The organism is Pseudooceanicola sp. NS-SX8 (assembly GCF_057380755.1).
Map to the genome: position 1 here is coordinate 3,024,856 of NZ_CM170819.1, position 56,539 is coordinate 3,081,394.

Genomic DNA, 56,539 nt, shown 5'->3' on the forward strand with positions numbered 1-56,539 from the left:
CTTCAAGAGCACTCGCTTGTAGGTGGGCTCCTGCGCGGTTTCGGCCATGTTGCGCTCCTTCGCGGCGGGGGACTAGGATCGCCGGCAAAATGTCGGAAAAGGCGCATGGGTTCAATGTGGGAAATGGTAGGCAGTCTCAGCTTCGCGGAACGGTGCGGATGACACAGGCACAGCTGCGCCCAGACGCCCGCCATGTGCTCATCGCCGGGCCGACGGCATCCGGCAAATCCGCGCTCGCCATGGAAATAGCGGCCCGGGACGGCGGGCTGATCGTCAATGCCGATGCCCTGCAGGTCTATGAAAACTGGCGCCTGCTGTCCGCGCGGCCCTCGCCAGAGGACGAAGCAGCCCTGCCCCACAGGCTTTTCGGCCACGTTCCGAGGCAGGTCGCCTATTCCGTCGGCGCCTGGCTGCGCGCCGTCCAGACACTGCTGGACGGACCGGACCGGCTGATCATCATCGGCGGCACGGGCCTCTATTTCCGGGCGCTCACCGAGGGGCTGGTCGAAATTCCGCCAATCCCTTCGGACGTCCGCGACGAAGGCGATGCCCTGAGGGAGGATGACCTGCCCGCCATGATCGCCGCGCTGGATCCCGAAAGTGCGGCGCGAATCGATCTGGCAAATCCCGCACGGGTGCAACGCGCATGGGAGGTCCTTCAGGCGACCGGCAGGGGCATTGCCGCCTGGCAGGATGAAACCCCCGCCCCCCTGCTGCCGGGAACTGACTGCAACCGCATGCTTCTGGAGGCGCCACGCGATTGGCTGACACCGCGGATCGAACGGCGGTTCGACCAGATGCTTGCCCAGGGCGCACTGGAGGAAGCCCGGGCCAACCTCGACGGCTGGGACCCGACCTTACCGTCGTCGCGCGCCATCGGCGCTCCGGAACTCATCGCGCACCTGCAGGGCGAGCTCGCCCTGGATGAAGCCAGGGAAAAGGCCATCGTGGCGACACGGCAGTACGCAAAGAGGCAGCGCACCTGGTTCAGGACCCGAATGAAGGACTGGCAGCAGGTCTTTCCCGGCTAAGCCTTTACTTGTGGATACAATATCGCTCTAGTTCGGCCACGGGTACGGGACACCCAGCAAAGACAGCTCAGACCTTGGCAGACCACACGCCTTCCACTGTGAGAAGTCAGACACTGGCACAGCTTTCCGCAAAGGAAAGCTGGCGGCTGGAACTGCCGCATGCGCGGCCCCACCATCTCTTCATCCATCTCAGCAAGGGACAGGGCCGTTCCATCGTGCTCGGTCGCAGGCGAGGCCTGACGATGAACACGACACTCTTCGTGCCCGCCGGAACGCTGATGATGCTCGATGTCGGCAAGCAGAGCTATGGCCAGGTGGTGGAGATTCCCACCGAAGTCGGACTCGTCCTGCCGCCGGACCCGGTGCACCTGCGCGTCCACGACAGCATGGCACAGGCGGAGCTGATCGCCGTGATCGACGCGATGCAGCGCGAACAGGCAACCCATCGCCCCTTCGGCGCGGAAGCCATGCGCGCCCACGCCGGTCTGCTCTCGGTCTGGCTGCGCCGCAATCTGGCAAGCGAACCAGCCCAGACAGGCACGCCCAAGGCAGCCGACCGTCTGTCTGCCGCGTTCTGTGCCCTCGTCGAGCGGGACTTTCGCGCCGGGCAGAGCATGGCGGACTTCGCCACGGCGCTTGGCGTCACGCCGACCCACCTGACCCGCACCCTGCGCCAGACCGCCGGGATTACCGCCGCCGACATCCTGACCGGCCGCTCCCTTCACGAGGCACGCCAGATGCTTCAGGATGGCGGCCTTCCGATCGGACTGATCTCCGAAATGCTCGGCTTCTCCTCTGCCGCTTATTTCACCAGATTCATCCAGAAACACACCGGCAAGACTCCGACCGCCCTGCGCCGCCGCAAATGAACTTTGACGTATGGTCGGGCCAGCAGACAGCCTGCACTGATCGCGACTGACATTCCGACGGTCAGGGATGCCCCTGCGATCAGAGAGATACCCGCCATGCCGAGGGGCGCCGGGGATCAAAGTCATGTGCGCACATGTCGCTTTCGGGTGGTCGCCATGTCGCTTTTGGACTACGAAACGGCGAAGACACGAATTGACGGGTCGGCTTTTTCCTGCGGAAATGCCGCCCAGAGAAGGCCCGGTTCCCCATCCGGAACGGCAAGAGGCCTGGACGCGAAAACGCTCCGTCCCGAAACCGGGGGCACGGGGACACGTCATCACAGGGAGAATGGCATGACCAAACACGATCAATCGCTGGCGAAGGTCCACCCGGCGGCCCGCATGTACGCGGAAGAATTCAAGGCAGGCAAACTCAGCCGGCGCGAGTTCATGGCCCGCACCTCCGCGCTGGGCGTGGCCACTGCCGGGGTCTATGCCCTCGGCGGCCTGGACCAACCCGCGGTCGCGCAAACCACCCCCAAGGCCGGCGGCACCCTGCGCGTGCAGATGGAATGCAAGGCCCTCAAGGATCCGCGCAACTTCGACTGGTCGCAGATGGCGAACTTCGCCCGCGGCTGGCTGGAATACCTGGTGGAGTACCAGAAGGACGGCACCTTCAAGGGCATGCTGATCGAAAGCTGGGAGGTCAACGACGACGCGACCGAATACACCCTGCACGTGCGCCCGGGCGTCACCTGGTCGAACGGTGACCCCTTCACCGCCGAGGACGTGGCCTTCAACCTCAACCGCTGGTGCGAAAAAGGTGTCGAGGGCAACTCCATGGCCTCCCGCCTGTCGTCGCTGATCGACGAAGAGACCGGCATGGCCATCGACGGCGCGATCACCGTGGTCGACGACCACACCGTCAAGCTCGCATGTTCCTCTCCCGACATTACGATCATCGCCGGTTTCGCGGACTACCCGGCGGCCATCGTCCACCCCTCCTACGACGGCAGCGACCCCTCGGTGAACCCGATCGGCACCGGCCCCTACATGCCCGAGACCAACGAAGTCGGCGTAAAGCAGGTCCTGGTGAAGAACACCGACCACGCGTGGTGGGGCGAAGGCGCCTACCTCGACCGGATCGAGTTCATCGACTTCGGCACCGACATGGCCTCCTGGGTCGCGGCCGCGGATTCGGACGAGATCGACATGACCTACCAGTCGACCGGCGAATTCATCGAGGTGCTGGACGCCATGGGCTGGAAGAAGTCCGAGGCAGTGACGGCGGCGACCATCACCGTGCGCTTCAACCAGGATCAGGAACCCTACACCGACCCGGAACTGCGCAAGGCGCTGGTCATGGCCGTGGACAACGCCGTCGTGCTGGAGCTGGGCTATGCCGGTTACGGCACGGTGGCCGAAAACCACCACGTCTGCCCGATCCACCCCGAGTATGCCGAAGTGCCGCCGATCCCCACCGACCCCGCCGCCGCCATGGCCAAGCTGGAAGAGCTGGGCGTGGCCGATACCGAATTCACTCTCGTCTCCATCGACGACCAGTGGCAGTCGGAAACCTGCGATGCGGTCGCGGCCCAGATGCGCGATGCCGGCATCAACATCAAGCGGGAGATCCTGCCCGGCTCCACCTTCTGGAACGACTGGCTGACCTACCCCTTCTCCGCCACCGAATGGAACATGCGTCCTCTCGGCGTTCAGGTGATGGTCCTGGCCTACAAGTCCGGCGGTTCCTGGAACGAAAGCGCGATGGCCAACCCCGAGTTCGACAGCCTGCTCGATGAGGCCCTGTCCATCGCCGATGCCGACAAGCGCCGCGAGATCATGGCCAAGCTCGAAACCATCATGCTGGACGAAGGCGTCATGGTGCAGCCCTACTGGCGCTCCCTCTTCCGCCACGCGAAGGAGAACGTCATGGATGCCGAACAGCACCCGACGTTCGAGATGCATCACTACAAGTGGTGGATCGACGCCTGATCCGAAACCGTCCGGGCCGCGGGGAAACCTCCGCGGCCCGCTCGATTCCTCGGCCGCCACCAATGACCACCGGGCCCGCCCCGGACGCCACCGACGGGACATGCGATGCTGCTCTTTCTCCTCCGACGGTTGGGAACGATGATCCTGACGGCGCTCTGCCTCAGCTTCATCGTCTTCTTCCTCACCAACCTGCCACCCAACCTCGAAAAGGTCGCCAAGTACGAAGGCAACAGCCGGATGACCGACGAGGAGGTCGCCGGCTGGCTGGAGAACAACGGCTTCAACCAGCCTACCCTGCAACGCTACGGCGAATGGCTGGGCGTCGTTCCGGGCTGGACCAATGACCGGGGCGACAGGGTGACGGGCCGCTGCATCACAGGGGACCTGACAGCAGACACCGCGCCCCGCTTCTGCGGCATCCTGCAAGGCGAATGGGGCGACAGCCGCGTCTTCCGTGACAGCGTCGCCTCCATCGTCGCCGTCCGGCTGGAAATGACGGGCAAGCTGATGCTCTGGGTCATGCTGCTGATGGTGCCCTCCGCGCTGATCATCGGCGTGCTGGCCGGCATGCGCGAAGGCTCCAAGACCGACCGGTCCCTCTCGACCCTCTCGATCCTGACGACCGCAACCCCGGAATATGTCTCCGGCGTCATCCTGATCGCCGTCTTCACTTCCTCCGCCGTCGGACTGAAGTGGTTCAAGGGCACGGCGACGGCCGCCATGGAACACGCCACATTCGAGAACTTCTTCCTGCCGGTCCTCACCATCTCTCTCTACGGCATGGGCTACATCGCCCGCATGACCCGCGCATCGATGGCAGAGGTCATGACCGCGCAATACATCCGCACCGCCCGGCTGAAGGGCGTCAGCTTCGGCAACATCGTCCTGAAGCACGCCCTGCGGAATGCCCTGATCGCCCCCTTCACGGTGATCATGCTGCAGTTCCCCTGGCTGCTGAACGGCGTCGTCGTGGTCGAGACGCTCTTCAACTACAAGGGCCTGGGCTGGGCGCTGGTGCAGGCCGCCGGCAACAACGATATCGACCTTCTGCTGGGGATCTCCGTGGTCTCCGTGCTGGTGGTTCTGGTGACACAGCTGATTTCCGACATCGGCTACGTCTACCTGAACCCCCGGATCCGGATTTCCTGAGGAGGCACGCGACATGGAACCCTTGTCCTGGGGACAGATCATCCTCGACCTGCTGATCCGGTTCATCCCGGTCTGGATCGCACTGATCATCACCTTTGCCGTCTCGGTCACCTACAAGCGCAGGCTGGGGCTCTACGGCAAGCTCTTCGACAACTGGATCGGCATGGTGGGCTTTGGCCTCGTCATGTTCTGGGTCTATACCGCGCTCTGCGTCGGCCTCTTCGACTGGATCGCCACCCATGATCCGCTCTCTGCCGCGACGGGCATGAAGAACAAGGTCCCCGGCACGCCCCTGCGCGGGGCCGAGGAAGGCGACTATCCCTACTACCTGCTGGGCGGCGACACGCTTGCCCGGGATGTCTTCTCCCGCATGGTGGCGGGCAGCTGGGTGGTGATCCGCATCGCGCCGCTGGCCACGCTCTTCGCCTTCATGGTGGGGATCACCCTCGGGCTTCCGGCGGGCTACTTCGGCGGAAAGCTCGACAATGCGCTGTCCTTCCTCGCCAACCTGATCCTCGCCTTCCCGGTCATCCTGCTCTTCTACCTGCTGGTCACGCCCGAAATGGTACAGACGGGCATTCCCAGCTACATGGCCATGGCGCTCTTCATCTTCCCCATCGTCTTCCTGGTGGTGCTGGTGAACTCCCGCTACCGGACGCAGCCCGCAAGGCGCAACGTGATGGTCGCGGTGCTGGTATTCGTGCTGGGCTGGGCCTACCTCTCGCTGATCTCCGATCCGGAAACGCGAGTGGCCTTCCTGCCCGGGGCGCTCGACCTCTTCAACATTCCCGGCGGGATCCTCGTCGTCTTCGTCTCGGTCGTCTTCGTGAATGCGCCCACGGTGTTCCGCATCGTCCGGGGCCTGACGCTCGACATCAAGACGCGGGACTACGTGGCCGCCGCCCAGACCCGCGGCGAAGGCCCTTGGTACATCATGCTGTGGGAGATCCTGCCCAACACCCGCGGCCCCCTCATCGTCGATTTCTGCCTGCGCATCGGCTACACCACGATCCTGCTCGGCACGCTCGGCTTCTTCGGCCTGGGCCTGCCACCGGAAAGCCCGGACTGGGGGACGACGATCAACCAGGGGCGCAAGCTGCTGTCGATCTATCCGCACCCGGCGATCGTTCCAGCGGTGGCGCTGCTTTCGCTGGTGCTGGGGTTGAACCTGCTGGCCGACGGGCTGCGTGAGGAAAGTCTGAAAGACTGAGACGGCGGGACCGGGGGCCAGCCCCCGGACCCCCGGGATATTTTACGCCAGAAAATAAGGGTGAGTGGCGCGCCCCATGGAGAGGTGTCATGAGCGACAAGCCCGAATATGACGGACCCATCCTGGAGATCGACAAGCTGTCCATCTCCTTCTTCACCCGGCTTCGGGAAATCCCCGCAGTCATGGACTTCTCAGTCTCCGTCCAGCCGGGGGAGGCCGTGGGCCTCGTGGGTGAAAGCGGCTGCGGCAAATCCACCGTGGCGCTCGGCGTGATGCAGGACCTGGGCGTCAACGGGCGCATCACCGGCGGATCGATCAAGTTCAAGGGCCGCGACCTGTCGCAGATGTCCGACAAGGAACTGCGCCACATCCGCGGCAACGAGATCGCCATGATCTATCAGGAGCCGATGGCCTCGCTGAACCCGGCCATGCGGATCGGCAAGCAGCTGATGGAAGTGCCGATGATCCACGAGGGGATCGGCAAGGAGGAAGCCTGGAAACGTGCCCTGCAGGTCGTCACCGACGTCAAGCTGCCGGACCCCAGGCGCATCCTCAACTCCTTCCCGCACCAGCTTTCGGGCGGCCAGCAGCAGCGTATCGTCATCGCCATGGCGCTGATGTCCAAGCCCGCCCTGCTGATCCTGGATGAACCGACCACCGCGCTCGACGTCACGGTCGAAGCGGCCATCGTCGAACTGGTGAAGGACCTGGGGAAGAAGTACGGCACCTCGATGCTCTTCATCTCCCACAACCTCGGACTGGTGCTGGAAACCTGCGACAGGCTCTGCGTGATGTACTCGGGCGAGGCGGTGGAACGCGGGTCCATCGCGGATGTCTTCGACCAGATGCGTCACCCCTACACCCAGGCCCTTTTCCGCTCCATCCCGCTGCCCGGCGCCGACAAGACGGCCCGCCCCCTGGTGGCGATCCCCGGCAATTTCCCCCTGCCCCACGAACGCCCGCCCGGCTGCAATTTCGGCCCCCGCTGCGACTATTTCGAAGCGGGCCGCTGCGACGCCAAGGACATCCGCATGTCGCCGGTCAAGGGAGATGAGCGCCACGAGACCCGCTGCCTGCGGCAGGAGGAGATCGACTGGAACGCCCCCGTCCAGGTCGCCGCCCAGAACGAAAAGGCAGAGGTCGGCCGCACCGTCCTGCGCATGGAGAACCTGAAGAAGTACTACGAGGTCGCCGCCTCCGCCCTCTTCAAGGGGGGCGAAAAGAAGGTGGTGAAGGCCAACGAGACCCTCACCTTCGAAGCCCGGGAGAGCGAGACCCTCGCCATCGTCGGCGAAAGCGGCTGCGGCAAGTCGACCTTCGCCAAGGTGCTGATGGGCCTCGAAACGGCGACCGAAGGGCGCATCATCCTCGACGATCGGGAAATCCAGGACACGCCGATCGAACGGCGCGACACCAAGACGGTGGCCGACGTGCAGATGGTGTTCCAGAACCCCTTCGACACGCTGAACCCCTCGATGACCGTGGGCCGCCAGATCATGCGCGCGCTGGAGGTCTTCGGCGTCGGTTCCTCGGATGCCGAACGGCGCGACCGCATGCTCACCCTGCTCGACCTGGTGAAGCTGCCCCGCGAATTCGCCGACCGCATGCCGCGCCAGCTTTCCGGCGGGCAGAAGCAGCGCGTCGGCATCGCCCGCGCCTTCGCCGGTGACGCCCGCATCGTGGTTGCCGATGAACCTGTCAGCGCGCTCGACGTGTCGGTTCAGGCCGCGGTGACCGACCTGCTGATGGAGATCCAGCGCCAGCACAAGACGACGCTTCTGTTCATCTCCCACGACCTGTCGATCGTGCGCTACCTCTCCGACAGGGTCATGGTCATGTACCTCGGCCACGTGGTGGAGCTTGGCACCACCGAAGAGGTCTTCGCCCCGCCCTATCATCCCTATACCGAGGCGCTGCTCTCTGCCGTGCCGATTGCGGACACCTCTGTCGAGAAAACCCACATCGTCCTGGACGGCGATATTCCCTCGGCCGTCAATCCGCCTCCCGGCTGCCCGTTCCAGACACGGTGCCGATGGAAAGGGCGCGTGGACGGCGGCCTTTGCGAGCGGGAGGTCCCGCCGATGCGGAATTTCGACGGGCACCAGATCAAGTGCCACCTCAGCGATGCCGAGCTGCAAGAGATGGAACCGGTGATCAAGATCGCAGCCGAGTAGGCCCGGCACGAAGGCGCAGGGCCTTACTGGTCAGGCCCACACGAGAACGCCCCCATGCCGGCTGGCACGGGGGCGTCTGTCTACCCGTTGCGACCCGAAAAGGTCACATTTGTCGACATCAGCCTTCGGAAGAGGCTTCGCCTTCGATGGCTTCATCGGCCGGCACGACAGGCAGGGCGTCGATATGCTCGGCCGCGATGGAGGCGAACTTGTCGACCATCGGCATGTAGTAGGCGTTCGGATCGGTGTTGCCGGCCATGGTGTCGGCTTCCAGATCCACGTTGAAGGTCGTCAGGATGTCACCGTTCTGCTTGTAGACGGCAACCTGGCCTTCCATCGTGCCCATGTCCGGGGCCAGTTCCATGCCCAGAACGGAGGCTTCGATCTTGATACCGGCGCCTTCTTCAACCTTGGTGTCCAGGGCCTTCATCATGGCCATGGTGACATCCTCGGACACGCTGTCGAGGTAGGCGGTCGGGAACTTGCCGTCGACGACGGAGGCCTCGGGCACGTCGGCCTTGACCGAGTCGATCGGGCCTTCATAGGCGAACGCGGGGATCGCGGTCATGGATGCGGCGATAACTGCGGGGATGATCAGTGCCTTACGCATAGTGAAATCCTTTCTACTTCGCTCTCTCGCGGCGCCTTGTCCTCTCCCTCAGGCGAACCTGTCAGGGTGCGGCGTCGCGTTCTGGGGAGACAACAGGCATGCCCCCCGTCAAAGTTCCCCGGAGCACCGGAAAATTGCGGGTTCCACAAAGCAAAAGCGGCCGGCAAGACATTGCCGGGCCGCGTCAGGTTCAGAAAAACAAGGCTGGAACGGCGCCGGGATCAGCTGCCCCAGATCGCCTTCACATAAGTTTGAGTCTCGGCATAGGGCGGGATCCCCCCGTAGCGACGCACGACTTTCGGCCCCGCGTTGTAGGCGGCCAGCGCCAGCGGCCAGCTTCCAAATGCGCTGTATTGCTCCGCAAGGTAGCGCGCACCACCATCCAGGTTCTCGTAGGGATCACTTGCATCCACTGCCAGAAGACGCGCGGTTTCGGGCATCAGTTGCGCCAGGCCGATCGCCCCCTTGTGGGACACCGCGCCCGGGTTCCACCCACTTTCCTGCTGGACCAGCCGCAGGAAAATCCCCTCCGGCACGCCATGTCGCAGCGCGGCGGATCGGGCCATGTCCAGATAGGGCCCCGCGTAGGATCCGGTCCAGGCGGGCGCGCCCCATTTCGTCGGCGTCACGACCGTGGTTGGCGCGATGTAGACCGACGGCGCCTTCTGCGCCGCAGCCCGCCGGTCAAGCAGGCTGGTCTGCGCCCCGAAACGGGCCTTGCTGGAACTCGAAGACAGGACATCCGCCGCCACGGGCAGGGCGGAACCGGCGAAAAGGGATCCGGCGATCAGGGCCGACGCGACCCGCGAAAGCGCTTGCTGCATTTGGTGCAAAACTCCGGTTTCGATGCGGGTTCCCGCCAATCGGGCAAAGACTACACGCCCCATGCGGAAAATGGCACCCCCGAAGGAAGCCCCTTGGCAAGCCTTCGCCGCCCTGCCACGCTTTGCGCACCCCGCATCGGGATCGCGATCAGGATCCCTGTACGGAGCTTCGGATGCTTGCCCTTTGCGGCCCGCTTTGGTGTAACGCTCCGAACACCCGCCTCGGATTCGAGGCGCACGGAAACGACACTTACAGGACACTCACAGGGGAGAGACGCATGGCAGGTTCCGTCAACAAGGTCATCCTGATCGGCAATCTCGGGCGCGATCCCGAGGTCCGCTCGTTCCAGAACGGCGGCAAGGTCTGCAACTTGCGGATCGCCACCTCGGAAAACTGGAAGGACCGCAACACCGGCGAACGCCGGGAACGCACTGAATGGCACACCGTTGCCATCTTCAGCGAACCGCTGGTCCGCGTGGCGGAGCAGTACCTTCGCAAGGGCTCCAAGGTCTACATCGAGGGCAAGCTGGAAACCCGCAAGTGGCAGGATCAGTCCGGTCAGGACCGCTACTCCACCGAAATCGTCCTGCGCCCCTACCAGTCGGAACTGACGATGCTCGACGGTCGCGGTGAAGGCGGCGGCGGTGGCGGTAGCTACGGTGGCGGCCAGGGTGGCGGCAGCTACGGCGGTGGCGGCGGCGGTTACGACGACCGTGGTGGCTCCGGCGGCGGCTATGATGACCGCGGCGGCTTCGGCGGCAGTTCGGGCGGCGGTCGCAGCAGCGATCTCGACGACGAAATCCCGTTCTGATCCCACCCGCAAGGGAACGGACAACCAAACGCCCCCGCAGGACCTGCGGGGGCGTCTTCGTTCAAGCCCCTTCGGGGGTGCTCCAGAGCGCTGCGCCCGCAGACCTCAGGCTGCCAGCAGCGCGTCGATCCCCGCCAGCTCCTCGTCGGAAAATTCCAGGTTGCTGATCGCACCGACACACTCTGTCACCTGACCCGGCTTCGACGCCCCGATCAGGGCCGATGTGACCCGCCCTGCCCGCAGGACCCAGGCAACGGCCATCTGGGCCAGGGTCTGCCCACGCGCGCCGGCAATCTCGTTCAGTCCGTTCAGGCGCGCGATCATCCTGTCGTCGATCAGATCCGGCGACAGGCTCTTGCCCTGGGTCGCCCGCGCACCATCGGGAATTCCCCTGAGGTACTTGCCGGTCAGCAGGCCCTGCGCCAGCGGGGTGAAGACGATGGATCCCATCCCCAGCTCCTCGAGCGTGTCCAGCAGGCCGTCGTCCTCGACCCAGCGGTTCAGCATGCTGTAGCTCGGTTGATGGATCACGAAGGGGGTCTTCAGCTCAGACAGGATCGCATGGGCGGCCCGCGTCTGCTCCGAGTTGTAGGAGGAAATGCCGACGTAAAGCGCCTTGCCGGATCGCACGATCTGATCCAGCGCCAGCATCGTCTCTTCCAGCGGTGTCTCCGGATCGGGGCGATGGTGATAGAAGATGTCGACATAGTCGAGGCCCATCCGTTTCAGCGACTGATCCAGCGAGGCGATCAGGTACTTCCGGCTGCCAAGATCCCCGTAGGGCCCGGGCCACATGTCCCAGCCCGCCTTGGAAGAAATGATCAGCTCATCCCGGTAGGGCCGGAAATCCTCGTCGAACAGCCGGCCGAAGGCGGTTTCCGCCGCGCCGTAGGGCGGGCCGTAGTTGTTGGCCAGGTCAAAGTGCGTCACACCCAGGTCGAAGGCGGTGCGCAGGATCTCCTTCTTGGTTGCATGCGGGGTATCATCCCCGAAATTGTGCCAAAGTCCCAGGGACACCGCAGGAAGCTTGAGACCCGAACGGCCAAGCCTGCGGTAGGGCATCGCGTCATAACGGCTGTCGGCGGCGACGTAGGGCATCTGAATCCTCCTTTGAGACCCTCCGCAAGCTGACGCTTTTGCGCTGGAGGTAAAGGGGAAAGACACCGTTTGGCAAAACCCGACGCCGGACCTGTGTCGCAGGGGCCCGTGTCGGGTCAGGTCCGCATCCAGAACAGATCGGGGACAGTTCAGGGGAAAAGCAAAACCTCCACCACGGTGAGAACGATCCACGCCGGCGTCGACAGGACCAGGAACAGCAGCAGCGCGGCCTGCCAGGTCGGCCGAGCCTCCCGGATCGTGGAATGGCGGGTGTTTTCAACTCGATTGCTCTGTCTCATGGCCCCATTAACCGAAGAATAGGTTTTCATTGGCTTAACGGTGCCATGAAAGACTTTGCCGAATGCCCGGAGGCCGGCACACTGCGGATGCAGGGCCACCTGCACTACGCGACGACCCTCGCGACCATGGGCCTGCGCACTGCGCGCCTGCCCTGCGGCGCGCTCTGCGTGGAGCGGCGTATCGGGCCGCTCCGGCTGCTCTGGCTTCCAGCCCCGGTCGGCCTTCCGCCCTCTGCGCCGGGACCGCTTTTGATGTCCGCACGCGACGCAGGCCAGGATCGGCAGTTCCGGGGCAGCGGCGCCATTCCCCTTATGACACCGCAGTCGCGCGCCACGCTGCCCGTCTTGCCCTGCCCCGAAGACCAGCTTGCCCTGCAGCATCAGAAGTGGCGAAACCGCCTGCGTCACGGCCAGCGGGCGGGGCTGAAGGTGACCGGGGCGCCCCTGCCCCGCGACCCTGCGCACTGGTTGCTTGCGACCGAAGAACGGCAGCGCAGGCACAGGGGCTACCGTGGCCTGCCTGCGGCCTTCGCCCTGCACTGGCCGGAAACCCGGCTCTTCACCGCCCGACAAGACGGAAAGGTCGTCGCCGCCATCCTGCTCCTGCTGCATGCCCCCGGAGCCACCTATCACATCGGCTGGTCCGGCCCCGAAGGGCGCCGCCTGTCGGCGCACAACCTCCTTCTTTGGCAGGCCACCCGCTTCTGCGCTGCCCGTGGCATCACGGCGATCGACCTCGGCCCGCTGGACGGGAAACGCGCCAGCGGCCTTGTGCGGTTCAAGCTCAAAAGCGGCGCACGGGTGGAACAGACCGGCCATACGTGGCTCAACAGCCGTTTTCTTGCCCCTTTGGGCCGCCTGATCGGCTAAGGACCGCTTTGGGTCTTCCTTTTCGGACGTTCCCGGGCTAGGGGCTGCCCAAACCCAGTAAGGACGCCCCATGGATCTGCGCAACATCGCCATCATCGCCCACGTCGACCACGGCAAGACCACGCTCGTCGACGAGCTGCTGAAACAATCCGGGGCCTTCCGTGCCAACCAGGCCGTGGCCGAACGCGCCATGGACAGCAACGACCTGGAACGTGAGCGCGGCATCACCATTCTCGCCAAGGCCACCTCGGTCGAATGGAAAGGCACCCGCATCAACATCGTCGACACCCCCGGCCACGCCGACTTCGGCGCCGAGGTGGAACGCATCCTGTCGATGGTCGACGGTGTGGTCCTGCTGGTGGACGCCGCCGAAGGCCCGATGCCGCAGACCAAGTTCGTGACCTCCAAGGCACTGGCCCTGGGCCTGCGCCCCATCGTGGTGCTGAACAAGGTCGACAAGCCCGACGCCGAGCCCGACCGCGCCCTGGACGAGGTGTTCGACCTCTTCTCGGCACTGGATGCTAACGAAGACCAGCTCGACTTCCCGCACATGTATGCCTCCGGCCGCTCCGGCTGGGCAGACAACGAGCTGGACGGCCCGCGCAAGAACCTTGACGCGCTGTTCAACCTGATCGTGAACCACGTCCCTGCGCCGAAGCAGATCGCCCAGCAGGACGATGACTTCCGCATGCTGGCCGTGACCCTGGGGTCCGACCCCTTCGTGGGCCGCATGCTCACCGGTCGCGTTGAATCGGGCAAGCTGAAGGTCGGTCAGACGGTCCAGACCATTTCCCGCATCGGCCAGAAGGTCGAACAGTTCCGCTGCACCAAGATCCAGGCCTTCCGTGGCCTCGCCCAGCAGGACATCGAGGAAGCCGTTGCAGGCGACATCGTCTCGCTGGCGGGCATGACCAAGTCCACCGTGGCCGACACCATCTGTGCCCTGGCCGTGGACGAACCGCTGGAAGCCCAGCCGATCGACCCGCCGACCATCACCGTGACCTTCGGCATCAACGACAGCCCGCTCGCTGGCCGTGACGGCAAGAAGGTGCAGTCGCGCGTCATCCGCGACCGCCTGATGAAGGAAGCCGAGACCAACGTCGCCATCAAGGTCGCCGACACCCCCGGCGGCGAAGCCTTCGAAGTCTCCGGTCGCGGCGAACTTCAGATGGGCGTCCTGATCGAGAACATGCGCCGCGAAGGGTTCGAACTGTCGATCTCCCGCCCGCAGGTGATCCTCAAGGAAGACGAGGACGGCAACAAGATCGAACCGATCGAGGAAGCCACCATCGACGTCGACGACGAATACTCCGGCGCGGTGATCGAAAAGCTGACCGGCGCCCGCAAGGGTGACCTGGTGGAGATGAAGCAGGCTGGCGCAGGCAAGACCCGCATCATCGCCCATGTCCCCTCCCGCGGGCTGATCGGCTACCACGGCGAATTCCTGACCGACACCCGCGGCACCGGCGTGCTGAACCGCGTGTTCCACAGCTGGGCCCCCTTCAAGGGGCCGATCCCCGGCCGTCGCGCAGGGGTCCTGATCTCCATGGAACAGGGCCAGACCGTGGCCTATGCGCTGTGGAACCTCGAAGAGCGCGGCAAGATGTTCCTGGGTGCCCAGGCCGACGTCTACCAGGGCATGATCATCGGCGAGCACTCCCGCGAGAACGACCTGGAAGTGAACCCGCTGAAGGGCAAGAAGCTGACCAACGTGCGGGCCTCGGGCACCGATGATGCGGTCCGCCTGACCACGCCGATCACCCTGTCGCTGGAAGAGGCCATCGCCTACATCAACGACGACGAACTGGTCGAAGTGACGCCCAACGTGATCCGCCTGCGCAAGCGCTACCTGGATCCGCACGAGCGTAAGCGGATGTCCCGTTCCTGAACCTGACCGGGTTTGGCCCCTGACCGGGCCACGCCTCCGGCGGGAGTATTTTCAGCCGTCGAATAGAGAGGGGCGCGGAGCTTAGATGCTTCGCGCCCTTTCCGTTGCCGCCGTCAGCGCGGCAGAGAGCGCCGCGTCGAAGGGGCCGTCCTGAAGCCGCAGCAACCCCGCTGCCGTGGTCCCGGCGTAGTCGATCATCTCCTGCACCTGCGCGGCGGGCGTGGCGCCCTCCTTCATCATCTCGCCAGAGGCCAGGAACAGCTGCCGGATCGCCCGCGTGGCGATCTCCTCAGGGATGCCGCGCGCCACGGCGTGGCGGATCATGCTGTCGGCGAAATAGGCGACGAAGCCCGGCACGGGGCCGGTCATTGCCGTGAAGTCGTCTAGCTGTGTTTCCTGCTGGATCTCGTCTGTGGTGCCGATGGCACCGAAAAGTGCCGTGGCCACCACCCGGTCCTGCGCGGTCGCTCCGCCGCAGGCCACCCAGGGCGTATAGGCCAGCCCCTCTGCCGCGGCAGGGCTGCTCATGGCGCGGATCGCGCGGCGGGCGCCGGTCAGCTTGCGAAGTCGTTCCAGCGACAGCCCGGCCACCACGGATAGCGCCAGCCGCTCCGACAGGTCGACCTCCAGCGCGCCCATGGCCGCCGGGGGCACACAGAGCAGAACAGCGTCGCATCCACGCGCCAGCGCCCCTGCGTCGGCGGTGAAATTCACACCCTCCCCACCATCAAGCGGAACCCGGGCCCCGCTGCGGTTGGCCATCCAGAGGTTTGCCGCCGGAAATCCGCCCCGCAACAGACCCTGCCCGATGGCCCGGCCCAGCATGCCGCTGCCGATGATCCCGAAAGTGATGGTGTCCAGCATGTCAGCCTCCCTTTCGGGCAAGCTTACCAGCCGGGCAGAAACGAAAAAAGCCGCGCTCTTGGCGCAGCTTTTCCCTAGATCCCTGCATCTCGGGCGCGATCACTCCGGATCGAAGCCCTCGACGATCATCAGATCGCGTTCCGAGGCGCCGCGCGCATGGCTCAGCGCTTCCTGGTAGTCGGGCCCGCGATAGCAGGCCTCGGCCTCTTCCAGCGACGGGAAAACCGCAACCACGTTGCGCGACCGGTCGTTGCCTTCCAGCTGCACGTAGCGGCCGCCGCGGGCCAGGAACTTGCCACCGTGCTTGGCGATGGCGGGGCCGGCCAGCTTCGCATAGCGGGCGTAGGCCTCCTCGTCGGTCACATGGACATGGGCGATCCAATAGGCTTCGGGCATGTTGCTCTCCTTACGCTTCCAGAACGGCGCGGCCGGCCGCCAGCGCCTCTTCGGCACCGGCAAAGTCCTTGCCGCCACCCTGGGCCATGTCCGGACGGCCACCGCCGCCCTTGCCGCCGACGGCAGGCACCGCTGCCTTCAGCACGTCCACGGCGGAAACCTTTCCGGTCAGGTCATCGGTGACACCGGCGGCCACGGCCACCTTGCCCTCGTCTTCCGCCACCAGCAGCACGACACCGGACCCGATCCGCTGTTTGTGCGCATCGATCAGCGCGCGCAGGTCCTTGCCCGAAACGCCCTGCAGCGCCTGGCCCAGGAACTTGACGCCATTGACCTCTTCCACGGCCGGGCCATTGCCCTCGCCGCCGCCCATGGCGATCTCCCGCTTCAGCTGGGCCACCTCGTTTTCCAGCCGCTTGCGGTCATCCATCAGCGCCTTCACGCGGTCCACGGCCTCGGCACCATGGGCCTTCAGCATCCCCTCGATCGAGGTCAGCGTCAGGTCACGCCCGCGCAGCTCGGCCATGGCGGCCGCGCCGGTCAGGGCCTCGATCCGGCGCACACCGGCCGAAGAGGCGCTTTCGGCGGTCAGGGCGAAGGCCCCGATATCGCCCGTGCGCGCCACGTGGGTACCGCCGCAGAGCTCGATCGACCAGGTATCGCCCTTGGCGCCCTTGCCGGTCGGCGCATTGCCCATCGACACGACGCGCACCTCGTCACCGTACTTTTCGCCGAACAGCGCCTGGGCACCGATGGCGCGGGCGTCGTCCGGGGTCATGATCCGGGTCTCTACGGGCGTGTTCTGGCGGATGAAGGCGTTCACCTCCCGCTCCACTTGGGCCAACTGCTCGGCCGTCATGGCATGGCCATGGCTGAAGTCGAAGCGCAGGCGGTCCGGCGCATTCAGAGAGCCACGCTGCGCCACGTGATCGCCAAGCGCCTCGCGCAGGGCCTCGTGCAGCAGGTGGGTGGCGGAGTGGTTGGCGCGGATCTTCGACCGGCGGTCGTGATCGACCTCCAGCACCGCGGCTTCGCCCTTCTTCACGCTGCCCTCGGTCACTTCGCCGATGTGCAGGAAGACGCCGGCCACCTTCCGGGTGTCGGTCACGGTAACCTTGCCGCTTTCGGTGCGGATCTCGCCGGTGTCGCCCACCTGGCCACCGCTTTCGCCGTAGAACGGGGTCTGGTTCAGCACCAGGGTGACGGTCTCGCCCTTGGCGATGCTGTCGACCTGCGCGCCGTCCTTCACCACGGCGATGATCTGGCCCTCGGCCGTCTCGGTGTCGTAGCCCAGGAAATCGGTGGCACCGTGATGCTCGGCAATATCGAACCAGACGGCCTGGTCAGCCGCCTCGCCCGTGCCCGCCCAGGCGGCGCGCGCCTTGGCCTTCTGCTCGGCCATGGCGGCGTCGAAACCGTCGGTGTCGACCGCGCGGCCCTTCTCGCGCAGGGCGTCCTGCGTCAGGTCCAGCGGGAAGCCGTAGGTGTCGTACAGCTTGAAGGCCGATGTCCCCGGCAGCTCCGCGCCCTCGGGCAGGCCCGACAGCTCGTCGTCCAGCAGCTTCAGACCGCGGTCCAGCGTCTGCTTGAAGCGGGTCTCTTCCAGCTTCAGCGTTTCCTCGATCAGGCTCTGGGCCTGGCGCAGTTCCGGATAGGCCTCGCCCATCTGCCGCACCAGTTCCGGCACCAGCCGGTACATCAGCGGATCCTGGGAGCCGAGCAGGTGCGCGTGGCGCGCAGCGCGACGCAGGATGCGGCGCAGCACGTAGCCACGACCATCGTTCGACGGCATCACGCCATCGGCGATCAGGAAGGAGGTGGAGCGCAGGTGGTCCGCGATCACCCGGTGATGGGTCTTGCCGGGGCCGTCGGGTTCGGTGCTGGTCGCATGGGCCGAGGCCTCGATCAGCGCGCGCATCAGGTCGGTGCCATAGTTGTCGTTGGTGCCCTGCAGCAGCGCCGCGACCCGTTCGATGCCCATGCCGGTGTCGATGGACTGCATGTCCAGCGCCCGCATCGAGCCGTCCTCGAACTGCTCGTTCTGCATGAAGACGACGTTCCAGATCTCGATGAAGCGGTCACCGTCCTCTTCCGGCGATCCCGGAGGGCCACCCCAGAACTTTTCGCCATGATCATAGAAGATCTCGGTGCAGGGGCCGCAGGGGCCGGTCGGGCCCATCTGCCAGAAGTTGTCCGACGTGGCGATCCGGATGATCCGGTCTTCCGGAACCCCGATCTTCTTCCACAGCTCGAACGCCTCGTCATCGGTGTGGTAGACGGTGGTGTAGAGCTTGTCCTTCGGAATCCCGAATTCCTTGGTCACCACCTCCCAGGCAAAGGGGATCGCCTCGGTCTTGAAGTAATCCCCGAAGGAGAAGTTGCCGAGCATCTCGAAGAAGGTGTGGTGACGCGCGGTGTAGCCGACGTTGTCGAGGTCGTTGTGCTTGCCCCCGGCGCGCACGCATTTCTGGGCGGTGGTCGCTCGGGAATAGTCGCGATGTTCGACCCCGGTGAAGCAGTTCTTGAACTGCACCATGCCGGAGTTCGCAAACATCAGCGTCGGATCATTCCGGGGAACCAGCGGAGAGGAAGGGACAATCGTATGTCCCTGCTTCTCGAAATAGTTCAGGAAGGTCGAGCGGATCTCGTTCAGCGTCTTCATTTCGGGCGGCCCTTGTTCCGGTTGCCTGACGGTCCCGCTGATGTAGCGGGCGGTGGCAGAAGTGTCTACCGCCCCCGCAGGCTTGGCCCATGGAAATGCACCTGCCGGCGCGCGTCCTCGCCCCGAAACCACCGCCCCCGGCTGCCCGTAGGGTGGATGCAATCCACCTTCACCCCGATCCAATCTGCCGTCATCCCCCCTTCGCCCGCGCCTTCCCCGACTTCTCAAAACCCGGATCTCCCCCCCACATACCCAAATCCCCAGGTCAGCTGCACGCCATCCCGCAACCAGGATCTGCCCCCGGAAATGAAAAAGAGCGGCCCGAAGGCCGCTCCTCTCGCTAGTCTGCCCCGGCACCGGCCCGGGGCGGCCTTCTGCACGCCCCGTCGCGGATCCGTCTCGGGCCTCAGCCCTCCATCACGTCGTCGTTGTCGCCGTCGTCCTTGTAGCCCGCGCCGAAATCCAGCCCGTGGGCGGCCCGGATCTTGTCCTCGACCTCAAAGGCCAGGTCGGGGTTCTCCTTCAGGAAGGTCTTGGCGTTCTCACGCCCCTGCCCGATCCGCTCGTCGCCGTAGCTGTACCAGCTGCCCGATTTCTCGACCACGCCGGCCTTCACGCCCAGGTCCAGCAGCTCGCCGGTCTTGGAAATGCCCTCGCCATACATGATGTCGAATTCGACCTGCTTGAAGGGCGGGGCCACCTTGTTCTTCACCACCTTGACGCGGGTGGAGTTGCCGACGACCTCGTCCCGGTCCTTGATCGCGCCGATACGGCGGATGTCGAGGCGGACGGAGCTGTAGAACTTCAGCGCGTTGCCGCCCGTGGTCGTCTCGGGCGAGCCGAACATCACGCCAATCTTCATCCGGATCTGGTTGATGAAGATCACCATGCAGTTGGACCGCGCGATCGAACCGGTCAGCTTGCGCATGGCCTGGGACATCAGGCGGGCATGCACGCCCACGCTCGAGTCGCCCATGTCGCCTTCCAGTTCGGACTTCGGCGTCAGCGCCGCGACCGAGTCGACGATGACCATGGAAACCGCGCCGGACCGCACCAGCGTGTCGGTGATTTCCAGCGCCTGTTCGCCGGTGTCGGGCTGGGAGATCAGAAGCTCGTCCAGGTCCACGCCCAGCTTGCGGGCATAGCCCGGATCCAGCGCATGTTCCGCGTCGACGAAGGCGCAGACGCCGCCCTTCTTCTGCTCCTCGGCCACGCAGTGCAGCGTCAGCGTCGTCTTGCCCGAGCTTTCCGGACCGTAGATCTCGATGATCCGGCCCTTGGGCAGGCCGCCGATGCCGAGCGCGATGTCCAGACCCAGCGAGCCGGTGGACGTCGCCTCGATCTCCTGGATGGCATCCTTGCCGCCCAGTTTCATGATCGAGCCCTTGCCGAACTGGCGTTCGATCTGCGCGAGCGCCGAATCCAGCGCCTTCTGCTTGTTGGGGTCTTTCTTGGAATTCATGGAAAGAAGATCTGCCGTTGCCATTTTCTGCACCCTTATTTCATACCCGGGATGGGGCGGCAATTGCTGCCTATGTTCGCCTCTTGTTCCGGGAACATGAGGGCAAAACGAGAACATTTCAATCTAATTCTTTGTTTCCCGACTTTGCGCAGAGATGGTTAAAGAGTAGTTTACGCTCTCAGGAGAGAGCTAAGGGGATGTGAATGCTTGTTTTTTCCAAGGCACGGCTGGTGTTCCTCTCGGTGCCCAAGACCGGAACAACCGCCTACGAATCTGCCCTTGCGCCGCTGGCGGACCTGGTGATCGCCAATCCGCCTGAGCTGAAACATGCCCCCGTCTATCGCTACAACCGCTTTTTCCGCCCCATGGTGGACAAGTTCATCAGCGATGACGTCGATATCCTGGCCGTTGTCCGGGAGCCTGTCTCCTGGCTCGGCTCCTGGTACCGCTTCCGTCAGCGCCCCTTCATGGAAGGCCACCCGAACGCCACCCACGGGATCAGCTTCGACACCTTCGTCGAGGGATACTGCAAGGGCCAGCGGCCCGGTTTCGCCAATGTCGGCAGCCAGGCGAAGTTCCTCGAACCCGCCGGGAACGGCACCTGCGCGACCCGGCTCTTCCGCTACGACGACCAGGCCTCCCTGCGCGGTTTCCTCGAAACACGCCTGGACACCCGGTTCGAGACCGAGCGTGAGAATGTCTCGCCCGAGATGACGCTCAGCCTTTCCCCCGCGGTCGAGGCAAAGCTGCGCCGCAAGCATGCCGAGGAATTCGACCTCTACGCGTCGATCCCCATGGGCGGTCACCAGGGTCGCTAACGCATCTGCGCCTGCACCGTCTCCGTCAGCTCCGCCAGGGAGAATGGTTTCGGCAGGAAGACCGAGTTCGGGATCTTCGACGCGCTCTCCGCGAAACTGTCCTCGGCATAGCCGGAAACGAAGACAACCCGGGTCTCCGGGTGGGTCTTCAACGCTTCACGGACCCAGCTTGGCCCATCCATGCCCGGCATGATCACGTCGGTCACGAAGACATCGATCTTTCGCGTCGTGGATTTCAGCGTTTCCAGGGCCTGCTCGGCATTTTCCGCCTCCAGGACGGAATAGCCGCGCAGACGCAGCGCGCGGCTGGCGAAGGCGCGGACCGGGGCCTCGTCCTCGACCAGCAGGACGACCCCGTCCCCCCGCGCGGCGATCTCCTCCAGCCTGGGCGGCGCGGCTTCGGCCTCCACGGCTTCCATCGCGTCGCGCGCGGGGAACAGCAGGGTGAAGCTCGTCCCCTCGCCCGGGGTGGAATCGACGAAAATGAACCCGCCGGATTGCTTCACGATGCCATAGGCCGTCGACAGGCCCAGCCCGGTCCCCTCACCCACCCGCTTGGTGGTGAAAAAGGGCTCGAACACCTTCGGCAGCTTGTCCGGGGGAATGCCGCAGCCGGTGTCATCGACGCGCACACTGACATAGCGGCCCGGCGCCACCATGGCCCGGTCCCGCTTCATCTCGTCCTCCAGCTCCAGCACCTCGGTCGTGATGCGGATCTCGCCGCCCTCCGGCATCGCGTCGCGCGCATTCACCACCAGGTTCATCAGCACCTGTTCCAGCTGCCGCTTGTCCGCCCGGATCTGCGGCAGGACCGGATCATGGCTCAGCGACAGGGTCACCTTTTCCCCGACCAGGCGATTCAGCAGGTGGGTCAGGTCCGACAGGGTATCGCGCAGATCAAGCGTTTCCGGCCGCAGGGTCTGCTTGCGGGAGAAGGCCAGCAACTGCCCGACGAGAGAGGCCGCCCGATTGGCATTCTGGTTGATCTGGATGAGGTCCGCGTAATCCGGATCGCCCTGGTCGTGCCGCAGCAGCAGCAGATCGCAATGGCCCGTGATCGCGGTCAGCAGGTTGTTGAAATCATGCGCCACGCCACCGGCCAGCTGCCCGATGGCCTGCATTTTCTGGCTCTGCACGAATTGCGCTTCCAGCGTCTTCAGCTCAGTCGCATCCGACAGCACCGCGATCAGCGCCACGCGTCCTTCATGGATCACCGGCCGCACCGTCACCTGCACGAAGACCTCCAGTTCGGAGCGTGACAGCCGCAGGAATTCCGAATGCGGCTTCGGCCCGCCGTCCGGCCCCTGTGCCGCCGCTTCGGACAGCCATTGCGGGATCGACCGGCCAAGCCCTTCGGTCAGATCCCCCAGGCTCAGCTCGGGATAGCGCGAAATGCTCAGCAACTGGCAGGCAGCGTCGTTGGCCAGTTCGATCATGCCCGCGCTGGACAGGCGCAGGATCGCCAGGGGCAGCGCATCCACCATGGACCAGATCGCGGAGCCGTCCTGTTCCGGCACCTCCCGCGGCAGGGGCAGCAGGCGGATTTCCCGCCGCCCGCCCGCGCGGGGTTCCTCCCGCAGAAGCCGGGTCTCCGCGCCTTCGGCGGTGCGCAGCACAACCCGGCCCTCGGGCCCTTCCGGGCCGTCGACCACCAGTTCATCCAGCCGCCGCAGACGCCCGCCGGCCAGCGTGCGCGCCGGGGTGTTCATGTAGAGGATCGCATCGCCCTGCCCGACCGAAAGCACCGGAAGGTCTTCTGGCATCTCGGGCTCCGGGGGCTCCAGCTCTTCCAGCCGCCAAAGCACCTGCCCGCCGTCCAGCGCCTGCCCCGACAGGCGCAGGTGCCCCGTCCGCGTCACCAGGTCCTCACTCGCCGCGCCGCTCCGCCCCAGGGCGGTCTGCAGCCGCCGCAACAGGGCGGCGGGCGCGTCGATCCGGACGGCCAGCAGGGCCTCGACCGTCTGCGGAACACTCGGCGCTTCGCCGTCTCGCGGGGCATCGGACAGAAGCGTGGCCGCCGCATTGGCAAAAAGCACCTCCCCCTCCGGGCCACTGATCAGCGCGGGAAGGGGATCATCCTCCAGCAGGGCGCGCAGATCCGGGGCCTGATCGGACAGGGGCACGCCGCGCTGCCGATACCGCCAGGCCTTCATGCCCGCCAGGGCCGCCAGGCTCACCCCGCTCAGCAGCAGCGCAAGCGACAGCCGCGTCTCCGGCACGACAGCGGCCAGGACCACGAACAGGAAACTCACCGTGACGATCGCAGCGGTCCGCGCGCCGGGCTCCCGCCCGAACGGGTCAAACCTGCCACTCTGCGTGCCGATTTCCGCCAATGCGCCCTCCTGACCAATCTCCGGCAACCACGCCAAACTGCGATGGAAGAGCTTAAACAGAGATTAACAGGCGTTGCGCATTGCGCCTATGGCGTCCGCCACCGTGCGCTTGCGACTTTAGTCGCGCAACAGCTGGGCCAGGAAGAACCCGTCGCCCCCGTCCAGCGGGGTCAGGCGCAGGCTGCCGTCCAGCCGCCAGCCGGGATGCCGCGACAGGAAAGCCTCCACCTGGGCACCGTTCTCGGCGTCGAACAGCGAACAGGTGGCATAGGCAAGCCGCCCACCCGGCGCGACCAGGGGCGCGGTTTCGTCAAGGATCCCGGCCTGGATGCGCGTCAGCTCCTCCAGCCGCTCACGGGTCAGGCGCCACTTGCCCTCAGGCGCACGACGCCATGCACCGCTTCCCGAACAGGGCACATCGCAGAACACCAGGTCATAGGGCGCCTTGCCGGCGACCTGGGCCGTTTCCAGCAGCTCCACGCGCAACCCGGCACGGCGGGCCCGGGCAGGCAGATCCTTCATCCGTTGCGGCGCGGCATCATGGGCGTAAAGCTTCAGATCCGCCCGCGCGCCCAATGCCAGGGACTTGCCGCCCCCGCCCGCGCAGTAGTCCAGAACCCGCATCCCGTCAGATAGGGGCACGGCTTCGCAAATCGCCTGGCTGGCCGCATCCTGCATCTCGAACCGGCCATCTTCCCAGGCCGCGGTGCGCTGCAGCTTGCGCGCGCCCTCGGTCACCTCCAGCGCGCCTGCCGCCAGGTCGACCGGCACCGCGGTGATGCCTTCTTCCGCCAGATCCGCAATCAGCCCCGCGCGGGAGGTCACGGCACGGTTCACCCGCACATGCACCGGCGCGCGGGCCCGCAGGGCCTCAGCCACGGCCACGGCATCTTCGCCCAGGGAGGCGGCGAAATCATCCCAGGCCCAGCCCGGAATGTCATGCCGCTCCGCCGGATCATCGGGCAGCGCACCGCCCGCCAGCTCCGCCTCGGTGAGCGCAGCAGGCGCATGCCCCTCCCCGGTGAAAACCTCCGCCGGGTCGCGGCCCTCCGCCCGCAGCAGGCCGATCATCACGCCACGGCCGGTGGGGGCACCGCCAAGCGCGGCAAAGCTCGTCAGGCAGCGCAGGGCGTCGAAGACGTGATCCCGCACGGCGGCCCGATCCTTCGATCCGGCATAGCGCGCATTGCGCGCCCAGGTGGTCAGCGCCTTTTCGGCGGCCTCGCCCCGCAGGATGAGGTCGAGGATTTCGGCGGCGGCGGCAATGCGCGCGGCAGGCTGCATCAGTGGCCCCCCGCCGTCATGTCAAAGATCTTGCCCGGGTTCAGGATGCCCCTGGGATCCAGCGCCGCCTTCACCGCCTGCATCGCCGCGATGGCAGCCCCGGCCTCTTCGGCCAGCGCGCCCATCTTGCCCTGCCCGATCCCGTGCTCCCCGGTGCAGGTGCCACCGGCGGCCTGCGCCCGCAGCGTGATGCCATGCAGGAAGTCATCGACTTTCGCCGCCTCCTCGGCATCCTCCGGATCGGTCATCAGCACGACGTGGAAATTGCCATCGCCCACATGACCCAGGATCGTGCCCACCAGCCCCTTGGCCAGCAGGTCTTCCTGGGCGGCCGCGATATTCTCCGCCAGGGCCGAAATCGGCACGCAGGCATCCGAAACCAGCCCCTTGCACCCGGGCCGCAGCGCCAGCGCAGCCCAGTAGCTGTCGTGCCGGGCCGCCCAGAGCTTGTTGCGCGTGTCCGGATCGCTGGACCAGTCGATATGGGTCGCCCCGGCATCCTTGGCCAATTCGGCAAAGGTTTCCGCCGTGTCCTTCGCCACCGCCTCGCTCCCGGTGCATTCGAAGAACAGGGTCACCGTCTCTTCCAGGTCCAGCTTGCTGTAGGCGTTGCAGGCGCGGATCTGCATCGCATCCAGCAGCTCCACCCGCCCGATGTCGAGGCCCATCTGAACCAGCAAGATCACCGTCGCCACGGCGCTGTCGAGGTCGGGGAAGGCCGCGATCCCGCCCAGAACCGTCTCCGGGATGCCACGCAGGCGCAGCGTCGCCTCGGTGATCACCCCCAGCGTCCCTTCGGAGCCGATCATCAGCCGCGTCAGGTCATAGCCCGCAGCCGATTTCGCTGCCCGCGTCCCGGTCCGGATCACCGTGCCATCCGCCAGCACGACTTCCAGCGCCAGCACATTGTCGGCCATGGTGCCGTAACGCACCGCATTGGTCCCCGACGCCCGCGTCGCGCACATGCCCCCGACCGAGGCATCGGCGCCCGGATCAATCGGGAAGGTCAGGCCCGTCGCGCGCAGCTCCTCGTTCAGGCGCTTGCGCGTGATACCGGGCTGCACGACCGCCAACAGGTCTTCGGGATGGGTTTCCAGTACAGAAGCCATCCGGCTCATGTCGATGGACACCCCGCCGATCGGCGCATTCAGCTGCCCTTCCAGCGACGACCCCGCGCCGAAGGGGATCACCGGCACCCCATGGGTCCAGCAGGCCTTCAGGATCGCCGACACCTCTGCCGTGCTTTCGGGCCAGGCGACCATGTCCGGCGCCTGCGTGCCCCGGCCCGTCGCCGTGTTCGCGTGCTGCTCCCGGATTGCCTGGCCGGTCTGAAGCCGCTCCCCCAGAAGCGCCGACAGCGCCTCCCGGACCGAAGTCACGGCGGTCTCTTCCGGTTTGACCCACTGGTTCATCGCAGCCTCCTGAAAATTCGCTCCGCCCCCGGGGCAGAGGACTTTCCCCTACTCTCCAGCGCCTGTCGAGGCAAGCACCGCCCCGGAATCACCCCCCGGATCGACGCCCGGGCGCGGGCGGTCACGCAAGCAAATCCCCCCGCCCCAAACGGCAAGTCATTGAGCTTGCGTTGAAATCCCGCCGGCGCCGGACGCGCCACAGACGCCCTGCGCCCGCGTCCCAACCTATCGAAAAAGACAAACAGGATATCCACGTTTCTCCCCACCCAGGGAAAATCCACCTTTCCGGCGCTTCGGAGCGCAGGGCGCCCCGGCGCACGGCACGCGGACGCCAGCGCGACAGCCTCACGCTTCAGATTAGCTTCAGAAGTCAAGCCACCATTATATATTGATATTTCCAAAACGCGGCGCAACACACCATCCAGACAGCGCGGCATCGTCCGGAATCCCATTTCCCCAAGGTCACCCAGCCGCCTCCACCACACTCCGCCCTTGTCCAACGGAAACTCCCCAACAACCCCCAGAGTTATCCACAGCCTTACGTACAGGGGGCCGGGACAAATCCCTGCGAAAACCGCCACGCACCCGCGCCCCGACCGCCGCGCACTGCGGAAAGCGAAGTTGCCTTCTCGACCGAACCCGGCGTTTGGCATAAAGCTTGCCCTCACGAAGCGCGGCAGAGGAGCCGCCCGAGACGTCCCGAGGAGAGACCGGAATGCTGATCTGCTGCGGCGAAGCCCTGATCGACATGATCCCCGCCGAAACCGCCGATGGCCGTGCCGCCTACGTGCCCCATGTCGGCGGCGCCGTCTTCAATACGGCCGTGGCCCTGGGGCGACTGGATCAGGCCTGCGGCATGATTTCCGGCATTTCCAACGATCTCTTCGGGCAAAGGCTCGTCGCAGCGCTCCAAGACAGCCGCGTGGACACCTCCCTGCTGATCCGTGCCGACCGGCCCACCACCATGGCCTATGTCACTCTCAGGAACGGTAGCGCCACCTACGATTTTCACGATGAAAACTCCGCCGGACGCATGATCACCCCGGCCGACCTGCCCGCACTGCCCGACAGCTGCGCCGCGCTCTACTTCGGCGGCATCTCCCTCGCCGTGGAACCGGGCGCCGAAACCTACGCCGCGCTCTGCACGCGCGAAGCCTCAGATCACCTGGTGATGATAGACCCCAACATCCGCCCCGGTTTCATCCGGGACGAGGCCAGGTTCCGCGACCGCATGGACCGGATGCTGCCCTGCGCGGACATCATCAAGATCTCCGACGAGGATCTGGAGTGGCTGCACCCCACCGATGGCGACAGCGATGCGCAGGCCCGCGCCCTGCAGGCGCGCACCGGCGCGATCGTCGTGCTGACCCGCGGGGCCGAGGGCGCGACCGCCTTCCGCGCCGGAGGGGAACTGCACGTCCCCTCCCGGCGGGCAGAGGTCGTCGATACCGTCGGTGCCGGCGACACCTTCAACGCGGGCCTTCTGGCCAGCCTCGCGGACCAGGGGCTGCTCGACAAGGCACGACTTGCCGCCATCCCGGACGAGGCCCTGGCCCGCGCCATGGACTTCGGCGCGCAGGTGGCCGCGGTCACCGTGTCCCGCGCAGGCGCCAACCCGCCCTGGCGCACCGAACTGGCCGCCTGACCCGCTTGCCCTAAGCGATCCCTGCCCCCGGCAAAGGAAATCGGGATCACCTGCCCCGCGGCCCCTCCGCTTGCGCATTCCCGACATTTCGCCCGATCCCGGCGAGACGTATCGCGACCAGACGGAAAACGCCCGCCCCGGAAAGCCGGAGCGGGCGATTCAAGTTCAGCGATGGCGATGCCGCCGGATCAGCCGATCCGGTAGTTCGGGCTTTCGCGGGTGATCTGCACGTCGTGGACATGGCTTTCGGACAGGCCGGCGCCGGTGATCTTCACGAAGTTGCAGCCCATGCGCATGTCGTCCACCGTGGCATTCCCGGTGTAGCCCATGGCCGCGCGCAGACCGCCCACCAGCTGGTGAATGACGGCGCCTGCGGGCCCCTTGTAGGGCACCTGGCCTTCGATCCCTTCGGGGACCAGCTTGTCGCTTGCCGCGTCCTTCTGGAAGTAACGGTCGGCGGAGCCGCGCGCCATGGCGCCCATGCTGCCCATGCCGCGATAGGACTTGAACGACCGGCCCTGGTACAGGATCACCTCGCCCGGGCTTTCATCCGTGCCGGCGATCATGCTGCCGACCATGGCGCAGCTCGCCCCGGCGGCAATCGCCTTGGCGAAATCGCCCGAGAACTTGATGCCGCCATCCGCGATGATCGGCACGTCGCCCGCCGCCTTGGCGCAATCCATGATCGCGGTCAGCTGCGGCACGCCGACACCGGCCACCATGCGGGTGGTGCAGATGGATCCGGGCCCGATACCGACCTTCACCGCATCCGCCCCTGCCGCGATCAGCGCCTTGGTGGCATCGGCCGTGGCCACGTTGCCCGCGATGATCTGCACATCGTTGGACAGCTGCTTGGCCCGGCTCACCGCCGCGACCACGCCTTCGCTGTGGCCGTGGGCGGTGTCGATCACCAGGATGTCGACCCCGGCATCCACCAGGGCTTCGGAACGTTCGAAACCGGCCTCGCCGACGCCCGTGGCCGCAGCCACCCGCAGCCGGCCCAGGTCATCCTTGCAGGCGGTGGGGTTCAGGACGGCCTTCTCGGTATCCTTCAGGGTCAGCAGCCCGGTCAGCTTGCCGCTCTTGTCGGTCACCAGCAGCTTCTCGATCCGTCGCTCGCGCATCATCTCGATCGCCTGCTGGCGGTCCGCCGGCTCTACCAGGATGGCCAGGTTCTGGCTCGTCATCATCACCCGAACCGGCGTTTCGTCCTTCTGGGCAAAGCGCATGTCGCGGTTGGTGACGATGCCGACAACCTTGTGGTCCTTGTCGACGACGGGGAAGCCGGTGAAGCCGTAGCGCTCGGTCAGGGCCTTGGCATCCGCCAGGGTCTGATCCGGCGTCAGCGTCACGGGGTTGTAGACGATACCGCTTTCAAAACGTTTCACCCGCCGCACTTCCTGCGCCTGCTCCAGCACGCTCAGGTTCTTGTGGATCACGCCGATCCCGCCGGCCTGGGCCATGGTGATGGCCATCTTCGCCTCGGTCACGGTATCCATGGCCGAGCTCAGCAGCGGGATATTCATGGAAATCCGCTTGGTTACCCGCGTCCTCGTGTCCGCCGTGCTGGGCAGAACGGAAGAAGCTGCAGGTACGAGTAGTACGTCATCGAAGGTGAGAGCCTCGCGAATCTCCATCGGGTCACTCCATGGACAAGATCACTTGGCGCTTCCCTATTGCATGTCTTGGGAGGAGGTAAAAGGCGAAAATGCCTGCACCGCCCCCGCGCAATGGTGCGTTTCAGGACAACAGGTTGTGCAGATGCCGATCGGTCAGCAGCACCGCAATGGCCACCAGCAGCGCCGCCACCACGAAACAGAAAAGCACCAGCTGACGCCGCCTGCGCGCCAGGACAACCGGATCCTGCCGCAACAGCTCCGCCAGGCGCCGCCAGGCGCGCCGCCGGGACGTCATCTCGTAAAGGTGCATCAGCGAATAGGCCACGGAAAAGACCAGCACCACCGCAAAGGCATCCCCCAGAAGGGACCCGGTCCGGAACATCAGCGCGATCAGGATCACCGCCACCGCGAGGATCGTCGAAACGATCGTCTCGGAATAGTAGGGCGAGGCCGCTCGCAGCAGCACCAGCCGTTCCAGCAACGGATCGGCGCGATCCCTGCCCGGCTCACCCCGCTCCAGCCCTTCGATCAGACGGGCCCGCGTGGGGGCGTCACAGCCCTCGCAGGCCTCCGCCAGCATATGCGCTTCCTGGGCGAAGACCTCCGTCTTGCGCGACACGATGAAGGCCGTGAAGATGGAGAAGAAGGCGACCAGCACCCCGATCACGTCGTAGTAGTCCTCCCCTGGCAGGATCGGCAGGTACAGCACGCCGATGCCCGCCAGCAGGAGCGCGCACAGCGACACGATGAACGACGGCCGCCGCAGCTCCGCCGTGTTCAGGAAGCAGTTGGCCAAAAAGATGATGGCAAAGCCCACCAGCGTGGTTTCCTCGATCCGTCCGCCATGGATCGCCGCGACCCAGAACAGGCCCAGGGGCGGCGCCAGGAACCACAGCAGGATCGAAGACGTGCTGCGAGAGAAGTTGACGCCGTAGACCGCCAGCAGAGATGCCAGGCCAAAGCCCGTCACGCCGAACCCCAGCCCCAGTTCCCAGGTCACCGGATCGCCGAAATCCGCCCCGGTCAGCAGGGCCATCACGCCGCAGATCACCATCCCCGCCACACGAAGCGCGCCCACCATGGCCGCGGCATCGCCCATGGTCTTGACCGGCGACACCCGCCGGGCCAGCTCCGTCTGAAGGATCGTCGCGGCAGAGGCGACGGCCGCCAGCACCGCAAAGCCCACACCAAGGGCCGCGGGCAGCGACACGCTCACCTCCCACTCGCCCGCCGTGGCACCCGCCGTGGCCCGGCGCGCGTCCACCAGCTCGGGGAAGATCACCACGATCAGCCCCAGCACGCTCATCGCCAGCACCGCCAGGTTGGCCACCGTCGGACGCTCCCACTCCTTCTGGATGAAGCGACCGGCAAAGACGTAGGCCAGCACCGGCCAAAGCTCCAGGATCACGATGGACACCGCGCCGGACACGATCTCGGCGGAGCGGGCAAAGAAATACTGCAGGAAGACAGAGGCCGCCGCCATCACGAAGAAATAGCGCGGCTCCTGCCGCAGGGCGCGCACCGTCACGTCGCGGATTGCCCGCGCGCCGCTGAAGGGCCAGTTGACCAGCAGCCCCACAAGCTGGCTCAGGAAGGCCACCGCCCAGATGTCCTGGGTCGGGCCGATCAGCATCGTCAGCAGCGGAAACAGGCTCCACAGCAGTACGTTCATGAAGATCGCGTTATTGGCGGAAAGTTTCATGCGGCCGGCCCCCTGGCCCCTGCGACCTGCCCCTGATCTCACCGGTCCGGGCGGCGCGAACCCGGGCAGGCCCGGCAGTCCTAGGAACCGCTGACCAGCACGTCAATCGCCGCGGCGGCGTGGCGGGGGCTTGCGTGCCCGCAGGGCCTCACCCTGCCGGTTCCTCCGGCAACTGCGCCCCGCCCGTCCTGCGTCCCGCCCGTCCTGCATCCCATGTCGCCCCCACCCGCCGCCATGTCGCCCCGGGGCTTTCACCGCGCGCGCGCCTCGCCTAACCTGTCTGAAAGGAAGGCCCGCCATGACCGGTGCCGTGACCGATGCCATGACCGATCAGGACCCGCTCGTCATCTTCACCCCCTCGGGCAAACGGGGGCGCGTGCCTGCGGGTACCCCTGTGCTGCAGGCCGCCCGGCAACTGGGCGTCGACCTCGACTCCGTCTGCGGCGGGCGCGGAATCTGCTCGAAATGCCAGGTCGCCCCGGCCTTCGGGGATTTCCCCAAGCATGGCCTGCATGTCGCCGAAACCGCCCTCTCCCCCGTCAACGCCGTCGAAGACCGCTACGACCGTGTCCGTGGCCTGAAACCGGGCCGCCGCCTCGGCTGCCAGGCGACCATCCAGGGCGACGTGGTCATCGACGTGCCCGCCGAAAGCCAGGTCCACCGCCAGGTCATCCGCAAGCGCGCCGACACCCGCACCCTCACCATGAACCCCGCCTCCCGGCTGTTCTACGTCGAAGTCGCCGAACCCGACATGCACGATCCCTCGGGTGATTTCGAACGGCTCTCCGCCGCGCTTGCCGAACAATGGGGGATCGAGGGCGTCACGGCGGACCTCTCCCTGCTGGCGCTGCTGCAGAAGACGCTGCGCAAGGGCGACTGGAAGGTCACCGCGGCGCTCCACCGCGACCACACCGGCGCGCCACCGCGCCTGCTGCACCTCTGGCCCGGCCTGCAGACCGGCCCGCTCTGCGGCCTCGCCATCGACCTCGGCTCCACCACCATCGCCGCCCACCTGACCGACCTCGAAACCGGCGAGGTCCGCGCCTCCTCCGGCCTCATGAACCCGCAGATCCGCTTCGGCGAAGACCTGATGTCGCGGGTCTCCTACGTGATGATGAACCCCGGCGGCGAGGCAGAGATGACCCGCGCCGTCCGCGAAGCGCTCTCCACCCTCGCTGCCGACCTCGCCACCGAAGCCGCCCTCGACCCCGCCCTGATCACCGAGGCGACCCTCGTCTGCAACCCGGTGATGCACCACCTCCTGCTGGGCCTCGACCCGGTCGAACTGGGCCAGGCCCCCTTCGCCCTCGCCCGCTCCTCCGCCCTCTCCCTGCCCGCGGCGGAGCTGCAGCTCTCCACCATCAATCCCCGCGCCCGCGCCTACCTGCTGCCCTGCATCGCGGGCCATGTCGGCGCCGATGCCGCCGCCGTCGCCCTTTCGGAATCGCCCGAAACCTCCGACGACCTCGTGCTGATCATCGACGTCGGCACCAATGCGGAGATCCTGCTGGGCAACCGCAGCCGCGTCCTCGCCTGCTCCTCGCCCACCGGCCCCGCCTTCGAAGGCGCCCAGATCAGCTCCGGCCAGCGCGCGGCCCCCGGCGCGATCGAGGCGGTGCGCATCGACCCCGTGACGAAGGACCCCCGCTTCCGCGTCATCGGCTGCGACCTCTGGTCCGACGATCCCGGGTTCGCGGCGGCCACCGCAGCCACCGGGATCACCGGCATCTGCGGCTCCGGCATCATCGAGGTGCTGGCGGAAATGCGCATGGCGGGCCTCCTCGATGCCTCGGGCCTCATCGGCTCCGCCGAACAGACCGGCAGCCCCCGCTGCCGCCCCGAGGGGCGCACCCATGCCTACCTTCTGCATGACGGCACGGCAGAGGGCGGCCCGGTCGTCACCGTCACCCAGGGCGACGTGCGCGCCATCCAGCTGGCCAAGTCGGCGCTCTATGCCGGGGCCCGGCTGCTGATGGACGAAATGGGCGTGGACCGCGTCGACCGCATCGTGCTGGCCGGGGCCTTCGGCGCGCATATCTCGGCCAAGCACGCCATGGTGCTGGGCATGATCCCCGACGCCCCGCTCGACCGGGTGACCTCCGCCGGGAATGCCGCGGGCACGGGCGCGCGCATCGCGCTCTGCGATATCGACGCCCGCGCGGCGGTGGAGGCGAACGTCGCCCGGATCACCAAGATCGAAACCGCCATCGCCCCGTCCTTCCAGGCACATTTCGTGGCCGCCAACGCCCTGCCCCACGCCTCCGATCCCTTCCCCGAACTGGCCCGCCTGGTGACCCTGCCGGAGGTGAGCTTCAACACCGGCGGCACCGATGGCCGCCCCCGCAGGCGCAGGCGCGGCTGATCCGTCCTGGCACACCCTGGGCACACTGCGCCCGCATCGAGCCGCCCCCCTGGCGAAGTTGGTCCGCAACTTCCCTCCCGCAGCCTCGCCGAACGAAGGAGCCCACCCGCGCAGACCGCCCCGCTCTCCGCACGAAACCTCCAGCCGCCCAGAGCAGGCCAGGCACCTCAGCACTTTCCGGCTCGGGGCGGAATTGGACAGCGCATCCGGTCGTCCGGACGAGGCACCCCGTCCCGCTGGCCCCGCCGGTGCCGCGCGCAGCCCCCACGCCCTTCAACCGATCCCCCCGTAACCGATCCCCCCGTGACACTTCCCGCTTGACGGGATCGCCGGCTTGCCATACCTCATCCCTCGCGCGGCGGGTATGATGTAATGGTAGCCTGTCAGCTTCCCAAGCTGAACGCGCGGGTTCGATTCCCGCTACCCGCTCCAATCAACCCCACAAGTGATTGATTTTAAAATAGAAACCCAGAAAATGGGCAACTAGATAGCCAACACGCTAGCCAACCCCGGCAATACGCCATGAAACATGTAGAAACGTGTTGCAGACGGCAAAGCAGGCGCGAAGCCCACCCCATGATCATGCGAACGTGGGCCTGCTAGAGGAAGAGACCCGGGACACGAGCGCCACGGCCCGCGCTGGAAGCGCATGCCGAGCGCCGGGCCGCTATGGTCATCGCAGCCCTGCGATATCGTCCAGCAAGCCCCGGAACACGCCAAGGGCCACATCATCGGCCTGCAAGGCGTCGGGCGTCACCCCTTCCAGCTCCCACGCCATCGCCTCTGCTCTGCCTTCAGCTTCAGCGCCGCGACCGTCTCGGCGGGCCGGGGCAGCATGGCCCCCGTGACGGCATGGGCGGCAGCAAGTGCGTCCTCGACCGCCTCCGGGTCCTGGGCATGGCAGGCGGCAGCATAGGCGGCAAGAGCGGCATCGAGGTGGGCCTTGATGGTGGTGGTCGGCATGTCGGTCTCCAGTGTGGGATTGCCACCAGGCGGCGATGCACCAGCCGGACCGACCCGGGCAATGTGGAAACAAACCCACCTGCCACATGCTGACAAATCCAACGACCCAGGGCCGAAATCCAACTCCGGCGCGTGGACAAGTCCGATCTCTTCCAACCCTCCATCGGAGCATCGAGGTGACGTTGAGCAAACCGATGCTCGAACAACGATCAAAACGGAAACCGTCTCAACGGCAATTCGTTGCTCCCAAAGATGGCCTGAAGTATGAACATCGGAGTATTTTGCATTTGGAGAGCGCCATGACTGTAGCGGCAATCTGGCAACAGGGTAACCATCTTTGGTGCGCCGCCGACAGCAGATTGGTTGCTGGCGAGCAAGATCAGGTAGTTACCGAAATGGTCGCAAAAATTCACTCCATTCCTATTACAATCCATGCTCAGGATATAGAGGGTTATTTGCGGGCACCACACTACTGGACGCAGTTTGGCTTCGTATATGCTGGAAGCGCCGCTCCGGCATCCATGACAGCTATCACTGCGTCCACTCTCCTTCAGCAGCTGGCGCGGCCAGGCAATCGGACTAACCCACCCCGCTTCGAGGAAGTCGCAGAATTCGTCCGCAAGATAGCTCAGAAGTTCATGATTGAAAGACGCCAACTGGGTGGAGACGGAAAATTTTGGTCAGCGCTGTTCGGCTGGTGCCCGCATACTTCGACTTGGAAGGTCGCCCACATATCTCCGCAGGGAAGTGAAAATGACTTCAGGGTTGAGATTGATTTCCCGCTAGCCCCGACAGAAGACGGCGCTACGTGGCTAGTTCTAGGGAGCGGAAGGAGCGAATTCGAAAAAACATACGATGATCTCACTAGAGATGGCGTGCCGCCCTCGCTTCGAGCGCCAAATAAGGTCATTGAAAAAATGATCGAAGAAAACCTGGACGAGACTGTTGGAGGAACCATTTCAATGGGAGCGGCCCACGAACATGGCTTCGTACTATTTCATACCGGAGGCGTGAACTTATGGGCCCCCACGGAACCGCTCCGCCTGTTTAATGGCCTCGACCTCGACCGTGATCTCGGTGACGTTTTTCCGTACAAGGTGGCAACACACCCGATACCGTGAAACGTCGGAGCGATCCGATAACGACCTCTTGGATAATCAAACTGCGACCGGCACCCCATCGTGGTCGAGGCCTTGGGATATGAGGGAGAGGCCCCGATCCCGGAGCCGGTAGGCCGCGCCCCGGCTGATCGTGTTGCGGCGCTTCACAGTGCCGTTGAACGAGCGCCTGAATGCCTTGCAGCGCACCCACACGTTGAGGATCGCCGCAGCCCCGGCGTTCGCGGGGATCAGGTAGTCGGCGGGCCATTGCAGGGCCGCCTCTAAGGCGCTGACCTTCGCAGGCGCTGGCAGGATGCACCGGCGGCGCTCTTCGGGTTCGTCATCCCCAGCGATCTCAGGCAGGCCCCAGCCTTCGTCCAGATGATCGGCCAGGGTGGATTGCAACTTGAAAACACTGCTGGCACCTCGGAACCCGGCGGGGCCGACAGGCCCGCCCGTGTAGTGCGCCCAGCGGACGGCCTCGATCATGACCTCGCCCACCCGTTCCGGCGTCCAGGTCTCCGCATTGAGGGCTGGCAGAGAGCCGCCAGACGCGAAATCGTCCAGCCAATCCCTCATCCTCGCTTCTCCTCAGAATGGGGCCGGTAGTCCTGGCGTGGTCTCGTCGTCATCCGGGAAAGCTCCATCGGGCAAGTGGGTGAAAGATCGTCACGGGCACCGTGCGCGCAAAGCACCCAACATCTAGCACGAAACTGGAGCTTTCGGAATGAACGTTGCAAGATAGTTAGAGAAAGCGCCCATGCGTATGCAAGGCAGGAGCGCCGTCAGAGGTAATCATCGCGTGATCTTGACGAAACGTCAAAGTCTCGAAATGCTTTGGCATTATCCCCATGAGGGATCGCATCGATAGCTTCGCCCTTGATTGATAGATTGAATATGCCCGCAATCCAACTCGCAACCGTTCTTCTCGGGGCCACCGGCTTCAAACACGGCAACAACGTCAATGATACATTTCGAGGGCAAGTCCTGACCTCTGAGGGGGCAATCCGGCAGGCGATCATTAAAGACTTAGACCTCTGCCAACTTTGCAACGAGCTTGTCGCACACACGGTCGCTCGGGAGGTCGGATTACCAATCCCGGACTGCTACCTTGGCCTCGTCACCACCGGCATTCTGGACGTGAAAAAGGCACCATCCACAACAGACGGATCGCACCTTGTTTTCGTCAGCTCCGATGTCAAAGTCCCGAATATCACCTATCACCTTCAAGGATCGGACCTACCAGCGCAGTTAGCGCTACTTGGGGAAATCATCAAATGGGATGACCTCGGTGATCTATATGCTTATGATGCTTGGATCGCGAATACAGACAGGCATCCGGGAAACCTTCTGTTCGGCGGAAAGGGTGAGTTCTGGCTTATCGACCATGGGCACTCGTTCACCGGCCCGAACTGGCAAGCAGACCAACTAGACCCAGATGCCGAGTATCGAAACCGCCTAGGTGAATGGTTGACGCCGCGCCTGCCGATAGAGCAGAAGCGGCAGCGGGCGACCGAGGTGCGGCAGTTCGGGGCAGAGATTTCGGGCTTCGACGCGTCCGAAGCTTCGAAGAACAGCCGCGTTGCAGAACTTCTGCCGGTCAAAAATGTGAAGGCCCTTAAAGAGTTTCTAGAGAAGCGGGCCGTTAAGGTGCCGATCCTCGCAAGCAAGGCGCTCGGCGTGCCGACGATGGTATGATGGAAGTCTCACTGGATACAAACCTGTTCCCGAGGCTGCGTGATAGTGTTCGCGCCCGGTGGGTCCCTGTGCTCTTCGAGCCGATTTCCGGGTCGTATGAGCGCTTCGTTGTGGGCGTAGCCGCATTCAATGGACCGGGGTTCCATCTAGAGTGGGCAAACCGACTGGACCGGTTGACATGCTTCTATGGCGAGGATGCCGCAGGCACAGTAAGTGCGATACAAGTCGCGGGTGAACACCTTCGACATGACTTAGCCACACGCGCAGAGGCGGCAATTACAAGCCCCAATCCCGCTGTGTCTGGCATCGTCTTCGGTGACGTTCGAGAGGCCGAGGGGTACAGCCTTCAAACCGTCGCCACGAGCTGGCTCGCGGCACTGTCCTCCCTCTACGTCGAGCCGAAGGCCGAATTGCTTGAGGTTGTCGAAGATCGGGATTTGAGCATCGCTGGCGCAGAGGGAACCGGAGACCGATTGCCATTCTTGGTATGCGACTACGTGAAGGCCCGGCGCGAGGGCTTCGCGAACTTCTTCAGCCCTGACCTGCGTGAAGGCAGGCAACGACGAATGAAGGGAGCGAGCCATAAGATCGTCATAGATTTTTCCGGATCGAAGCTGGTCGCCAATTTCGGCACACTACGAGCTAGCGCTCTTGGCGGGTCCGTAAATCTCATCAAGCGTCGCCTCTGGGACCTCAAGGTCGAACGCGACCGAGAGCCAGGCGCACAGTTCGCGCGGCAGCATGAAATGATCCTACAGCGCCCTCGCAAAGATGACCCACAGATCACCGAAAAGCAGCAAGCGAACTTGGAAGAAGCATATCAATCACTCGAAGAGCAAGCTGATCAAGAAGAACTCCGCCTTCGCGCGCTCGACAGCGTCTTAGACATTGGCGAACATATTCTTCAAACAGAAGTCGCCTAGCACCTATAATGCGGCCAAGAACGCCGGACCCATAGCAAAGGCCAAGCAGGCGCAAAGCAGCCTGATTGCCGAGGTCCACGTTACACAGGCCACCGCCGCCGACCTTTGCCACCCCCGCGACGAGATCCACGAGGCGCGCCAGATCCGGGACGCAGAGGCAGCCGATCCGGGCGTGACGGAGCGGGCGCTAGACGAGATGGTGGAGGCTCGGGAGGACCCGACCAAGGATGCTCTGCGCCGCTCTGGATGTCCTACTGGCTCAACAGCGCATTCGTATGTCCGGGTCCTTCCCTTGGGGGGATGGTCTTTGCACCGAATGATTGCCATGCTGGTTCTATTGGCAAATGGGTTAAGGATCTTGCAGCCATGCAATCGAAACGGTTGGAAGATGTCGAGGCCTTTTACAGCATCCTGACGCAGCTGCCGACACGACGTCTGGGCGAATGCAGCGGACAGAATGCTTGGCCTGAGCGCGGCGTCTACTTCTTCTTTGAAGACGGCGAGACGCGTGCGGATGGTTCCCAGCGAGTTGTCCGGATTGGCACCCATGCGTTGACGGATGGGAGCAAGTCCACCCTCTGGGGGCGCCTGAGCCAGCACCGCGGCACGGTTACACCCAAGGGCGGCAATCACAGGGGATCCGTTTTCCGCGACCGTGTCGGACGGGCGCTTCTAGGAAAAGCCGGAGCCGATCTTCCCGGTTGGGGAGACAACAAGTGTGGCACTCCGGACCAGCGCGCAGTCGAGGCCGATCTCGAAGCGCGGGTCAGCGATGTATTGGGACAAATGACAATCGCATGGCTGGACGTGCCCGATGCGCCTGGTCGGAGCTCCCTGCGCGGATATATCGAACGCAATGCAATCGCCCTTTTGGCAGGGCAGGAGCACCCGTCGCAGGGGTGGTTGGGGCACATGAGTGACCGGGCGTCAATCCGCTCTTCCGGGCTGTGGAACAGCAATCATGTCGAAGAGGATTATGATCCGGGCTTCCTGAAGGTCTTTGCGCAGCTCGCATCGGGACGTGCCGCGACACCAACTGCAACCACCACCCGAAGTGTCGTCATGCAATGCGCGAAATCGAAGCGCCCCGGCGGGTGGTTCTTCGATCTCGATGGGACAGAGATCCGGTTCGTGGCCGATCCTGCGTTGGCTCCTTCGGTTTCAGGCACCCGCGCGGTGCATCCTGATGACATCGCCCATGACGGCCAGACCTGGCGGAGCTTTGTTCTGGCCTACAATGCCCGATATCGCGAGACCGGAAGCAACCCCTTCGGCCTCCATGCCGCTGGCCAGCTTTACACGAACCCGGCCTACGCAAGCCTCGGTAGGTTGACCGACCACGCGTACATCCTGTCGGCCTGCTGGGGCATCGTGAGAAGCGATTTCCTGCTGCCGAACTACGACGTCACCTTCAGCCGGTCGCCGGGTACGCCGGATCATGCCCTGCGCCAAAGCGACGAAGGTTGGCTGGACTTCAAAATGCTTCCCCAAGACACCGATGCAGAGCTGGTTTTCGTCGGCGGACGCAGCTACTTGCCGGCCTTCGAACGGCTTTCCCGAAGCTATTCCGGCAAGCGGATTGCATACCACTCCCTCTCCGATGCTCCGGTCATCCCGGGCGTCGAGATGCGCCGTTTCGACACGAACACGCGCACCAACTGGCACTACGAGCTGGCCTTGGTGATGACCGCAGGCGAAATCCCTTCAGAGGCAGAAACCAATCCCGAGAATGTCGGTGCCGTCCCGGAGGTCGAAGCCAAGTTGCACGTAGCCGCCACGCGACGGCCCGGCGACTATGGTAAGTACACGCCACTCAACACGTATCTGCTGTCGCTCCCAGCCTCGCAGCAGGCAGAAACGCTCAGCTTCGCGACAATGGAGCAGATCCTTGAGACAAGCCTGCCAACTTCGTCGCGGTCCCACGTCGCGGTTTGGTGGGCGAATGGCGGCCATCCTCAAGCCAAGGCGTGGATGGATGCTGGCTTCAGGAAAGCCGCCCACAGGATGACAGGCGACGATGCCTCTTCCTGGGTCCGTTTCGATAGGGTGTAGGAAGAGTATGACGCCGCGCAAGAGCGGGGGGAGGTATCGAAGGGTGGCGGTCGGCCTGACTGCGTTGACGACCGCAACGCAGTCCCGGCAACCGCCGCCGACCTTGGCCTCCGCCGCGACGAGATCCACGTGGCGCGCCAGATCCGGGACGCAGAGGCAGCCGATCCGGGCGTCATCCAGCGGACCTTGGACGACATGACGGCGCGCGGCGAGGAGCCGCCACACGCCACCCATTCGCTACCACGTCAACACGACAACGGCCACGTCTTCGCCCTCGGCGCGCAGATAAAGCACATCGGTTTCAGTATCGAGGTTCTGGAAATCTTCGCGCTGGACCAATGGCGCAAATGCGGTCGCGCCCGGTGCCGGGAGCGCGGCGCTCCCGATCAGGCGAAGGCCGCCGGTCGAAAGGGGGCGGATTGATGCATTGGCGCAGCCTTGCGCGACGGGCGTGTAGGCGGCATTCGTGACGGTGAAGCGGGTCGTCGTGATTGTCATGAGGTTCTCTCAAGGTTTGCGGTGAGCCGGGCACGGGCCTTCTCGATGGAGGCGAGGTAGGCCTCGGCGGTCGTCCAAATCACCCCTCGGGACCTGAGGCCGGAGACGCAAGTACGGCCATTCTTCGAACTGCACCACTCCAATAGCCAATCCTCCTCGCCGTCCAAGCGATGGAAGGGCAGCACCCTCAGAAGGGTCAGGGACGCGCCGGAGCGGAATGAGACCACCGTGCCGAGGCGCGGAGGCCGGAGGAAGTCAATGCGCGGACCGTGCCCCATCATGCACCGTCCCCGTCCTGGGCCTTGGCCCCGAGCCGGTCGAGGGCGGCGCGGATCGCGCGTTCGGCGAAGGCGGACATGTCGGCCTGCGCCCGTAGCCGGTCGGCGGTTTCGGCGTCGATCCGAAGACCTAGCCGTACTTTCGGCGGCTCCGGCGGCTTCGCCGGGCGGGGCTTCCGGTTGGCCGGGATGCCCACCTCATCGCCGTGCGAGGCTTGCCCTGCGCGGCCCTCTACCGACCAGCGGAGGGCCTCGTCCAAGGATTGGCCCCACCGGACGCTTTTCGCCCGCAAGCCGCTGACGCCAAGCCGCCCATCGGCACCGCGCCACTCGATTAGAAAGCTCGGGCTCCCGTCCCGGCGCTCATACGGGGCGATCCTGGTGACGGTGATGGTCTGGCCGCCTTGGGCCAGCGTGGTGCCCGGCGCAGGCGGCGTGCTGAAGTTGATACCGGAGCCCGTCATGAGGTGGCCCCCTTCCGGCGCAACCCAGCACGGGCCTTCCGGCCCGTCGCGGGCTTGGCGGGCTGGCCGGTGGTGAATGCCCTGGCGAGCTGGGTCTGAGCCTCATGAAGTGCACCATCGATGACGCGGCGAGCGGTCATGTCCCTCGTGGTGCGGGCCGGGACCGAGTGGAATTCGCGGAGGATCGCGCCCGTGATCGCGGCTATGGCGTCGTCGGCGTCGTGGTCCGGGATCAGGCTGCGTTCATCCAGCAACAGGTCGAGTTCAGCGGCCTCGGCGCGAGCCGCGCGCGCCTCATTTTGGGCGGCGGTCAGAGAGGCATCGCGGGCCGAGGCGCGCAGGTGGTCGAGGAACGCCCGGACACCGGCGACCAAGCTGACTTGGCCGTCCCTAACTGCGATCAGGCGAGCACGGACAAGGCCCTCAATCTCGCCGTTTTCCGCGCCGCAGACCCGCCGAAGGGTGGCGATGGGGATGAAAACCTGCTGGCGGTCAGTCATCATCGTCTTCCCCCACATCCTCGCCACGCAGGCCAGCGATCACCTTTACCCGGGCCGCTTCGATCCTCTGGCAGGCGGCCTCTACCTCCGACGCGAAGACCCGGGCCGTCTGACCGTCTACGTGTCCGATGACATCGACCGCCCGAAGCCGGGCGATGGCTTCGGCGGTGATCTGATCGACCAGCTGCTCGACTTCGACCCGCTCGATCAAGGCGGCCCGGCGCCGGGCCGTAGCCCGCCGGACCTTCTCGGCTTTGGCCTGGTGGCTGCGCACCTGGGGTGCGTTCGCGTCGGCGCGCTCCGCGCCTTCCCGCAGGAAGGCTGCGTAACCCTGGATGGCGCCGCTTACCGTGGTGAAGCCCCGGCGGTGACGAACGACATGGCCATTCGAGGCCAACTTGCGGAACATCGCGTCCGAAATACCCATCAGCTTAGCTGCATCGGAGGTGGCGATTTCGTCGGTCGGGATCGCAGTCAAAGCCCACCTCTGGCTTTGGTGCGCGCCTCGCTGATCGCCGCTTCAGCCGCTTGCCGTGATCCGAAATTGGCATCGTCAGCGAAAGAAATCGGCTCGCGATCTGCGTCCGCTTGCACCTTGCCAGACGCCGACACGGCGCCTGCGCCCAGTCCGGCGTTGGCCTTAGCGACGGCGGCAGACCAGGTTGCGGCGGACCGCTCGGATTTCGATGCGTGGCCCCCGTCTTCTCCACCATCGCCGAATGACGCCATCATTTCCTCCTCGGCGATCAGGTCGTCCAGGGTCCGGATGCGCGGCGCAGCGGCTTCCCTCGGGAGGCCAGCGAGAAGCCCGGCGACCGCCTCGGCCGGAACGAAATCGCCTTGGAGGGCCAGAGCGCACGCAGCACGAAATCGCCCTTCGGCAGATGGATGGCCGAAGATGGCCGAGAGGCGTTCACGTTCGGCCCGTGCAGCTTGATCACCGAACGACGCCGCCCCCGGAAGCGACAGGGCGGCTGCGTCAGCATCCTGATCAAGCGCAAGGTGCGACAGGATGGTTCGCGCCTGAGCGGCATCGACTGGTCCCATGAGCGCCAGGCGCAACGCTTGCCGTGGGCGGTTCAGGTCAGTGCCCGCAGAGACGATGGCGGCGATCCGGCCACGTTCGGCGGCCGCCTCGGCCTTAGCGGCGGCGGCCTGTGCTTCGGCGAGTTCCGCGGCCTCGACCTGCTCGGTCGCCCGGCGGCGGGCGGCATCGCGCTCGGCGGTCGGGGCGGTGGCTGGGACCGCGCCCATCAGGTCGGCCACCTTCCTCGAGCGGCGCTGGACTGCCTCGCTGGAGTCATCAAGCTTCGTGTTCATTTTTGTCTTCCTTCTGCTCGGTTTGGGGGCGGAGCTGTTCGCTGGCACGGCGCAGGAGCCTCACCACAGCGGGGGGAAACGACGTTTTGGAGGGCGATTTTTTCTCAACCAATTTTCGGCCTTTCGATTGCTGATCAGGATGTTGGGGTGGTTCGGCTGGCCGTGGACTTTCGCCACCGCACCGCGAATTTCATGGTCTGGGAAACGGCGAAAAATCGGGCCGCTTCTGCGCCGCCCCCTAGCGGGCGCTGAACGGTCCCTACGGGTCCCCCCCTTGCCCCCAAAGCACCCCCGTGCGGCCCGCCAAGGGCCGCACGGGGGTGTTGTGACGGCGGGCGAAACCGCCAATCGCCCGCTGCCTACCGCCAGCGGAAATGGAAAGGACTGGCGGCAATTTCCTTCACCCGGGCAGCGATGCGTCTGCCGCCAGCACCGCGCGCGGGTCGGCGTCGGCGCGGCGCTCCACGGCCACGCCAGTGGCCTCAAGCGCACGAATAGCGGCCTCTTCGGCCAACTCCAGGGAAAGCAGCGCGGCCTCGGCCTCGGCCATGCGGGCGGTGCGCTGGTCGGTGGTCAGCGCCTCCCGGCCCGCCAAGAGGTCTTCGAGCTGGCCTGCTACGACTTCCCGGAAGGTGGGCATCGACGAGGCCAGAATGAGGCCGAGCAGCATGTCGGAAACGTCACTGTGGTTGCCGATCAGCTCGTCGCCGACCCGTGTCACGACGTGAGGAAGGAGCAAACCGGAAGGCGCGGCGGCCGGTTCCAGGAGGCGGCCAGGACGCAGGCGGTCAACGGCGCTGGTCGCTTGGCGTTCGGCCCACGCATCGAACGCGGCCAACGCCTCTGCAACAGGCTGGGGGGCACTCTCGATCCGGCGCAGCTCGGCCTTGGCCTCGGCCACCTGCTCGCGCAATAGGTCAATTTCCCCAAAGGCATCGCTGACGGCGGACCGGGAGGAGCGGAGTTTGTCGAGGAAACCCATCAGATGATCCCCCCACGAACCTTTGCGGCCTCGTCGGCCAGAAGATCCGGTACGGCAAGGTCATGCTCGACGGCGAAAGCGAGGCAGGTCCGGAACAGCGTATTCGCCCGACCTGCGGATACGCCAAGGGCGTCAATTTCGCGCTGTTTCGATGCCATCTGCTCGGACAACTTGCCGACTTCAGCCTCGACCGTCTCAGCCATGGCGAGGCCAGAGGCATGGCCTTCGCCCCGCGTTTCCTCGGCCTTGCGGCGTGCCATGGCAGCACGCCCCTGGGCGTCCTCGCGTTTCTCGCGGGTAGCCTGATACTCGTCCGAGGCTGCACGCTGCAGGGCGCGTGCCTCGCGCCGCTTGCGGTCCAGCACCAGCAGACGGCTGGGATCAAATTCAAGCTTGGTCGTCATCGTCGGAAAGCCTCCATTTCGCTTTCCGCAGATCATGGATCAAAAGGCCCGGAATTCGCTGGCGCAGCAAATTCCGGACCATCCAGTCAGGCCCCGAGGATGTCCTCCAGCCGATCAATGCCGGGCATCGGTTTGTTCAGCTTCAGGCGGAGGATTTGCCACCAGAACGAGGCCGGAGCCAAAGGCGGGCGGGTCTCGCGGTACTGATCGGCTGTCCAAGCCCCAGCCGCATACCGCTCGAATGCTTTGATGATGGCTGATGCCGCCTGTCGGTCAGTCGCCTTCGCCCATTCCGGCACCGCAGCACGCGCACCCCGAAGGAGCTGGTCACGGCGGCGCAGGGCGATCCGAGCTGTTGCCGTGGTTCCCGCTGGCGGCTGAAGGCCCATGATACGCCCGAGGGGCACCGCGCGGCCTTCGGCGTCCTTGTCTCCGCGAAGGATCGCTTCCCCGGCCTCTTCCATGCGGCGGCCCATCGCGCGGACGCCAGGCTCCATGGCCATCAAGCACCACTCAGCCGCCGCGAACCAGTGGTCCAAGATCTCGGCGGCGTCAGCCCTGCAAAGCACGTCCTGCGCGGGCCGCTGATCGCCCCCGAAGGCTGCGTGCAGCCAGCGGTCCGGCTTCCGCCACTCGCCATCGGGATCACCCATGGGGAGGAACTCGGGGTCATCGACGGCCTTTTCGCGGTGACCAGACGGATCCACGCGATCATGCGCTGGGATCGCGTGCGACCCAGGTAGCTCGGCCCGGCCCCGGCCATCGCCGGGCCGGTCCACGCCGCTGTCGTCGCGGTCAGGCATCGTCGCCCACCTGCTTGCGGTCGTGGATCGCCGCCAAACATCCCGCCCGGCGCAGTTCGTCGGCGCTCAGCGTTGCTTCCCGGAAGATCGCAACTTCGGCTTTCACTAGGCCAGTGTAGGCCTTGGTGACACGCTCGATCTGCTCGGCAGACATATGCCGTGCCCGCATATGCGCCCGAACCTCTGCCAGGTGCGCTCGCCACCAGGCAGCCGCCTCGGCGCGGTTTCGGATCGCGCAGCCGAGGATAGCTGCGTCACGCGGGTCGAAGCGGAACCAGCGCACGAGCGCCTCACCCGAGGCGATAATCTCCGCCGATGGGCCATCGCCCATGTGCTGCCAGACCGGAAGCCGCCGGTCCGGGTCAGCGATTGCAGTTTCAGGAAATTTGATGACCTCAGCCATGCTGACCCGCTCCATCTGCCAGAGTGAATTTCGGCTCGGTCCGAGATCGAGCCGCCTTTGCATTCACGACCGCCGCCATGAACGTCGCCGCGCCATCTGCGCCAACAAGTGCGGTCAGCACATCGACATGACGCTGAAATGAAGCGCTGGCCGTTCCTGGTTCACCGCACTGGATCGCATCGAGAATGGTGGCGGCTGTCCATTTAAGCGCGGCGTGGTCGCCGTCGCTGATCCCTGTCAGGATTGCCTCGGCCACCTCGTGACAATCGAGACCATCGTGCAGGCTTACGAGGTCTTCCGCCGCCACGCCGACATTGCGGTCTATATCGCCCATGAGGGCCTTGGCCTTCGCAACAGCCTTCTCGCCATCGTCACCGTTGGCCTTCACAATGGCGATGACGTACGCCCGCAGGTCGTCCCAGCCCATGCGCTGATCTCGAATGATCCGGCGCAGAAGACGCGCACAAGATTGGGCGTATGCGACATCGTATCCGGACAGGCCCATGATCGCGCCACGCATGATTTCGCGCGCCAAATCCTGATCACCGAGAGCTTGTGCAAGTTCAGAAACTGGGTCCGGATCAGGTTCCGTACCGGGGATGGGAACAGGGGCTTCGTGCCCCTGTGCCCAGCCCCCACGATCCGTCGCGCTTTCGGCCCTGTCGATATCGTCGGCCACGACAAGAAAATCCTCAGACCCAGAAACCGCGTCTGGAGAAGAGGCGGAAGCGCGCCCCAGGGCGCTCCCGCCCCGTTCAAGGGTCGTACAGTATATGGGGTCCAGCTCCGTGGACGAAACTAGTCCACCAGCGTGGACTAAATCGCTTTCCGGCGGCGAAGTAATTTCGTCTTGAGATTTGGACGAAATCCCCCTCTCCATTTCGTCCATCTTGGTGGACGAAATACCAGAGGCTTGCTCGGCAACGATGACAGCCTGATAGGTCGGTGACAGGCGCCCAGGCTCGCGGTTGCGCTTGCGTTTGATCGGCTTGTCCGCCTGGCGTATAACGCCTGCCTGCTTCATCCTCGATAAGATGTTTGCCGCGCTTGACCGAGAGCATCCGGCCCCTTCAGCAAGCACCTCATATGGGAGGAAGAAGCGACCATCTTTCTGCATCAACTCGAAGGCAAGAGCGCACCCGAGGAAGTCCAGGTCGCGCATCGGCGAGCGGCGTCCAGCGATAGTGCGTCTGACCGATTTCAGCCACCTGAACCCGTTGAAGTTCTGATCGCTCATTCCCGTACCTCCCGGCCACACAGCGCTTGTCCGACGGTCGTGATGGAGGTAATGTCGGAGCCAAGGATTTTGGTGGATCCGTCCATTCCAGCCCCGGTCGCGGTGACACCCGCGCCGGGGTTTTTCACTTCCAAGGTCATGCTTTCGCCTCGCCCACACCTGCCTTCGCGGCTTCCCAGGCCTCAAGATCCGCGAGCTTGAAACGCACGCAGCCGGGCGAGAGCTGGATCGGGTCCGGGAACTCTGGATCAGCCTTACGCCAGCGCCACACCGTGACGCGAGTAACACCAAAACGTTCAGCGACCTGTTTGTCGGTGAGATAGAAACGCCCCGGCTGGGACATTTGTGCGCCACTGGGCGCAACGGAAATATTGGGCATGATCGCCCCCTTGTGCTGGTGCTGCTTCAGAAGCAGCGCGTTGTCGAAGACCCCTATTTCTTCAATCAACAGCTCGGCACTTTGCGGAGGCAACTATTCGGATTGGGGCTTTGTCCGATACCTAGAAAGGTAAGCGAAAGGTAGCCGATTGCAACCCCTCTATACGAAGATATTCAATTCTCTCCAATCACCCGCCGACAGCAGGAAACGCGACAACAACACCAGCGTCCTCGCCGTGCAGGAAATCGCTCCATGCGATCATCAATGCCCGGCGTCGCTCGAACATGTCCGAGCGGCGATACGCTCGCTCAACCTTGTTCCCGACGACGTGTGCCAAACTAAGTTCGGCCAGATCGCGATCCACACCACGCTCGGCACACCAATCGCGGAAGCTCGACCGTAAGCCGTGCGGGACAGCCGGACGGCCAGAGCGTGCATCACGCCAGCCCGCCTTTTCTGGGTCTTCGCCGACAGCTTTGGCGGCTTCCTCGGCATCCCCCTGCATCCTGCGCATGACGGCGCTGATCGTCATGTCGGACATCTGCTTTCCGGTTACGGACGGGAAGACATAAGGAACATCGGCCATCCTCGGCACCCCTTTGAGCAGTTCGATAGCCGCAGTCGACAGCGCGACCCGATGCTCAGAACCGGCCTTCATCCGGGCACCCGGGATAACCCATGTTCCTGCCTTGAGGTCGATTTCATCCCATGTCGCGCCGCGAACTTCGCCCGACCGGCTCGCGCATAGAGCCGCGAAGCGCAGGGCCAACGCTCCCATGCCTTCGCGACCAGACAGCTCGGACCACCAGCCCGCAAGCTGGTTAACCGGAACCGCTGGGAAGTTGCCGGACTTGGCTTTGGCAGCAACAGCAGGAGCAGGAAGAAGCTCTTTCAAATTACCACGCCAGACCGCCGGGTTATCGCCCATGCGATGCCCCGCAACGGTCGCCCACGCCATGATCCCCTCGAGGTAGGTCCGCAGCTTCTGGGCGGTATCAGGCTTAGCGGACCACACGGGTTGCAGGACGCGTAGAACGTCTTGGGCGGTTACATCCTGAACTCCCATGGCGCCGATTTCGGGGAACGCGTACCGCGTCAACGTGGACCTCACGGCCTTCTGCGACTTCCCCGGGCGGTCCGCCAGCTTTGCCGTGATCCACCGATCAGCGGCTTCCCCGAACGTCAGATGGCGCGCACGGGCCGCCGCCAGGGCGGCGCGGGCCGCCCTTTTCTCCTCTATAGGGTCGCCCCCCTGCTCGATCAGCGCCTTGGCCTCTCGTGCCTTGTCCCTGGCCGCTGCGAGCGAGATTTCCGGATATGGCCCGAGGCCGACACTTCGGCGCTGGCCGCCGATCATGGTCCTCAGCAGCCAGGATTTTGCACCGCCTGGCGTGATCTGTAGCAGCAGGCCGGAAACGCCGCCGACCGCATGCCATTCATTCCGGTCACGGTCTCCACTGTGGGCCGCGCGCTTGATGTCCAGCGGCCCCAACTCCTTCGCTCTCTTCGGCATATCGCCCTCCAAGCACCTCACCCCTTACGAGTGGCGCGCGAACCCGGAATATAACTTTCCCCGCATTCCAAGCCCGCCATCCCGCTAGCCAAAAAACTTGATACAGGACGCAATCGACTGCAAGGGGGTGTTTCAAAAAATCCAAAGAACTCTTGACGGTTAGCGGCCTTCGATACAGATAGAAATCGACAGAAATCCCATATTGGCGCCCGCTACCCGCTCCACGTCCTCCAAACTTGTCGTGAATCCTGAATGGCTTGGGGCGAAATCCGCCCCACACGGAACGCGGCCCACGGGACACCACGCCAGCACCTTCAAGAACAGGTCACGCCCGGATGCGCGGGCGCTCAGGACCTTCACCAATCACACTTGCGATCGCCAGCACGCCGAGCTTGCGCCCCAGACAAGTGACCTTCCCCGCGAAGCCAACGCTCGGTCCTCGGCGCAGCGTTTTCCGGCGATCCAAGGTTGGCAGTGCGCAGGTCGCGGACGCCGGGCGCGCGCAATCCAGTCCGAGGTGCCCTGGCGCTTTCGCGCCCTGAGCCCACCTCCAGAACCTTCGCAACTAAGGTCGGCTTCGAGCCCATAGTTACCGATGCTGCGCCAAGTTCGAATGTCCGGTTGTTTGAGAGACCATTTTGTGAAAACTCTTGGGTGATTTGATTTGGAAACCGTTCCATGCGTATTTTCTGTGCTTTCTTCGTCGTTTGCTTGTACGCCACCAACGCACTTGCTGACATACGCGCCGATGTGCGCGAGCTGTTCGACCGCGATATTGACACGCTCGACTTTGCCCACATTCAATCTCTTGGCCTGCAAAGAATGTATGAAAATGCACAACGGCAAGGCGGCGGCGCTCCAGTCAACTTCATGGTTTGCGAAAACCCTAGTGCAGCTTTCGCACGCTCTCCCTTCTATCTGGTCAGCGAATAATGCCAGAAATTACGTTAGCAGCACCTCTTGATCCAGACGACAATGGTGTGGGGTATTTTCCATATATTTTAGAAGATATTGAGCGCGAGAGGGGCTTGCTAGAACTTTTCGGTTTTTTGGGGATGCCAGTCGTAGAAGCGTCTACATTTGCTTCCGATTACCAGATCATCTTCAAAGATGAAAACCTCGAAGTGGTCGTTAGAAACGATGACTTTGGATGCGAAGCACTTGGAACATCGCCTGAAGAAACTGTTTACTTCTCAATTAAGTCTGACTCTGAGATTGAGATAATGAAATTGCAAAAAAATTGGAGGAAAGGATAAGAGTGGTAAGGCTGCCTTAGAACGGAACGGCTTTACAACGCTTTCTGTGGGTGAATGATTTCAAGGGGCTGGCTGTCGCAAAACCCTGTTGCAAAATACCTGCATGAAATTCGGTTATGCGCGTGTCTCAACTTCGGATCAGGATGCCAGCCGGCAACTTGATGCTGCGCTTCCCGAAAGCAGCCATTGGCGCAGCCGCAGCGAAATGGCGCTTTGTCCGCACCGCTGACCTCCGCCTGCAAGGCCATGCTGCGCAATGCCTCAAGCGGCCACCCTGGGAAAGCGCACCTTGGCGAAAGGCGCGCCGCCCAATGGCCGCAACAGACCGTCCTCGCCCCGCGGCCCCGGCTCGCCAGCATGCGCTGTCCTTGCGCCCCCCCGGGCTACACAGGGCAGGCCAATCACCTTCTCAGGACCTGAAGCTCCACTGCCGTGCCCTCGCCCAGATGAACGGTGTTGTGCGCGACGCGGCTGCCGCGCGCAGTCCCCTCGGGCTCTCCGGTGTTGAAGTTGATGTCGTACTTGGGGAAATTCGACGAGGAGACATCCAGGCGCAACCGGTGGCCGGCCTTGAACAGGTTCACCGTGGCGAAGGGCGTGATGGCGATCTCGAACGCCCCCTCGTCGGGATCGACCAGCTCGGGGCGGTCATAGCCCTTGCGATAGCGCACCCGGAAGATCCCATCGGTCACGTTCATCGCATAGCCGCGCGGGTAGTCCTGCGAGGGCGGATAGACATCGACCAGCTTCGCGGTGAAGTCGGTATCGGGCGCATCGGTCGAGACCTTGAGCCGGATCGTCACCGGACCGGCCACCAGCAGGTCCTCGGCCAGCGGCCCCGTCTGGAAGGACAGCACGTCACGCCGGGCGATCAACGGCATCCCGGGATTGCTGCAGCCGAAGAAGCGCGCGTCCTCGGTCTGGTCAAAGGCCCCGCCCTCGAAGATCGGCTCACCCGAGGTCAGCGAACCGCCGATGGTCGGCACCGGGTTGGCGGGATCGTAGGCATAGCCCATCTCGCCCGTCGCCGGGGTCGCCGACAGCGACATGTCCGGCGCCGGATAAAGGGTCAGGGGTTCGGCCTCGGGGATCGGCCAGTCGGAGGTCTCGATCCAGTGGCCGCCATGGTCAAGGTGTCCTTCCGGGGTCTTGCGGCCAGAGCCGCCGCCCATGACGAAGAGGTGCACCCGCTCGTCACGGAGCCTCTCCGCCTGGTCCTCGCCCTTCAGCCAGCGCGCGAAGAACTTCACCCGGAAGGCCAGCCAGTCCTCGTCGACCTGGCCGTCAAAGACCGCTTCGGGGCCGAAATCCACATCGCCGAAGATCCGGCGCGACCGGTTGCCATGGGTCCAGGGGCCCATGATCAGGGTCAACGGCCGCGCGGCGGCGCCCTTCAACCCGCTATAATTTTCAAGCGTGGTCTGGACATAGGCGTCATACCAGCTGGACATGAAGATGATCGGGATCTTCGGGAAATCGTGATAATAGCCCGCCGCCCAGATGCCCGTCTTCTTCCAGAAGTCGTCGAAGGTCCCGTGCTGCCACTGGTCCAGCAGGTAGTCTTCGTAATCCGGGTCCCAACGCACCGGGGACCGCCCCTTCGTCCAGGGCGTGCGGGTCATCCATCCGGCCAGATCCTCGGCCTCGATGGCGCCCAGAACGGCGGGATCTGCCACGGCCAGAGGGGCCTCCATGGCGCGGTTGTAGGCCCATGTGGCCTGTTTCATCTCCAGCGCGCCCCCCTGGCGGATACCGCAGGTGAAGGCATTGGAGAAGCCGCCGGAATCGACGGCCATGCAGGTCAGCCCCGGCGGGTTCAGACAGGCCATGGCCATCTGCACATGGGCGTCATAGCTCAGCCCCATGGTGCCGACGCGGCCGTTGCCGAAATCCTGGCCCGCGATCCAGACCATGCTGTCGTAGCCGTCCTCGGCCTCGTTCAGGTACTTGGTAAAGCTGCCCTCGCTGTCGTAGCGCCCCCGGCAATCCTGCCAGATCACCACGTAGCCTTCGGCGACCAGCTTGATGGCCAGCTCGGGGCGACTGTAGGAGGTGGGGCGCGCCACGGACAGCTCGGTCCGCGGCGTGCCCGCCTTGTCATAGGGCGTCCGTTCAAAGATCACCGGACGGGGCGCGGGATCCGCGCCGCCACCGGCCCCTGCCGGGCGATAGACATCGGTGGCAAGGTGCACGCCGTCCCGCATCGCAACCATCACGTTGCGATGCACGACCACCCCCGGCGCAACCGGCTCGGCCGGCGTCAGGGAAGCTGTTTCAAGCAGGGTGTCATTGGGGGTGGTCATGGTCGTCATTACTCGTCAGAGGTCACGTTTTGCGGCAGGGTCTGTTCGGACAGACCGGCCTCGATGGTCAGGCCGTCGCGCAGGCCCCAATGGACCTTCTGCCAGTAGAGCGGCACGATCGGCGTCTCGTCGAAGACCAGCTTGGTGGCGCTTTCAAGCTTCGCGATCCGGGTCTCGGGGTCGAACTCCTGCAGGGCATCGTCCAGCGCCGCGTCAAACTCGGGAGAGGAGAAGCGCACCCGGTTGAAGGCGCCCTTGCCGGCCTCCTTGTCGTAGGTGTGCAGCAGCGACTGCAGGTTGGGCGCCGAGGTCGGCGTGGAGGAGCCCAGGGAGAAGACGAAGGCACCGTAGTCACCCGCCGAAGCCGCCTTGGAATAGACCGAGTAGGGCAGCGCCTCGACACCGTTCACCTTCAGCCCGCCGCGCGACAGCATCTGCCCCAGGGCCTGCACCAGGTCCGCATCGCCGGGGAAGCGGTCGTTCGAGCTGTAGAGCGTCAGGCCGAAGCCATCGGGATAGCCTGCCTCGGCAAGCAGTTCCTTGGCCCTGGCCACGTCCGGCTTGTCGGCCGGCACATCGGGGTTGTGGCCGCCAAGGGCGTCGGGCACCAGCTGGCCCGCGGGCACGCCCGAACCGCCAAGGATGCGATCCACGATCAGTTCCCGGTCGATCATGAGGGAGATCGCCTTCCGGACGCGCGCATCCTTGAAGGGGTTCCCGGGCAGCGGGTTGCCGTCAAGGTCGGTCACCGCCGGCGCCTGGTCGAACCGCATCGACAGACCCAGGTAGATCACCCGGCCCGAGGGGGCCGAGAAGACATGCATGCCCTCGGTGTCTTCCAGGCGTGCCACGTCCTGCGGCGGCACGGCGTCAATCACGTCAACCGCGCCCGACAGCAGGGCCGCCACGCGGGCCGCGTCGTTGGAAATGTAGCGGATCTCGACCTCGTCGAATTCCGGCACGGTGCCCCAGTAGCCTTCGTTGGCGTGCATGGTCAGGGTCTCGCCCGGCTTCCACTCCTCCAGCACATAGGGTCCGGTGCCGACTGCGGTGGCGGGGGAGGAGAAGTCCTCGCTCGCCTTTCCCTCTGCGGCGGCCTTCGAGATGATGAAGACACGCCCGATGTCCTCCATCAGCGCCGGGTTCGGCACGTTGGTGGTGATGCGGACGGTCAGGTCATCCACGGCTTCCACCGTGGCCAGGGACGACACCATGTCGGTGTAGGGCGCGGGCGAATTCGGCACCTCGTCGGCGCGCTCCAGCGAATAGACCACGTCGGCGGCGGTGAAGGCCGACCCGTCGTGGAACGTGACCCCGGGCCGCAGATGCAGCAGCCAGGTGGTGTCATCCTCGATTTCCCAGCTTTCGGCCAGGCCGGGGGAAACCTGCAGGTTCTCGTCGAAGGCCACCAGGCGATCGAAGAACATGGTGGAGGTCATCTGGTTGTTGCCGGTCCGCGAGAACTGCGGGTCGATCGAGCTTTGCTCGGAGGCGCGACCGATGGTCAGATCGGCGGCCCAGGCGGGCATCAGCCAGGTGGTGGACAGAAGGGCCGCGAGGGCGGCGGTCTTGGTCAGGCGCATGGGTTGGCTCCTTGTTGGTCAGTCGTTTTCGAGGGTCTCGCCGGTCGTGACGCCGGCTTGGGAAAGCGGCCGCCCGGTGCCGCCATCAAGATGGCAGGCAACGGAATGGCCGGGGTTGGCCTGGGTCAGCACCGGGCGTTCCGTCCGGCATCTGTCCATGGCAAGGGGGCATCGGGGGTGGAAATGGCACCCCTTCGGCGGGTTCACCGGCGAGGGGATTTCCCCTTTCACCGAGGAGAAACGATGGCCGCGCCGGTCGATCCGGGGGATCTCCTCCAGCAGGGCCTGGGTGTAAGGATGGCGCGCCGCGTCGAAGATGCGGTCGGTGGGGGCTGTCTCCACCACCCGGCCCAGGTACATGATGACGACCCGGTCCGAGATGTAGCGCACCACCGACAGGTCATGGCTGATGAACAGCAGCGTCAGCGACAGTTCCTCGCGCAGGCGCACCAGCAGGTTGATGACCTGCGCCTGGATCGAGACATCCAGCGCCGCGATGCTTTCATCGCAGATCAGGAAATCCGGGTTCACCGCAAGCGCGCGGGCAATGCCGATGCGTTGCCGCTGGCCACCTGAAAACTGGTGCGGGTAACGATTGGCCATGGCCGGATCCAGACCGACCAGGCCCATCAGCCGCTCGACCTCGGCGCGAACCTCGCCACGTTTCACCAGCCCGTGCAACCGGGGCGCCTCGCCGATGATGTCGATGACCTTCTTGCGCGGGTTGAGCGAGGACATCGGATCCTGGAAGATGATCTGCGTGGCCAGCCGCATGGCACGCGCCTCCGCCCCCTTCAGCCCCGCGATGTCGCGGCCGTTGCGTGCGACATGGCCGGCGGTCACGGGCAGCATGCCCGCCACGACGCGGCCCAGGGTGGACTTGCCGCAGCCCGACTCGCCCACCAGGCCCACAACCTCCCCCTCATCAATCTGCAGGGAGACGTCATCCAGCGCATGGACGGTCGGCGGCTCCTCGGCCAGGCCGACGCGCCTGGCCAGCCGTTCGGCCAGATCGGTCTTGCGGCGGAAATGCTTGGTGACACCGGCCACCTCGATCATCGGAGTGGGCGCAGTCATGCCATGACCTCCTCTTCAAGCGGGTGGAAACAGCGCCAGCCACGACCCTGCGCCTCGGTCTCGGCCGGTTCGGCAAGACAGGCCTCGGTCGCGCGGGCGCAGCGGGGGCGGAAGGGGCAGCCCTCGGGGCGGCCAAGCGGCGGCGGCGCATTGCCCGGGATCTGGCGCAGCGGCTGACCCCGGTCATTCTCCATCGGCAGGCTGTCGATCAGGCCCCGGGTATAGGGATGGCGCGGCGCATCCAGCACCTCGTCGACGCTGCCGCGCTCGACGATGCGGCCCGCGTACATGACGGCCACCTTGCTGGCGAGTTGCCCCACGACGCCAAGGTCATGGCTGATCCAGATCAGCCCCATGCCCATCTCCCGCGTCAGGGTCTGCACCTCCGACAGGATCTGGCTCTGGATCGTCACGTCCAGCGCGGTGGTGGGTTCATCCGCAATGATCAGGTCGGGCTTGTGCAGCAGGGCGATGGCGATGGCCACCCGCTGCCGCATACCGCCCGAGAACTCGTGCGGATAGGCGTCGATGCGTTCATCGGGGTGCGGGATCCCGACCTGGCCAAGGGCATCACGGGCCATGGCGCGGGCCTCGGCCTTGCTGACCCTGGCATGGGCGCGGACCGTCTCGATCATCTGGGTGCCGATGCGCAGGACCGGGTTCAGCGTCATCATCGGATCCTGGAAGATCATCGCGATACGGTTGCCCCGCAGGTCGCGCAACCGGCGCGGGCTGGCAGTGCGCAGGTCCTCGCCCAGGAAACGGATGTCGCCCTCGACCACACGGCCCGGCGGATCCACCAGCCCCAGCAGGGAGAAGCCGGTGATGGACTTGCCCGAACCACTTTCACCGACCAGCCCCAGGATCTCGCCCCGTTGCAGGGTCAGGTCCACGCCATCGACGGCCTTCACGGTGCCTTTCGGCGTCTCGAACCAGGTGCGCAGCCCGCGCACTTCCAGAAGGGGATCACTCATTGGGCCAGCCTCGGGTTCAGGATTTCACGCAGACGGTCGCCGACGATGTTGACCGAGAAGACCAGCACCAGCAGCAAGAGCCCCGGGTAGACCGACATCCAGTAGAGCCCGGCCAGCATCACCTGGTAGCCGTTGGAGATCAGCAGCCCCAGGGAGGGCTGGGTGATCGGCAGGCCGATCCCGAGGAACGAAAGCGTCGCCTCGGCAGCGATGGCACTGGCCACCTGGATGGTGCCGATGACGATCAGCGGCGGCAGGCAGTTGGGCAGGATGTGCCCGCCCATGATGCGCCAGGCGGGGATGCCCAGACAGCGCGCCGCCTCGGCGTATTCCTTGCCGGATTCGACCAGCGCGGTCGCGCGCACCGCACGGGCGAAATAGGCCCATTGCACGAAGACCAGCGCCAGGATCACCTTGCCGACGCCCTGACCGAAGACCACCAGCACCATCAGCGCCACGAGG

General features: G+C 65.0%; 51 protein-coding genes and 1 tRNA gene (2 of these 52 running past the window's edge). 19 read left to right on the forward strand and 33 right to left on the reverse strand.

The window, feature by feature from the left end; all coding sequences use genetic code 11:
* Positions 1-48: the 5' portion of a UMP kinase gene (gene pyrH, locus AC2IR1_RS13850; protein WP_486472554.1), read on the reverse strand. 684 nt of this gene lie to the left of the window's left edge; 48 of the gene's 732 nt are visible here — the first part of the coding sequence; the start codon lies at positions 46-48; its stop codon lies beyond the left edge, outside the window.
* Positions 49-158: 110 nt separating this feature from the next.
* Here pyrH and miaA point away from each other — a divergent pair, with 110 nt between their 5' ends.
* From miaA to AC2IR1_RS13880, 6 genes are all read left to right on the forward strand, one after another.
* Entirely contained in the window at positions 159-1,031 is an 873-nt protein-coding gene (gene miaA, locus AC2IR1_RS13855; RefSeq protein WP_486472555.1) for a tRNA (adenosine(37)-N6)-dimethylallyltransferase MiaA, read from the forward strand.
* Positions 1,032-1,273: 242 nt separating this feature from the next.
* Positions 1,274-1,900 (forward strand): helix-turn-helix transcriptional regulator, encoded by a 627-nt coding sequence (locus AC2IR1_RS13860; RefSeq protein ID WP_486472556.1) that lies wholly within the window; start codon positions 1,274-1,276, stop codon positions 1,898-1,900.
* Between the two features lie 333 nt (positions 1,901-2,233).
* On the forward strand, positions 2,234-3,874 hold the full coding sequence (locus AC2IR1_RS13865) for an ABC transporter substrate-binding protein (protein WP_486472557.1): 1,641 nt from the start codon (positions 2,234-2,236) through the stop codon (positions 3,872-3,874).
* A 105-nt stretch (positions 3,875-3,979) separates the two neighbouring features.
* A complete protein-coding gene (locus AC2IR1_RS13870; protein WP_486472558.1) occupies positions 3,980-5,023 on the forward strand; it encodes an ABC transporter permease in 1,044 nt (347 codons plus the stop codon).
* Between the two features lie 13 nt (positions 5,024-5,036).
* Positions 5,037-6,233: an ABC transporter permease gene (locus AC2IR1_RS13875; RefSeq protein ID WP_486472559.1), complete on the forward strand. Its 1,197-nt coding sequence runs from the start codon at positions 5,037-5,039 to the stop codon at positions 6,231-6,233.
* Positions 6,234-6,322: 89 nt separating this feature from the next.
* Positions 6,323-8,407 (forward strand): dipeptide ABC transporter ATP-binding protein, encoded by a 2,085-nt coding sequence (locus AC2IR1_RS13880; protein WP_486472560.1) that lies wholly within the window; start codon positions 6,323-6,325, stop codon positions 8,405-8,407.
* A gap of 118 nt (positions 8,408-8,525) precedes the next feature.
* Here AC2IR1_RS13880 and AC2IR1_RS13885 read toward each other — a convergent pair whose 3' ends face one another.
* Both AC2IR1_RS13885 and AC2IR1_RS13890 read right to left on the reverse strand, forming a co-directional pair.
* On the reverse strand, positions 8,526-9,017 hold the full coding sequence (locus AC2IR1_RS13885) for a hypothetical protein (protein WP_486472561.1): 492 nt from the start codon (positions 9,015-9,017) through the stop codon (positions 8,526-8,528).
* 221 nt (positions 9,018-9,238) lie between these two features.
* Positions 9,239-9,841: a lytic transglycosylase domain-containing protein gene (locus AC2IR1_RS13890; protein ID WP_486472562.1), complete on the reverse strand. Its 603-nt coding sequence runs from the start codon at positions 9,839-9,841 to the stop codon at positions 9,239-9,241.
* A gap of 278 nt (positions 9,842-10,119) precedes the next feature.
* Between AC2IR1_RS13890 and ssb the strand changes: the two genes are divergently transcribed.
* On the forward strand, positions 10,120-10,653 hold the full coding sequence (ssb, locus tag AC2IR1_RS13895; RefSeq protein WP_486472563.1) for a single-stranded DNA-binding protein: 534 nt from the start codon (positions 10,120-10,122) through the stop codon (positions 10,651-10,653).
* Between the two features lie 105 nt (positions 10,654-10,758).
* On the opposite strand, the gene mgrA is transcribed toward ssb, so the two are convergent.
* A complete protein-coding gene (gene mgrA, locus AC2IR1_RS13900) occupies positions 10,759-11,751 on the reverse strand; it encodes an L-glyceraldehyde 3-phosphate reductase (RefSeq protein ID WP_486472564.1) in 993 nt (330 codons plus the stop codon).
* Positions 11,752-11,900: 149 nt separating this feature from the next.
* Positions 11,901-12,050 carry a hypothetical protein gene (locus tag AC2IR1_RS13905; RefSeq protein WP_486472565.1) on the reverse strand — a complete coding sequence of 50 codons (150 nt, stop codon included), beginning with the start codon at positions 12,048-12,050 and terminating at the stop codon, positions 11,901-11,903.
* A gap of 45 nt (positions 12,051-12,095) precedes the next feature.
* Here AC2IR1_RS13905 and AC2IR1_RS13910 point away from each other — a divergent pair, with 45 nt between their 5' ends.
* Entirely contained in the window at positions 12,096-12,920 is an 825-nt protein-coding gene (locus AC2IR1_RS13910) for a GNAT family N-acetyltransferase (RefSeq protein ID WP_486472566.1), read from the forward strand.
* 70 nt (positions 12,921-12,990) lie between these two features.
* Positions 12,991-14,808 carry a translational GTPase TypA gene (gene typA / locus AC2IR1_RS13915; RefSeq protein WP_486472567.1) on the forward strand — a complete coding sequence of 606 codons (1,818 nt, stop codon included), beginning with the start codon at positions 12,991-12,993 and terminating at the stop codon, positions 14,806-14,808.
* An 81-nt stretch (positions 14,809-14,889) separates the two neighbouring features.
* Here the strand turns inward: typA and AC2IR1_RS13920 are convergent, their stop codons facing one another.
* From AC2IR1_RS13920 to recA, 4 genes are all read right to left on the reverse strand, one after another.
* Positions 14,890-15,672 carry a pyrroline-5-carboxylate reductase family protein gene (locus AC2IR1_RS13920; protein ID WP_486472568.1) on the reverse strand — a complete coding sequence of 261 codons (783 nt, stop codon included), beginning with the start codon at positions 15,670-15,672 and terminating at the stop codon, positions 14,890-14,892.
* A gap of 99 nt (positions 15,673-15,771) precedes the next feature.
* Complete coding sequence (locus AC2IR1_RS13925; RefSeq protein ID WP_486472569.1) at positions 15,772-16,068, reverse strand: DUF1330 domain-containing protein; 297 nt, start codon at positions 16,066-16,068, stop codon at positions 15,772-15,774.
* A 10-nt stretch (positions 16,069-16,078) separates the two neighbouring features.
* A complete protein-coding gene (alaS, locus tag AC2IR1_RS13930) occupies positions 16,079-18,730 on the reverse strand; it encodes an alanine--tRNA ligase (protein WP_486472570.1) in 2,652 nt (883 codons plus the stop codon).
* 406 nt (positions 18,731-19,136) lie between these two features.
* A complete protein-coding gene (gene recA, locus AC2IR1_RS13935; protein WP_486472571.1) occupies positions 19,137-20,216 on the reverse strand; it encodes a recombinase RecA in 1,080 nt (359 codons plus the stop codon).
* A 179-nt stretch (positions 20,217-20,395) separates the two neighbouring features.
* On the opposite strand from recA, the gene AC2IR1_RS13940 reads away from it, so the two are divergent.
* The gene (locus AC2IR1_RS13940) at positions 20,396-21,010 is read left to right on the forward strand and encodes a gamma-glutamyl kinase (protein ID WP_486472572.1); all 615 of its coding nucleotides are present in this window, start codon (positions 20,396-20,398) and stop codon (positions 21,008-21,010) included.
* Here the strand turns inward: AC2IR1_RS13940 and AC2IR1_RS13945 are convergent.
* From AC2IR1_RS13945 to AC2IR1_RS13955, 3 genes are all read right to left on the reverse strand, one after another.
* Positions 21,007-23,343, reverse strand: a complete 2,337-nt coding sequence (locus AC2IR1_RS13945; protein WP_486472573.1) for a hybrid sensor histidine kinase/response regulator — start codon at positions 23,341-23,343, stop codon at positions 21,007-21,009. The two genes, AC2IR1_RS13940 and AC2IR1_RS13945, sit on opposite strands and share 4 nt — an antisense overlap.
* A gap of 117 nt (positions 23,344-23,460) precedes the next feature.
* Positions 23,461-24,627, reverse strand: coding sequence for an RsmB/NOP family class I SAM-dependent RNA methyltransferase (locus AC2IR1_RS13950; protein ID WP_486472574.1), 1,167 nt, complete (start codon positions 24,625-24,627; stop codon positions 23,461-23,463).
* Positions 24,627-26,039 (reverse strand): FAD-binding oxidoreductase, encoded by a 1,413-nt coding sequence (locus AC2IR1_RS13955; protein ID WP_486472575.1) that lies wholly within the window; start codon positions 26,037-26,039, stop codon positions 24,627-24,629. Before AC2IR1_RS13955 ends, AC2IR1_RS13950 begins: the two co-directional genes overlap by 1 nt.
* A gap of 715 nt (positions 26,040-26,754) precedes the next feature.
* Here AC2IR1_RS13955 and AC2IR1_RS13960 point away from each other — a divergent pair.
* Positions 26,755-27,684, forward strand: coding sequence for a carbohydrate kinase family protein (locus AC2IR1_RS13960; RefSeq protein WP_486472576.1), 930 nt, complete (start codon positions 26,755-26,757; stop codon positions 27,682-27,684).
* Positions 27,685-27,872: 188 nt separating this feature from the next.
* Here the strand turns inward: AC2IR1_RS13960 and guaB are convergent, their stop codons facing one another.
* Together guaB and AC2IR1_RS13970 are read right to left on the reverse strand one after the other, a co-directional pair.
* Positions 27,873-29,321, reverse strand: a complete 1,449-nt coding sequence (guaB, locus tag AC2IR1_RS13965; protein ID WP_486472577.1) for an IMP dehydrogenase — start codon at positions 29,319-29,321, stop codon at positions 27,873-27,875.
* 103 nt (positions 29,322-29,424) lie between these two features.
* Positions 29,425-31,005, reverse strand: coding sequence for a hypothetical protein (locus AC2IR1_RS13970; protein ID WP_486472578.1), 1,581 nt, complete (start codon positions 31,003-31,005; stop codon positions 29,425-29,427).
* Positions 31,006-31,303: 298 nt separating this feature from the next.
* Between AC2IR1_RS13970 and AC2IR1_RS13975 the strand changes: the two genes are divergently transcribed.
* Together AC2IR1_RS13975 and AC2IR1_RS13980 are read left to right on the forward strand one after the other, a co-directional pair.
* Positions 31,304-33,367, forward strand: coding sequence for an ASKHA domain-containing protein (locus AC2IR1_RS13975; protein WP_486472579.1), 2,064 nt, complete (start codon positions 31,304-31,306; stop codon positions 33,365-33,367).
* A gap of 358 nt (positions 33,368-33,725) precedes the next feature.
* Positions 33,726-33,799, forward strand: a tRNA-Gly gene (locus AC2IR1_RS13980).
* A gap of 321 nt (positions 33,800-34,120) precedes the next feature.
* On the opposite strand, the gene AC2IR1_RS13985 is transcribed toward AC2IR1_RS13980, so the two are convergent.
* Positions 34,121-34,330 (reverse strand): hypothetical protein, encoded by a 210-nt coding sequence (locus AC2IR1_RS13985; RefSeq protein WP_486472580.1) that lies wholly within the window; start codon positions 34,328-34,330, stop codon positions 34,121-34,123.
* Positions 34,331-34,629: 299 nt separating this feature from the next.
* Here AC2IR1_RS13985 and AC2IR1_RS13990 point away from each other — a divergent pair, with 299 nt between their 5' ends.
* Positions 34,630-35,451 carry a hypothetical protein gene (locus AC2IR1_RS13990; protein ID WP_486472581.1) on the forward strand — a complete coding sequence of 274 codons (822 nt, stop codon included), beginning with the start codon at positions 34,630-34,632 and terminating at the stop codon, positions 35,449-35,451.
* 36 nt (positions 35,452-35,487) lie between these two features.
* Here the strand turns inward: AC2IR1_RS13990 and AC2IR1_RS13995 are convergent, their stop codons facing one another.
* Complete coding sequence (locus AC2IR1_RS13995) at positions 35,488-36,009, reverse strand: hypothetical protein (RefSeq protein ID WP_486472582.1); 522 nt, start codon at positions 36,007-36,009, stop codon at positions 35,488-35,490.
* Between the two features lie 318 nt (positions 36,010-36,327).
* On the opposite strand from AC2IR1_RS13995, the gene AC2IR1_RS14000 reads away from it, so the two are divergent.
* From AC2IR1_RS14000 to AC2IR1_RS14010, 3 genes are all read left to right on the forward strand, one after another.
* Positions 36,328-37,128 carry a HipA family kinase gene (locus AC2IR1_RS14000; RefSeq protein ID WP_486472583.1) on the forward strand — a complete coding sequence of 267 codons (801 nt, stop codon included), beginning with the start codon at positions 36,328-36,330 and terminating at the stop codon, positions 37,126-37,128.
* Positions 37,128-38,051 (forward strand): hypothetical protein, encoded by a 924-nt coding sequence (locus tag AC2IR1_RS14005; protein WP_486472584.1) that lies wholly within the window; start codon positions 37,128-37,130, stop codon positions 38,049-38,051. Before AC2IR1_RS14000 ends, AC2IR1_RS14005 begins: the two co-directional genes overlap by 1 nt.
* 366 nt (positions 38,052-38,417) lie before the next feature.
* Positions 38,418-40,103 carry a GIY-YIG domain-containing protein gene (locus AC2IR1_RS14010; RefSeq protein WP_486472585.1) on the forward strand — a complete coding sequence of 562 codons (1,686 nt, stop codon included), beginning with the start codon at positions 38,418-38,420 and terminating at the stop codon, positions 40,101-40,103.
* A gap of 237 nt (positions 40,104-40,340) precedes the next feature.
* Here AC2IR1_RS14010 and AC2IR1_RS14015 read toward each other — a convergent pair whose 3' ends face one another.
* From AC2IR1_RS14015 to AC2IR1_RS14070, 12 genes are all read right to left on the reverse strand, one after another.
* The gene (locus AC2IR1_RS14015; protein WP_486472586.1) at positions 40,341-40,601 is read right to left on the reverse strand and encodes a hypothetical protein; all 261 of its coding nucleotides are present in this window, start codon (positions 40,599-40,601) and stop codon (positions 40,341-40,343) included.
* Between the two features lie 277 nt (positions 40,602-40,878).
* Entirely contained in the window at positions 40,879-41,343 is a 465-nt protein-coding gene (locus AC2IR1_RS14020; RefSeq protein ID WP_486472587.1) for a hypothetical protein, read from the reverse strand.
* Entirely contained in the window at positions 41,340-41,843 is a 504-nt protein-coding gene (locus AC2IR1_RS14025; RefSeq protein ID WP_486472588.1) for a hypothetical protein, read from the reverse strand. Before AC2IR1_RS14025 ends, AC2IR1_RS14020 begins: the two co-directional genes overlap by 4 nt.
* Positions 41,836-42,321: a hypothetical protein gene (locus tag AC2IR1_RS14030; RefSeq protein WP_486472589.1), complete on the reverse strand. Its 486-nt coding sequence runs from the start codon at positions 42,319-42,321 to the stop codon at positions 41,836-41,838. Before AC2IR1_RS14030 ends, AC2IR1_RS14025 begins: the two co-directional genes overlap by 8 nt.
* Positions 42,318-43,163, reverse strand: coding sequence for a hypothetical protein (locus AC2IR1_RS14035; protein ID WP_486472590.1), 846 nt, complete (start codon positions 43,161-43,163; stop codon positions 42,318-42,320). Before AC2IR1_RS14035 ends, AC2IR1_RS14030 begins: the two co-directional genes overlap by 4 nt.
* A gap of 400 nt (positions 43,164-43,563) precedes the next feature.
* On the reverse strand, positions 43,564-44,145 hold the full coding sequence (locus tag AC2IR1_RS14040) for a hypothetical protein (protein WP_486472591.1): 582 nt from the start codon (positions 44,143-44,145) through the stop codon (positions 43,564-43,566).
* Entirely contained in the window at positions 44,145-44,549 is a 405-nt protein-coding gene (locus AC2IR1_RS14045) for a hypothetical protein (RefSeq protein ID WP_486472592.1), read from the reverse strand. The genes AC2IR1_RS14040 and AC2IR1_RS14045 overlap by 1 nt, the downstream gene beginning before the upstream one ends.
* An 86-nt stretch (positions 44,550-44,635) precedes the next feature.
* A complete protein-coding gene (locus tag AC2IR1_RS14050) occupies positions 44,636-45,352 on the reverse strand; it encodes a hypothetical protein (RefSeq protein ID WP_486472593.1) in 717 nt (238 codons plus the stop codon).
* A complete protein-coding gene (locus tag AC2IR1_RS14055) occupies positions 45,345-45,755 on the reverse strand; it encodes a hypothetical protein (protein ID WP_486472594.1) in 411 nt (136 codons plus the stop codon). Before AC2IR1_RS14055 ends, AC2IR1_RS14050 begins: the two co-directional genes overlap by 8 nt.
* The gene (locus AC2IR1_RS14060; RefSeq protein WP_486472595.1) at positions 45,748-46,992 is read right to left on the reverse strand and encodes a hypothetical protein; all 1,245 of its coding nucleotides are present in this window, start codon (positions 46,990-46,992) and stop codon (positions 45,748-45,750) included. The genes AC2IR1_RS14055 and AC2IR1_RS14060 overlap by 8 nt, the downstream gene beginning before the upstream one ends.
* 136 nt (positions 46,993-47,128) lie before the next feature.
* Complete coding sequence (locus tag AC2IR1_RS14065; RefSeq protein WP_486472596.1) at positions 47,129-47,440, reverse strand: helix-turn-helix transcriptional regulator; 312 nt, start codon at positions 47,438-47,440, stop codon at positions 47,129-47,131.
* Positions 47,441-47,558: 118 nt separating this feature from the next.
* A complete protein-coding gene (locus AC2IR1_RS14070) occupies positions 47,559-48,884 on the reverse strand; it encodes a tyrosine-type recombinase/integrase (protein ID WP_486472597.1) in 1,326 nt (441 codons plus the stop codon).
* A 678-nt stretch (positions 48,885-49,562) separates the two neighbouring features.
* Between AC2IR1_RS14070 and AC2IR1_RS14075 the strand changes: the two genes are divergently transcribed.
* Both AC2IR1_RS14075 and AC2IR1_RS14080 read left to right on the forward strand, forming a co-directional pair.
* Positions 49,563-49,817 carry a hypothetical protein gene (locus tag AC2IR1_RS14075; RefSeq protein WP_486472598.1) on the forward strand — a complete coding sequence of 85 codons (255 nt, stop codon included), beginning with the start codon at positions 49,563-49,565 and terminating at the stop codon, positions 49,815-49,817.
* A complete protein-coding gene (locus AC2IR1_RS14080; RefSeq protein WP_486472599.1) occupies positions 49,817-50,140 on the forward strand; it encodes a hypothetical protein in 324 nt (107 codons plus the stop codon). The genes AC2IR1_RS14075 and AC2IR1_RS14080 overlap by 1 nt, the downstream gene beginning before the upstream one ends.
* Positions 50,141-50,541: 401 nt before the next feature.
* Here the strand turns inward: AC2IR1_RS14080 and AC2IR1_RS14085 are convergent, their stop codons facing one another.
* The 5 genes in view from AC2IR1_RS14085 to AC2IR1_RS14105 are tightly spaced (at most 18 nt apart) and all read right to left on the reverse strand, a layout consistent with a single transcriptional unit that may run on beyond the window.
* Positions 50,542-52,452 (reverse strand): CocE/NonD family hydrolase, encoded by a 1,911-nt coding sequence (locus AC2IR1_RS14085; RefSeq protein WP_486472600.1) that lies wholly within the window; start codon positions 52,450-52,452, stop codon positions 50,542-50,544.
* Entirely contained in the window at positions 52,452-54,026 is a 1,575-nt protein-coding gene (locus AC2IR1_RS14090; RefSeq protein ID WP_486472601.1) for an ABC transporter substrate-binding protein, read from the reverse strand. Before AC2IR1_RS14090 ends, AC2IR1_RS14085 begins: the two co-directional genes overlap by 1 nt.
* A gap of 18 nt (positions 54,027-54,044) precedes the next feature.
* On the reverse strand, positions 54,045-55,103 hold the full coding sequence (locus AC2IR1_RS14095) for an ABC transporter ATP-binding protein (protein ID WP_486472602.1): 1,059 nt from the start codon (positions 55,101-55,103) through the stop codon (positions 54,045-54,047).
* A complete protein-coding gene (locus AC2IR1_RS14100; RefSeq protein WP_486472603.1) occupies positions 55,100-56,077 on the reverse strand; it encodes an ABC transporter ATP-binding protein in 978 nt (325 codons plus the stop codon). The genes AC2IR1_RS14095 and AC2IR1_RS14100 overlap by 4 nt, the downstream gene beginning before the upstream one ends.
* Positions 56,074-56,539, reverse strand: partial view of an ABC transporter permease gene (locus AC2IR1_RS14105; protein WP_486472604.1) — the 3' portion only. The gene runs 434 nt beyond the window's last position; the window shows 466 of its 900 coding nt (coding positions 435-900); the start codon falls outside the window, past its right edge; its stop codon occupies positions 56,074-56,076. Before AC2IR1_RS14105 ends, AC2IR1_RS14100 begins: the two co-directional genes overlap by 4 nt.

Excerpts from the sequence above, each read along its gene's own strand:
- recA (WP_486472571.1), bottom strand. The coding sequence starts at position 20,216 with ATGGCAACGGCAGATCTTCTTTCCATGAATTCCAAGAAAGACCCCAAC.
- AC2IR1_RS14015 (WP_486472586.1), bottom strand. The coding sequence starts at position 40,601 with ATGACAATCACGACGACCCGCTTCACCGTCACGAATGCCGCCTACACG.
- AC2IR1_RS14085 (WP_486472600.1), bottom strand. The coding sequence starts at position 52,452 with ATGACGACCATGACCACCCCCAATGACACCCTGCTTGAAACAGCTTCC.
- AC2IR1_RS14005 (WP_486472584.1), top strand. The coding sequence starts at position 37,128 with ATGGAAGTCTCACTGGATACAAACCTGTTCCCGAGGCTGCGTGATAGT.
- AC2IR1_RS13955 (WP_486472575.1), bottom strand. The coding sequence starts at position 26,039 with ATGAACCAGTGGGTCAAACCGGAAGAGACCGCCGTGACTTCGGTCCGG.
- AC2IR1_RS13940 (WP_486472572.1), top strand. The coding sequence starts at position 20,396 with ATGCTTGTTTTTTCCAAGGCACGGCTGGTGTTCCTCTCGGTGCCCAAG.
- AC2IR1_RS14035 (WP_486472590.1), bottom strand. The coding sequence starts at position 43,163 with ATGAACACGAAGCTTGATGACTCCAGCGAGGCAGTCCAGCGCCGCTCG.
- mgrA (WP_486472564.1), bottom strand. The coding sequence starts at position 11,751 with ATGCCCTACGTCGCCGCCGACAGCCGTTATGACGCGATGCCCTACCGC.
- ssb (WP_486472563.1), top strand. The coding sequence starts at position 10,120 with ATGGCAGGTTCCGTCAACAAGGTCATCCTGATCGGCAATCTCGGGCGC.
- AC2IR1_RS13970 (WP_486472578.1), bottom strand. The coding sequence starts at position 31,005 with ATGAAACTTTCCGCCAATAACGCGATCTTCATGAACGTACTGCTGTGG.
- AC2IR1_RS14080 (WP_486472599.1), top strand. The coding sequence starts at position 49,817 with ATGCCAGAAATTACGTTAGCAGCACCTCTTGATCCAGACGACAATGGT.
- AC2IR1_RS14010 (WP_486472585.1), top strand. The coding sequence starts at position 38,418 with ATGCAATCGAAACGGTTGGAAGATGTCGAGGCCTTTTACAGCATCCTG.
- typA (WP_486472567.1), top strand. The coding sequence starts at position 12,991 with ATGGATCTGCGCAACATCGCCATCATCGCCCACGTCGACCACGGCAAG.
- AC2IR1_RS13950 (WP_486472574.1), bottom strand. The coding sequence starts at position 24,627 with ATGCAGCCTGCCGCGCGCATTGCCGCCGCCGCCGAAATCCTCGACCTC.
- AC2IR1_RS13925 (WP_486472569.1), bottom strand. The coding sequence starts at position 16,068 with ATGCCCGAAGCCTATTGGATCGCCCATGTCCATGTGACCGACGAGGAG.
- AC2IR1_RS13985 (WP_486472580.1), bottom strand. The coding sequence starts at position 34,330 with ATGCCGACCACCACCATCAAGGCCCACCTCGATGCCGCTCTTGCCGCC.
- AC2IR1_RS13995 (WP_486472582.1), bottom strand. The coding sequence starts at position 36,009 with ATGAGGGATTGGCTGGACGATTTCGCGTCTGGCGGCTCTCTGCCAGCC.
- AC2IR1_RS13990 (WP_486472581.1), top strand. The coding sequence starts at position 34,630 with ATGACTGTAGCGGCAATCTGGCAACAGGGTAACCATCTTTGGTGCGCC.
- AC2IR1_RS14050 (WP_486472593.1), bottom strand. The coding sequence starts at position 45,352 with ATGCCTGACCGCGACGACAGCGGCGTGGACCGGCCCGGCGATGGCCGG.
- AC2IR1_RS13885 (WP_486472561.1), bottom strand. The coding sequence starts at position 9,017 with ATGCGTAAGGCACTGATCATCCCCGCAGTTATCGCCGCATCCATGACC.
- AC2IR1_RS14025 (WP_486472588.1), bottom strand. The coding sequence starts at position 41,843 with ATGACTGACCGCCAGCAGGTTTTCATCCCCATCGCCACCCTTCGGCGG.
- guaB (WP_486472577.1), bottom strand. The coding sequence starts at position 29,321 with ATGGAGATTCGCGAGGCTCTCACCTTCGATGACGTACTACTCGTACCT.
- AC2IR1_RS13860 (WP_486472556.1), top strand. The coding sequence starts at position 1,274 with ATGAACACGACACTCTTCGTGCCCGCCGGAACGCTGATGATGCTCGAT.
- AC2IR1_RS13975 (WP_486472579.1), top strand. The coding sequence starts at position 31,304 with ATGACCGGTGCCGTGACCGATGCCATGACCGATCAGGACCCGCTCGTC.
- AC2IR1_RS13880 (WP_486472560.1), top strand. The coding sequence starts at position 6,323 with ATGAGCGACAAGCCCGAATATGACGGACCCATCCTGGAGATCGACAAG.
- AC2IR1_RS13920 (WP_486472568.1), bottom strand. The coding sequence starts at position 15,672 with ATGCTGGACACCATCACTTTCGGGATCATCGGCAGCGGCATGCTGGGC.
- AC2IR1_RS14095 (WP_486472602.1), bottom strand. The coding sequence starts at position 55,103 with ATGACTGCGCCCACTCCGATGATCGAGGTGGCCGGTGTCACCAAGCAT.
- AC2IR1_RS13870 (WP_486472558.1), top strand. The coding sequence starts at position 3,980 with ATGCTGCTCTTTCTCCTCCGACGGTTGGGAACGATGATCCTGACGGCG.
- AC2IR1_RS14070 (WP_486472597.1), bottom strand. The coding sequence starts at position 48,884 with ATGCCGAAGAGAGCGAAGGAGTTGGGGCCGCTGGACATCAAGCGCGCG.
- AC2IR1_RS14100 (WP_486472603.1), bottom strand. The coding sequence starts at position 56,077 with ATGAGTGATCCCCTTCTGGAAGTGCGCGGGCTGCGCACCTGGTTCGAG.
- AC2IR1_RS14040 (WP_486472591.1), bottom strand. The coding sequence starts at position 44,145 with ATGGGTTTCCTCGACAAACTCCGCTCCTCCCGGTCCGCCGTCAGCGAT.
- miaA (WP_486472555.1), top strand. The coding sequence starts at position 159 with ATGACACAGGCACAGCTGCGCCCAGACGCCCGCCATGTGCTCATCGCC.
- AC2IR1_RS14055 (WP_486472594.1), bottom strand. The coding sequence starts at position 45,755 with ATGGCTGAGGTCATCAAATTTCCTGAAACTGCAATCGCTGACCCGGAC.
- AC2IR1_RS13890 (WP_486472562.1), bottom strand. The coding sequence starts at position 9,841 with ATGCAGCAAGCGCTTTCGCGGGTCGCGTCGGCCCTGATCGCCGGATCC.
- AC2IR1_RS13875 (WP_486472559.1), top strand. The coding sequence starts at position 5,037 with ATGGAACCCTTGTCCTGGGGACAGATCATCCTCGACCTGCTGATCCGG.
- AC2IR1_RS14020 (WP_486472587.1), bottom strand. The coding sequence starts at position 41,343 with ATGACGGGCTCCGGTATCAACTTCAGCACGCCGCCTGCGCCGGGCACC.
- AC2IR1_RS13865 (WP_486472557.1), top strand. The coding sequence starts at position 2,234 with ATGACCAAACACGATCAATCGCTGGCGAAGGTCCACCCGGCGGCCCGC.
- AC2IR1_RS13910 (WP_486472566.1), top strand. The coding sequence starts at position 12,096 with ATGAAAGACTTTGCCGAATGCCCGGAGGCCGGCACACTGCGGATGCAG.
- AC2IR1_RS14000 (WP_486472583.1), top strand. The coding sequence starts at position 36,328 with ATGCCCGCAATCCAACTCGCAACCGTTCTTCTCGGGGCCACCGGCTTC.
- AC2IR1_RS13960 (WP_486472576.1), top strand. The coding sequence starts at position 26,755 with ATGCTGATCTGCTGCGGCGAAGCCCTGATCGACATGATCCCCGCCGAA.
- AC2IR1_RS14090 (WP_486472601.1), bottom strand. The coding sequence starts at position 54,026 with ATGCGCCTGACCAAGACCGCCGCCCTCGCGGCCCTTCTGTCCACCACC.
- AC2IR1_RS14060 (WP_486472595.1), bottom strand. The coding sequence starts at position 46,992 with ATGAGCGATCAGAACTTCAACGGGTTCAGGTGGCTGAAATCGGTCAGA.
- AC2IR1_RS13905 (WP_486472565.1), bottom strand. The coding sequence starts at position 12,050 with ATGAGACAGAGCAATCGAGTTGAAAACACCCGCCATTCCACGATCCGG.
- AC2IR1_RS14075 (WP_486472598.1), top strand. The coding sequence starts at position 49,563 with ATGCGTATTTTCTGTGCTTTCTTCGTCGTTTGCTTGTACGCCACCAAC.
- AC2IR1_RS14045 (WP_486472592.1), bottom strand. The coding sequence starts at position 44,549 with ATGACGACCAAGCTTGAATTTGATCCCAGCCGTCTGCTGGTGCTGGAC.
- alaS (WP_486472570.1), bottom strand. The coding sequence starts at position 18,730 with ATGAAGACGCTGAACGAGATCCGCTCGACCTTCCTGAACTATTTCGAG.